This window comes from Variovorax sp. GW822-FHT04E09 (genome assembly GCF_058800845.1).
The window spans coordinates 1,458,859-1,514,833 of sequence record NZ_JBXAMR010000001.1 but is presented as its reverse complement, the minus strand read 5'-3'; the positions used below and the strand labels follow the sequence as shown (position 1 = coordinate 1,514,833).

At 68.0% G+C, this 55,975-nt stretch carries 49 protein-coding genes, 1 tRNA gene and 1 pseudogene (2 of these 51 running past the window's edge); 37 read left to right on the top strand and 14 right to left on the bottom strand.

Annotation, left to right across the window (positions count from 1 at the left end):
- Positions 1 to 2,766 carry the 3' portion of an efflux RND transporter permease subunit gene (locus AC1RL8_RS06950; protein WP_492684309.1) on the top strand. The gene continues 402 nt to the left of window position 1, outside the view, so the window shows 2,766 of its 3,168 coding nt (coding positions 403-3,168); the start codon falls outside the window, past its left edge; the stop codon is at positions 2,764 to 2,766.
- Positions 2,763 to 3,095 (top strand): copper-binding protein, encoded by a 333-nt coding sequence (locus tag AC1RL8_RS06945; protein WP_390342689.1) that lies wholly within the window; start codon positions 2,763 to 2,765, stop codon positions 3,093 to 3,095. The genes AC1RL8_RS06950 and AC1RL8_RS06945 overlap by 4 nt, the downstream gene beginning before the upstream one ends.
- An 11-nt stretch (positions 3,096 to 3,106) precedes the next feature.
- Here the strand turns inward: AC1RL8_RS06945 and cobA are convergent, their stop codons facing one another.
- From cobA to nirB, 6 genes are read right to left on the bottom strand one after another with little or no spacing between them, the layout of a single operon-like run.
- Positions 3,107 to 3,913 carry a uroporphyrinogen-III C-methyltransferase gene (gene cobA, locus AC1RL8_RS06940; protein ID WP_307588929.1) on the bottom strand — a complete coding sequence of 269 codons (807 nt, stop codon included), beginning with the start codon at positions 3,911 to 3,913 and terminating at the stop codon, positions 3,107 to 3,109.
- Positions 3,910 to 4,815, bottom strand: a complete 906-nt coding sequence (gene ybiB / locus AC1RL8_RS06935) for a DNA-binding protein YbiB (RefSeq protein WP_492684308.1) — start codon at positions 4,813 to 4,815, stop codon at positions 3,910 to 3,912. The genes cobA and ybiB overlap by 4 nt, the downstream gene beginning before the upstream one ends.
- Before the next feature lie 47 nt (positions 4,816 to 4,862).
- Positions 4,863 to 7,664 carry a nitrate reductase gene (locus AC1RL8_RS06930; RefSeq protein WP_492684307.1) on the bottom strand — a complete coding sequence of 934 codons (2,802 nt, stop codon included), beginning with the start codon at positions 7,662 to 7,664 and terminating at the stop codon, positions 4,863 to 4,865.
- A 7-nt stretch (positions 7,665 to 7,671) separates the two neighbouring features.
- Entirely contained in the window at positions 7,672 to 8,076 is a 405-nt protein-coding gene (gene nirD, locus AC1RL8_RS06925) for a nitrite reductase small subunit NirD (RefSeq protein WP_062475470.1), read from the bottom strand.
- A gap of 34 nt (positions 8,077 to 8,110) precedes the next feature.
- Positions 8,111 to 8,899, bottom strand: coding sequence for a type IV pili methyl-accepting chemotaxis transducer N-terminal domain-containing protein (locus AC1RL8_RS06920; RefSeq protein ID WP_070063129.1), 789 nt, complete (start codon positions 8,897 to 8,899; stop codon positions 8,111 to 8,113).
- A gap of 13 nt (positions 8,900 to 8,912) precedes the next feature.
- Positions 8,913 to 11,345 (bottom strand): nitrite reductase large subunit NirB, encoded by a 2,433-nt coding sequence (nirB, locus tag AC1RL8_RS06915; protein WP_492684306.1) that lies wholly within the window; start codon positions 11,343 to 11,345, stop codon positions 8,913 to 8,915.
- 64 nt (positions 11,346 to 11,409) lie between these two features.
- Here nirB and AC1RL8_RS06910 point away from each other — a divergent pair, with 64 nt between their 5' ends.
- Positions 11,410 to 13,128 (top strand): bifunctional protein-serine/threonine kinase/phosphatase, encoded by a 1,719-nt coding sequence (locus AC1RL8_RS06910; RefSeq protein ID WP_159271050.1) that lies wholly within the window; start codon positions 11,410 to 11,412, stop codon positions 13,126 to 13,128.
- Positions 13,129 to 13,148: 20 nt separating this feature from the next.
- On the opposite strand, the gene AC1RL8_RS06905 is transcribed toward AC1RL8_RS06910, so the two are convergent.
- On the bottom strand, positions 13,149 to 14,414 hold the full coding sequence (locus AC1RL8_RS06905; protein WP_062475477.1) for an MFS transporter: 1,266 nt from the start codon (positions 14,412 to 14,414) through the stop codon (positions 13,149 to 13,151).
- Between the two features lie 260 nt (positions 14,415 to 14,674).
- On the opposite strand from AC1RL8_RS06905, the gene AC1RL8_RS06900 reads away from it, so the two are divergent.
- The gene (locus AC1RL8_RS06900; RefSeq protein WP_492684305.1) at positions 14,675 to 15,958 is read left to right on the top strand and encodes a type IV pili methyl-accepting chemotaxis transducer N-terminal domain-containing protein; all 1,284 of its coding nucleotides are present in this window, start codon (positions 14,675 to 14,677) and stop codon (positions 15,956 to 15,958) included.
- 25 nt (positions 15,959 to 15,983) lie between these two features.
- Here AC1RL8_RS06900 and AC1RL8_RS06895 read toward each other — a convergent pair whose 3' ends face one another.
- The 4 genes from AC1RL8_RS06895 to AC1RL8_RS06880 form a co-directional block, all read right to left on the bottom strand.
- A complete protein-coding gene (locus tag AC1RL8_RS06895) occupies positions 15,984 to 16,793 on the bottom strand; it encodes an ABC transporter ATP-binding protein (RefSeq protein WP_492684304.1) in 810 nt (269 codons plus the stop codon).
- Entirely contained in the window at positions 16,790 to 17,713 is a 924-nt protein-coding gene (gene ntrB, locus AC1RL8_RS06890) for a nitrate ABC transporter permease (protein WP_492684303.1), read from the bottom strand. The genes AC1RL8_RS06895 and ntrB overlap by 4 nt, the downstream gene beginning before the upstream one ends.
- A 13-nt stretch (positions 17,714 to 17,726) precedes the next feature.
- On the bottom strand, positions 17,727 to 18,974 hold the full coding sequence (locus AC1RL8_RS06885) for a CmpA/NrtA family ABC transporter substrate-binding protein (protein WP_062475451.1): 1,248 nt from the start codon (positions 18,972 to 18,974) through the stop codon (positions 17,727 to 17,729).
- A gap of 319 nt (positions 18,975 to 19,293) precedes the next feature.
- A complete protein-coding gene (locus AC1RL8_RS06880) occupies positions 19,294 to 20,559 on the bottom strand; it encodes a nitrate regulatory protein (protein WP_062475447.1) in 1,266 nt (421 codons plus the stop codon).
- A gap of 100 nt (positions 20,560 to 20,659) precedes the next feature.
- Here AC1RL8_RS06880 and tsaD point away from each other — a divergent pair, with 100 nt between their 5' ends.
- Positions 20,660 to 21,721 carry a tRNA (adenosine(37)-N6)-threonylcarbamoyltransferase complex transferase subunit TsaD gene (tsaD, locus tag AC1RL8_RS06875; protein ID WP_159271055.1) on the top strand — a complete coding sequence of 354 codons (1,062 nt, stop codon included), beginning with the start codon at positions 20,660 to 20,662 and terminating at the stop codon, positions 21,719 to 21,721.
- Here tsaD and AC1RL8_RS06870 read toward each other — a convergent pair.
- Positions 21,657 to 22,415, bottom strand: coding sequence for an alpha/beta hydrolase (locus tag AC1RL8_RS06870; protein ID WP_095949087.1), 759 nt, complete (start codon positions 22,413 to 22,415; stop codon positions 21,657 to 21,659). The two genes, tsaD and AC1RL8_RS06870, sit on opposite strands and share 65 nt — an antisense overlap.
- 190 nt (positions 22,416 to 22,605) lie before the next feature.
- Entirely contained in the window at positions 22,606 to 22,974 is a 369-nt protein-coding gene (locus tag AC1RL8_RS06865; protein WP_139702817.1) for an Hsp20/alpha crystallin family protein, read from the bottom strand.
- 127 nt (positions 22,975 to 23,101) lie between these two features.
- Between AC1RL8_RS06865 and AC1RL8_RS06860 the strand changes: the two genes are divergently transcribed.
- The 27 genes and pseudogenes from AC1RL8_RS06860 to AC1RL8_RS06730 all read left to right on the top strand — a co-directional run bounded on the left by AC1RL8_RS06860 (position 23,102) and on the right by AC1RL8_RS06730 (position 48,815).
- Positions 23,102 to 24,385: a branched-chain amino acid ABC transporter substrate-binding protein gene (locus tag AC1RL8_RS06860; protein WP_492684302.1), complete on the top strand. Its 1,284-nt coding sequence runs from the start codon at positions 23,102 to 23,104 to the stop codon at positions 24,383 to 24,385.
- 30 nt (positions 24,386 to 24,415) lie between these two features.
- Positions 24,416 to 25,585, top strand: a pseudogene (locus tag AC1RL8_RS06855) (pyridoxal phosphate-dependent aminotransferase); the annotation flags it as partial.
- A gap of 11 nt (positions 25,586 to 25,596) precedes the next feature.
- Positions 25,597 to 26,391: an AraC family transcriptional regulator gene (locus AC1RL8_RS06850; RefSeq protein WP_492684301.1), complete on the top strand. Its 795-nt coding sequence runs from the start codon at positions 25,597 to 25,599 to the stop codon at positions 26,389 to 26,391.
- Between the two features lie 83 nt (positions 26,392 to 26,474).
- Complete coding sequence (locus AC1RL8_RS06845) at positions 26,475 to 27,485, top strand: DMT family transporter (protein ID WP_492684300.1); 1,011 nt, start codon at positions 26,475 to 26,477, stop codon at positions 27,483 to 27,485.
- Positions 27,482 to 27,748 carry a 30S ribosomal protein S15 gene (gene rpsO / locus AC1RL8_RS06840; RefSeq protein ID WP_056579564.1) on the top strand — a complete coding sequence of 89 codons (267 nt, stop codon included), beginning with the start codon at positions 27,482 to 27,484 and terminating at the stop codon, positions 27,746 to 27,748. The genes AC1RL8_RS06845 and rpsO overlap by 4 nt, the downstream gene beginning before the upstream one ends.
- Before the next feature lie 204 nt (positions 27,749 to 27,952).
- The gene (gene pnp, locus AC1RL8_RS06835; RefSeq protein ID WP_492684299.1) at positions 27,953 to 30,277 is read left to right on the top strand and encodes a polyribonucleotide nucleotidyltransferase; all 2,325 of its coding nucleotides are present in this window, start codon (positions 27,953 to 27,955) and stop codon (positions 30,275 to 30,277) included.
- A gap of 90 nt (positions 30,278 to 30,367) precedes the next feature.
- The gene (locus AC1RL8_RS06830; protein WP_307635450.1) at positions 30,368 to 31,366 is read left to right on the top strand and encodes an NAD(P)H-quinone oxidoreductase; all 999 of its coding nucleotides are present in this window, start codon (positions 30,368 to 30,370) and stop codon (positions 31,364 to 31,366) included.
- Positions 31,367 to 31,379: 13 nt separating this feature from the next.
- The gene (gene tpiA / locus AC1RL8_RS06825; RefSeq protein ID WP_095746059.1) at positions 31,380 to 32,144 is read left to right on the top strand and encodes a triose-phosphate isomerase; all 765 of its coding nucleotides are present in this window, start codon (positions 31,380 to 31,382) and stop codon (positions 32,142 to 32,144) included.
- A 38-nt stretch (positions 32,145 to 32,182) separates the two neighbouring features.
- Complete coding sequence (secG, locus tag AC1RL8_RS06820; protein ID WP_492684298.1) at positions 32,183 to 32,593, top strand: preprotein translocase subunit SecG; 411 nt, start codon at positions 32,183 to 32,185, stop codon at positions 32,591 to 32,593.
- 119 nt (positions 32,594 to 32,712) lie between these two features.
- Positions 32,713 to 32,797: transfer RNA gene (locus AC1RL8_RS06815), tRNA-Leu, on the top strand.
- Between the two features lie 67 nt (positions 32,798 to 32,864).
- Positions 32,865 to 33,224 (top strand): NADH-quinone oxidoreductase subunit A, encoded by a 360-nt coding sequence (locus AC1RL8_RS06810; RefSeq protein WP_055805154.1) that lies wholly within the window; start codon positions 32,865 to 32,867, stop codon positions 33,222 to 33,224.
- 15 nt (positions 33,225 to 33,239) lie between these two features.
- Positions 33,240 to 33,719, top strand: coding sequence for a NuoB/complex I 20 kDa subunit family protein (locus AC1RL8_RS06805; protein ID WP_007837763.1), 480 nt, complete (start codon positions 33,240 to 33,242; stop codon positions 33,717 to 33,719).
- A gap of 13 nt (positions 33,720 to 33,732) precedes the next feature.
- On the top strand, positions 33,733 to 34,344 hold the full coding sequence (locus tag AC1RL8_RS06800; protein WP_062475411.1) for an NADH-quinone oxidoreductase subunit C: 612 nt from the start codon (positions 33,733 to 33,735) through the stop codon (positions 34,342 to 34,344).
- A 5-nt stretch (positions 34,345 to 34,349) separates the two neighbouring features.
- Entirely contained in the window at positions 34,350 to 35,603 is a 1,254-nt protein-coding gene (locus tag AC1RL8_RS06795) for an NADH-quinone oxidoreductase subunit D (RefSeq protein ID WP_062475408.1), read from the top strand.
- Between the two features lie 10 nt (positions 35,604 to 35,613).
- On the top strand, positions 35,614 to 36,156 hold the full coding sequence (locus AC1RL8_RS06790; RefSeq protein WP_062475406.1) for an NADH-quinone oxidoreductase subunit NuoE family protein: 543 nt from the start codon (positions 35,614 to 35,616) through the stop codon (positions 36,154 to 36,156).
- A complete protein-coding gene (gene nuoF / locus AC1RL8_RS06785; protein WP_159271073.1) occupies positions 36,156 to 37,496 on the top strand; it encodes an NADH-quinone oxidoreductase subunit NuoF in 1,341 nt (446 codons plus the stop codon). Before AC1RL8_RS06790 ends, nuoF begins: the two co-directional genes overlap by 1 nt.
- Before the next feature lie 20 nt (positions 37,497 to 37,516).
- The gene (nuoG, locus tag AC1RL8_RS06780; protein ID WP_492684297.1) at positions 37,517 to 39,682 is read left to right on the top strand and encodes an NADH-quinone oxidoreductase subunit NuoG; all 2,166 of its coding nucleotides are present in this window, start codon (positions 37,517 to 37,519) and stop codon (positions 39,680 to 39,682) included.
- On the top strand, positions 39,679 to 40,755 hold the full coding sequence (gene nuoH, locus AC1RL8_RS06775; protein WP_119552895.1) for an NADH-quinone oxidoreductase subunit NuoH: 1,077 nt from the start codon (positions 39,679 to 39,681) through the stop codon (positions 40,753 to 40,755). The genes nuoG and nuoH overlap by 4 nt, the downstream gene beginning before the upstream one ends.
- 18 nt (positions 40,756 to 40,773) lie before the next feature.
- Positions 40,774 to 41,319 (top strand): NADH-quinone oxidoreductase subunit NuoI, encoded by a 546-nt coding sequence (nuoI, locus tag AC1RL8_RS06770; protein ID WP_062475395.1) that lies wholly within the window; start codon positions 40,774 to 40,776, stop codon positions 41,317 to 41,319.
- Positions 41,320 to 41,356: 37 nt separating this feature from the next.
- Complete coding sequence (locus AC1RL8_RS06765; protein WP_062475392.1) at positions 41,357 to 42,016, top strand: NADH-quinone oxidoreductase subunit J; 660 nt, start codon at positions 41,357 to 41,359, stop codon at positions 42,014 to 42,016.
- Positions 42,013 to 42,321, top strand: coding sequence for an NADH-quinone oxidoreductase subunit NuoK (gene nuoK, locus AC1RL8_RS06760; RefSeq protein ID WP_007837741.1), 309 nt, complete (start codon positions 42,013 to 42,015; stop codon positions 42,319 to 42,321). The genes AC1RL8_RS06765 and nuoK overlap by 4 nt, the downstream gene beginning before the upstream one ends.
- Positions 42,322 to 42,328: 7 nt before the next feature.
- A complete protein-coding gene (nuoL, locus tag AC1RL8_RS06755) occupies positions 42,329 to 44,374 on the top strand; it encodes an NADH-quinone oxidoreductase subunit L (protein WP_062475389.1) in 2,046 nt (681 codons plus the stop codon).
- Between the two features lie 25 nt (positions 44,375 to 44,399).
- Entirely contained in the window at positions 44,400 to 45,878 is a 1,479-nt protein-coding gene (locus AC1RL8_RS06750) for an NADH-quinone oxidoreductase subunit M (protein WP_062475386.1), read from the top strand.
- A 24-nt stretch (positions 45,879 to 45,902) separates the two neighbouring features.
- Complete coding sequence (nuoN, locus tag AC1RL8_RS06745; RefSeq protein WP_062475383.1) at positions 45,903 to 47,390, top strand: NADH-quinone oxidoreductase subunit NuoN; 1,488 nt, start codon at positions 45,903 to 45,905, stop codon at positions 47,388 to 47,390.
- A 15-nt stretch (positions 47,391 to 47,405) separates the two neighbouring features.
- Entirely contained in the window at positions 47,406 to 47,711 is a 306-nt protein-coding gene (locus AC1RL8_RS06740) for a DUF2818 family protein (protein WP_307635456.1), read from the top strand.
- 5 nt (positions 47,712 to 47,716) lie between these two features.
- Positions 47,717 to 48,322: an NUDIX domain-containing protein gene (locus tag AC1RL8_RS06735; RefSeq protein WP_172438369.1), complete on the top strand. Its 606-nt coding sequence runs from the start codon at positions 47,717 to 47,719 to the stop codon at positions 48,320 to 48,322.
- Between the two features lie 7 nt (positions 48,323 to 48,329).
- A complete protein-coding gene (locus AC1RL8_RS06730) occupies positions 48,330 to 48,815 on the top strand; it encodes a DUF1178 family protein (RefSeq protein ID WP_487848391.1) in 486 nt (161 codons plus the stop codon).
- Between the two features lie 21 nt (positions 48,816 to 48,836).
- Here AC1RL8_RS06730 and AC1RL8_RS06725 read toward each other — a convergent pair whose 3' ends face one another.
- Positions 48,837 to 50,624: an ABC transporter transmembrane domain-containing protein gene (locus AC1RL8_RS06725; protein WP_159276100.1), complete on the bottom strand. Its 1,788-nt coding sequence runs from the start codon at positions 50,622 to 50,624 to the stop codon at positions 48,837 to 48,839.
- 78 nt (positions 50,625 to 50,702) lie between these two features.
- Between AC1RL8_RS06725 and AC1RL8_RS06720 the strand changes: the two genes are divergently transcribed.
- The 5 genes in view from AC1RL8_RS06720 to AC1RL8_RS06700 are tightly spaced (at most 35 nt apart) and all read left to right on the top strand, a layout consistent with a single transcriptional unit that may run on beyond the window.
- Entirely contained in the window at positions 50,703 to 51,239 is a 537-nt protein-coding gene (locus AC1RL8_RS06720; RefSeq protein ID WP_062475361.1) for a MarR family winged helix-turn-helix transcriptional regulator, read from the top strand.
- Positions 51,232 to 52,710: an efflux transporter outer membrane subunit gene (locus AC1RL8_RS06715; protein WP_492684296.1), complete on the top strand. Its 1,479-nt coding sequence runs from the start codon at positions 51,232 to 51,234 to the stop codon at positions 52,708 to 52,710. Before AC1RL8_RS06720 ends, AC1RL8_RS06715 begins: the two co-directional genes overlap by 8 nt.
- 35 nt (positions 52,711 to 52,745) lie before the next feature.
- The gene (locus tag AC1RL8_RS06710; RefSeq protein WP_492684295.1) at positions 52,746 to 54,071 is read left to right on the top strand and encodes an HlyD family secretion protein; all 1,326 of its coding nucleotides are present in this window, start codon (positions 52,746 to 52,748) and stop codon (positions 54,069 to 54,071) included.
- Positions 54,072 to 54,106: 35 nt separating this feature from the next.
- Complete coding sequence (locus AC1RL8_RS06705) at positions 54,107 to 55,669, top strand: DHA2 family efflux MFS transporter permease subunit (RefSeq protein ID WP_062474087.1); 1,563 nt, start codon at positions 54,107 to 54,109, stop codon at positions 55,667 to 55,669.
- Between the two features lie 19 nt (positions 55,670 to 55,688).
- A protein-coding gene (locus AC1RL8_RS06700; protein ID WP_492684294.1) for a LysR family transcriptional regulator crosses the window boundary here: on the top strand, positions 55,689 to 55,975 show its 5' end (the start). It continues 622 nt past the right edge of the window; 287 of the gene's 909 nt are visible here — the first part of the coding sequence; the start codon lies at positions 55,689 to 55,691; the stop codon falls past the right edge of the window.

The window sequence follows — 55,975 nt, the reverse complement described above, 5'->3', positions numbered from 1 at the left end:
GGCGTGGGCTGGGTCTACGAGTACGCGCTGGTCGACCGCACGGGCACGCGCGACATCGGGCAACTGCGTGCGCTGAACGACTGGTTCCTCAAGTTCGAACTCAAAACCGTGCCCGACGTGGCCGAGGTCGCCAGCATCGGCGGCATGGTGCGCCAGTACCAGGTGGTGCTCGACCCCGACCGCATGCGCGCGCTGGGCATCACGCAGCAGGCGGTCGTGGCGGCGCTGCAGAAGGCCAACCAGGCCTCGGGCGGCTCGGTCGTCGAACTCGCCGAGGCCGAGTACATGGTGCGTTCGCGTGGCTACCTGCGTTCGCTGGACGACTTCCGCACCATCCCGCTGGCCGTGACGGGCGCCACGCCGGTGCTGCTGCGCGATGTGGCCACCGTGCTGATCGGCCCCGAGATGCGCCGCGGCATCGCCGAACTCGACGGCGAGGGCGAAGTGGCGGGCGGCGTGATCGTCATGCGCTCGGGCAAGAACGCGCGCTCGACCATCGAGGCCGTCAAGGCCAAGCTGGAAACGCTCAAGCCCGGCCTGCCGCCGGGCGTCGAGATCGTGCCGACCTACGACCGCTCGCTGCTGATCGATCGCGCCGTCGACAACCTGCGCGACAAGCTGATCGAGGAGTTCATCGTCGTCGCGCTGGTCTGCGCGGTCTTCCTGTTCCACCTGCGCTCGGCGCTGGTGGCGGTGGTGGCCTTGCCGATCGGCGTGCTCGCGGCCTTCATCGTGATGCACTGGCAGGGCGTCAACGCCAACATCATGTCGCTGGGCGGCATCGCGATCGCCATCGGTGCGATGGTGGACGGCGCCATCGTGATGGTCGAGAACGTGCACAAGCACATCGAGGCCTTCGAGACGGCGCAGGGCAGGCAGCCGACGGTGGTGGAGCGATGGCGATTGGTGGCCGACGCGTCGGTGGAAGTCGGGCCGGCGCTGTTCTTCTCGCTGCTGGTGATCACGCTGTCCTTCGTGCCCGTGTTCTCGCTCGAGGCGCAGGAGGGGCGGCTGTTCTCGCCGCTGGCCTTCACCAAGACCTATGCGATGGCCGCCGCGGCGGGCCTGTCGGTGACGCTGATCCCCGTGCTCATGGGCTACCTGGTGCGCGGGCGCATTCCGCACGAAGGCGCCAACCCCGTGAACCGCTTCCTGATGGCCGTGTACCGGCCTGCGCTGGAGCTGGTGCTGCGCTTTCCCAAGGGGACGCTGGCCGTCGCCGCGGTGCTGCTGGCGCTGACCGTGGTGCCGCTGCTGCGCCTGGGCGGCGAGTTCATGCCGCCGCTGGACGAGGGCGACCTGCTCTACATGCCTTCGGCGCTGCCCGGGCTGTCGGTGTCGAAGGCCGCCGAGCTGCTGCAGCAGACCGACCGCCTCATCAAGACCGTGCCCGAGGTCGCGCGCGTGTTCGGCAAGGCCGGCCGCGCGGACACCGCGACCGACCCCGCGCCGCTCGAGATGTTCGAGACCACCGTCCAGTTCAAGCCGAAGCGCGAGTGGCGCGCCGGCATGACGCCCGACCGGCTGATCGAGGAACTGGACCGCGCGGTCAAGGTGCCGGGCCTGACCAACGTGTGGGTGCCGCCCATCCGCAACCGCATCGACATGCTGGCCACGGGCATCAAGAGCCCGGTCGGCATCAAGGTGGCGGGGGCGGACCTGGCCACCATCGACGCGCTCACCACGCAGATCGAGGCGGCGGTGAAGGGCGTGCCCGGCGTGTCGTCGGCGCTGGCGGAGCGGCTCACCGGCGGGCGCTACATCGACGTCGATGTCGACCGGCTCGCTGCCGCGCGCTACGGCCTCTCGGTGGCGGACGTGCAGGCCGTGGTGTCCACGGCCATCGGCGGCGAGAACGTGGGCGAAGTGATCCAGGGCCGCGAGCGTTATCCGATCAACGTGCGTTACCCGCGCGAGATCCGCGATTCGCTGGAGCGGCTGCGGCAGCTGCCCTTCGTGACCGACAGGGGCGCGCAGCTGCTGCTGGGCGACGTCGCGCGCATCGCCATCGAAGACGGCCCGCCGATGCTGCGCAGCGAGAACGCGCGGCTGTCGGGCTGGGTCTACGTCGACGTGCGCGGGCGCGACCTGCGCTCCGCCGTCCACGACATGCAGGCGGCCGTCGACCGGGCCGTGAAGATGCCCGCGGGCTACGCGGTGTCATGGTCCGGCCAGTTCGAGTACCTGGCGCGCGCGACCGAGCGGTTGAAGCTGGTCGTGCCGGCCACGCTGGCGGTGATCTTCGTGCTGCTGTACCTGCTGTTCCGCTCGTTCGCCGATGCGGCGCTCGTGATGGCGGCCGTGCCGTTCTCGCTCGTCGGCGGCTTCTGGCTCATCTGGGCGCTGGGCCATTCGGTCTCGGTGGCGACAGCGGTCGGCTTCATCGCGCTGGCCGGCGTGGCGGCCGAGTTCGGCGTGGTGATGCTGGTCTATCTGAAGAACGCGCTGGCACGGCGCCTCGACGCCGGGGAGCCGATGAACGACGAGACGCTCCTGGCCGCGATCCGCGAAGGCGCCGTGCTGCGCGTGCGGCCCAAGGCCATGACCGTGGCCGTCGTGATGGCCGGCCTGCTGCCCATCCTGTGGGGCAGCGGCACTGGCTCGGAGGTCATGACCCGCATTGCCGCGCCCATGGTGGGCGGCATGGTCACTGCACCGCTGCTGAGCATGCTGGTCGTGCCCGCGGCCTGGTATCTGCTGCGCCGCCGCGCCCCTTTGTCGTCTGCTGTTTCCAACCCCTCATCTCATCAAGGAGTCACTTCATGAACATCCTCCATCCCCTTGCCTTCGCACTGATCGCCGGCCTGGCCGGTGCCGCCCAGGCCCAGGCGCCGAAGAGCGAGCCACCGCCCGCGAAGGCGTCCGCGCCGGGCATGCTGACCGATGCGGTGGTCCAGAAGATCGACCCGGCCCGCGGCCTGATCGTGTTGAAGCACGGCGACATCCCCAACCTGGCGATGCCGCCGATGACGATGGGTTTCGATGTGGCCGAGAAGCAGATGCTTGAACAGGTCAAGCCCGGCGACAAGGTCCGGTTTCATGTCGAGGTGGTGAAGGGCAAGCCGACCGTCACGCACCTCGAAGCTGCGCGCTGAGAGGCGCCTGGCTAGGTCCCGAACCGGCCGGCGTCGCCCGGCTGCAGCGCGGCTGCAGCCAGCCCCTGCAGCACGTCGCCCACCACGATCACCGCCGGGCTGGCCAGCCCGGCCTCGGCGATGCGGGCCTGCAGGCCCTGCAGCGTGGTCACGAGGTGGCGCTGGTGCGGCAGGCTCGCGTGCTGCACCACGGCCACGGGCGTGTCGCCCGGCAGGCCGTGCAGCAGCTCGCGCTCGATGTGGCCGGCGCCCGAGACGCCCATGTAGATCACGAGCGTCAGGCGCGCGTTGTGCGCCGTGGCGGCCAGCGCGCGCCAGTCGGTCGGGTCTTCGGCCGCGCCCGCGCCGGTCTTGGCGTGGCCGGTGACGAAGACCACGCCCTGCGCGTGGTCGCGGTGGGTGAGCGGCACGCCCAGCGAGGTCACGGCGGCCAGGCCGGCGGTGATGCCGTTGACCACCGCGCATTCGATGCCGGCGTCGCGCAGGTGTTCCACCTCTTCGCCGCCGCGCCCGAAGATGAACGGGTCGCCGCCCTTGAGGCGCACCACGGTTTCGCCTTCGCGCACGGCCGTGATCATGAGCCGTTCGATGAAGGCCTGCGGCGTGCTCTTGCAGCCGCCGCGCTTGCCCACGTGCACGATGCGCGCACCGGGCCGGGCGTAGGCCTGGAGCACGGCGTCGTTCACGAGGTCGTCGACCAGCAGCACCGTGGCGGCCTGGATCGCCTTGACGGCCTTGACAGTCAGTAGCTCGGGGTCGCCGGGGCCGGCGCCCACCAGCGTGCAGCGGCCGGTGATGAGGGTGGAAGGGGTGTTCATGCGTGGGAGGCCAGTTCGGTGATGTGCCTGACTTGCGTCGCGATGGCTTCGGGCACGGGAAGCTCGCCGGCCAACACGCGGCGCGTGTAGTCGGCCGTGGTGGCGACGTCGATTTCTTTCGGCAGCCCGGGCACGTCGGCGGCGGTGCCGGCGGCCTGGGCCTGGAGTTCGCTGCGCACGCCGCGCACGAAGCCGTCGATCTGCGCGGTGCGGCGCGGGTCGGAGACCACCTCGCCTTCGAGACCGCGAGAGAGCAGGGCGGTCATGCCCGTGAGCTCGAAGGTCTCGCCCATGGTGCGGGCGTATTCGGGGTGCGTGTAGCTGGCCACCACCACGCAGGGGCCGGTGGTCGGGCGCATGAGCTTGACCACGCTGTGGCCGGGGTTGCGCAGGCCCACCACGCGGCGCACGTCGAGCAGGCGCTTGAGCGCAGGGTTCAGCAGCTCGGTCGGGGCAAAGCCCACCTGGCCGGCGGCCAGAGGGGTGAGCGTGGTCATCGGGGGCATGTCCAAGGCTGAAAGCACGTTCGATGCCAGTACGCGCGAGGTTTCGCTCGCGCTGCCGTGCACCAGCACCGACAGGCCCTCGCGCGCCAGCAGCAGCGCCAGGAGCGGCGTGAGCACCGGCAGCTTGCGCGCGCCGTTGTAGCTGGGCAGCACGATCAGCGGGCCGCCGCGGGTCGTCACGGGGTTCAGCCGCGCATGCGTGGCGTCGAGAAAACCGGCCATCTCCTCGGGCGTCTCGCCCTTGATGCGCATGGCCAGGCAGAAGCCGCCGATTTCCAGGTCGGTGACCGTGCCGTCCAGCACCTGGCCGAACAGGTCGCAGGCCTGCTCGCGCGTGAGCGGACGGGCGCCCCGCGCGCCGCGGCCGATTTCCTTGATGTAGTGGCTGATTCCCATGGGTAAGCGGATTGTCCCGCAACGCTTATGCCGGAATGTGAGTCGGCTTATGCCCCCACGGCCAGTGCTTCGGCCGGGGTGGCCCGTACCATGCGCTTGAGTTCCGGCACGCACGACCCGCAGTTGGTGCCGCATTTCAGCGCCCCTTGCAGCGCCGCCAGCCGCTCGTCGGCGCTGCCGGTGCAGCGCACCAGCTCGGCCTCGATGGCGCGGTCGGTCACGTTGAAGCAGGCGCACACCGGCTTGCCGCGCGACTGCACCGCCACCGGCGCGCGGGCGCCCGGCGACAGCAGCAGGCGGCCGTAGCTCTGGGCCGGCAGCTCCTCGCGCAGCAGGGTGGCGATCCAGGCTTCGGCGCTGGTGTCGCCGCCCAGCAAAAAGGCTTCGAGCCCGGCGCTGCCGTCGGCGCGGCGCACCAGCCGCGCGGCGCGGCGCTGGCCGCGGCGGTGGTCGGCGTAGCGCAGGGTGTCGGCGGTCTGCAGGCCCAGCAGGGCTTCGATTTTCTCGACCAGCGCGGCATCGGGCGCGTCGTGCGCGGCGGCGCGAAAGAGCACGCCGCTGCGTTCTTCTTCGCCCTGCGCGTTGCTCGCGAACGGCACGCAGGTGGCGAAGGGGAACAGCGCCATCAGCGGCTGCAGTGCGCGCTGCGCCGTGAGCGCGTCGCCAGCGGGCAGCCAGGCCATGGCCAGCAGCGACCACGGCAGCTCGGCCTTGAGGATCTTCACGGGCGTGTGCTTGAGCTCGGGCTGCTTCGAGGTGGGGCAGTAGGCCGGCGTGGTGAGCGCGTTGATGCCCGCGAGCCGCACGCCGGTCGACGAGCAGCCGCTCAGGTACTCCTCGCCCCAGTGCATGGCGACGAAGGCCTGGCTCATACCGATCTCGGCGCTGGCGCGCGCCGGCAGCAGGATCGAGCCGCGCTTCGATGTGAGGTGCACCAGGTCGCCCTCGGCGATCTGGCGGCGTGCCATGTCCTGCGCGTTCATCTGCACCACGGGCTCGGCCACGTGGCCGAACAGCTTGCCGACCGTGCCGGTGCGGCTCATGCCGTGCCACTGGTCGCGCAGCCGGCCGGTGTTCAGCGAGAAGGGAAAGCGCGCCTCGCGCGCCTCGGCAACGGGCTTGTAGGGCGTGTCGACAAAGCGCGCGCGGCCGTCGGGCGTGGGGAACACGCCGTCTTCGTACAGGCGCACGCGGCCGGTGCGCTCGCCTTCCTTCAGCGGCCATTGCTGCGGGCCGGCTTGCTCGAGCATCGCGTAGCTCAGGCCGGTGATGTCGAGGTCGCGCCCGCGCGTGGATTCGCGGTGCTCGTTCCAGACCGATTCGGCGCTCTCGTACGGGAACAGCGTGAACGTGCGGCCCAGTTGCGCTTCGAGCCGGCGCGCGAAGGCCACGCCGATCGACCAGTCGTTGCGCGCCTGCCCCGGGGCCGGCACGGCCGGGCGCACGCGCGAGATGCGGCGCTCGCTGTTGGTCACGGTGCCTTCCTTCTCGCCCCAGGTGGTGGCGGGCAGCAGCAGGTCGGCGAAGGCACAGGTGGCGGTGGTGGCGAAGGCCTCCTGCACCACGACGAACTCGGCGCGTTCGAGCGCGCGGCGCACCGTGGCCTGGTCGGGCATCGACTGGGCGGGGTTGGTGCAGGCGATCCACAGCGCGCGGATCTCGCCGTCGGCCGCGGCCTGGAACATCTCCACGGCCGTCTTGCCGGGCTTCTCGGGCACCGAGGGCACGCCCCACAGCGCGGCCACTTCGGCGCGGTGCTCGGGGTTGGCCAGGTCGCGGTGCGCGCTCAGCAGGTTGGCCAGCCCGCCCACCTCGCGCCCGCCCATCGCATTGGGCTGGCCCGTGAGCGAGAACGGGCCCGCGCCGGGCTTGCCGATCTGGCCCGTGGCCAGGTGCAGATTGATGAGCGCCGCGTTCTTCGCCGTGCCGCTGGACGACTGGTTCAGGCCCTGGCAATACAGGCTCAGCGTGGCGGGCGAGGTGGCGAACAGCCGCGCCGCCGCGAGCAGGTCGTCCTTCGGAATGCCGCACACCTGCGCCACGGTGTCGGGCGTGCAGTCGCGCACCGTGGCCTTGAGCGCGTCGAAGCCGTTCGTGCGGGCCGCGATGTAGGCGGTGTCGGTCCAGCCTTCCCACAGCATCAGGTGCAGCATGCCGTGGAACAGCATCACGTCGGTGCCGGGCTGGATCGGCAGGAACAGGTCGGCGATCTCGACCGTGTCGGTGCGGCGCGGGTCGGCCACGACGATCTTCAGCGCCGGGTTCGCGGCCTTCGCGTCCTCGATGCGGCGAAAAAGAATGGGGTGCGCCCACGCCGTGTTGCTGCCCACGATGAACAGGCACTCGGCATGCTTCAGGTCGTCGTAGCAGGCCGGCGGCGCATCGGCGCCCAGCGTCTGCTTGTAGCCGGCCACCGCGCTGCTCATGCACAGGCGCGAGTTGGTGTCGATGTTGTTGGTGCCGACCAGGCCCTTGGCCAGCTTGTTGAAGACGTAGTAGTCCTCGGTGAGCAGCTGGCCCGACACGTAGAAGCCGACCGCGTCGGGGCCGTGGTCGCGCACCACCTGCGCGAACTTGCCGGCGGCGAGCTCGAGCGCGTGGTCCCACGTCACGGGCGCGGGCGCCTCCTTGCGCGCGAGGCGCTGCAGGGGCTGCAGCAGCCGCGTCTGGCGCGTGACGGTCGCGCTGGCCGTGAGGTGCAAGGTCGAGCCCTTGGTGCACAGGCGCCCGAAGTTGGCCGGGTGGTCGGGGTCGCCGCGCACGCCGGTGATCTGGTCGCCCTGCGATTCGATGATGACGCCGCAGCCGACGCCGCAGTACGGGCAGGTGGAGCGCGTCTCCTGGGTCATGCGGGCCTCAACCTTCTTCCGGGGACAGGACCGTCACGGCGGCCAGGCGCTGCGGCCCGGCGACGGGGCGCTCGAGGTCGAGCGCGTGCGTGGCCAGCTCGCCGGCGTCCAGGTGCACCACGCCGTCTTCCAGCTTCACCGCGAACTTCGGTGTGCAGCCTTCGTCGGGCGAGCGGGCGCAGCCGTCGTCCAGGCCGATGGCCCAGTTGTGCAGCGGGCAGGCCACGCTGGTGCCGAACACGATGCCCTGGCTCAGCGGACCGCCCTTGTGCGGGCAGCGGTCGAGCAGGGCGAAGACCTGGTCCTCGGCATTGCGGAACACGGCCACGTCCAGGCCGGCGGGCCGCATCACGCGGCGGGCGCCGAGCACGGGGATGTCGTCGAGGCGGCAGATGGCTTTCCAATCGCTCATGGTGGGGCTCTCTTGTCTTGTGTTCGGGCGCGGGTCAGGTCTTGATCTCGGCGTACAGGCCGGTCACGCGGTCCATGATCGCGAGCAGGTTCTCGCTGCTCACGAACACGTCGGACATCAGCGCGGGCGAGGCGCCCGCACCGTCCAGGCGCTGCAGGCCGCGGTTGAAGAACATCCATTGCGCGTCGGCCAGCACCAGCTCCTGGCGGATCTGCGCGGTGGCTTCGGGCGCGTTGCGCAACAGCTCGAGCGCGGCGAGGAATTCGGTGCGCGCCTTGGCGATCTCGGCGGTGCTGCCGGCCGGGTCGATCTGCATCGCCGCGGCCAGGTAGCACTTGGCCATGCGCTGCGACAGCATGCGCTGGCGCCCCGCGATGTTGACCAGCCGCCCGACCGGCTTGCCCGAGGCGGCCTCGTACTGCGCCGTGCCCTGGTGGGCCAGCGCGAGCACGGCAGCGTCGAGCGCCACCACCCGCGCGGCGGCTTCACGGCCGGGCGCCGCGTCGGCCAGTTCGGTGCGGAACGCGCGCCAGGCGCCGTCCAGCCCGTCGTAGGTGGCGCGCAGCGTCGGCGTCGGTGCAAAGGCCTTGAGCTCGCCGAGCTGGCGCTCGAACAGCGCCACGGAACGGTCAAGCACCTGCTGCGCGCTGCGCGGCTCCACCTTCTGCACCAGCGCCAGGTAGGCCTTGCTCGCGCGCTGCGACAGCATGCGCTGGCGGCCGGCCTTGTTGATGGCGTCGTTGAGGTCGGCCACCTGTGCACGGGCGCCCACCGGGGCGAGTGCGGCGAGGGCGGAAGAGGCGATGAAGAGTCGTCGTTTCAAGCGGTCGCTCCGATCACACGCTCAGCGGCGCAAACTGCCGCACATCCACCGACGCTTGCGCCGATTCGAACCAAGGGTCGGGCTCGCCGTCGAGCGCGAACTGCAGCCGCTCCCACAGCGCTTTGCGGCCCTCGGCGTCTTCGAGGATCTTCTTCTTCACGTAGTCCAGGCCGACGCGGCCGATGTAATGCACGGTGCGCTCCAGGTACCAGCCTTCCTCGCGGTACAGCTGGAGGAAGGCGCCGGCGTGTTCCATCACTTCCCCGGCGGTCTTCACCTTCACGAGGAACTGCGCCACCTCGGTCTTGATGCCGCCGTTGCCGCCCACGTACAGCTCCCAGCCCGAGTCGACGCCGATCACGCCCACGTCCTTGATGCCGGCCTCGGCGCAGTTGCGCGGGCAGCCCGACACGGCCAGCTTGACCTTGTGCGGCGAGTACATGGCCCACAGCGCGCGCTCCAGGTCCTTGCCCATCTGCGTGGAGTCCTGCGTGCCGAAGCGGCACCACTCGCTGCCCACGCAGGTCTTCACCGTGCGCAGCGACTTGGCGTAGGCAAAGCCGCTGGGCATGCCGATGTCCTTCCACACGCCTTCCAGGTCTTCCTTCTTCACGCCCAGCAGGTCGATGCGCTGGCCGCCCGTGACCTTGACGGTCGGAATCTTGTACTTGTCGGCCGCGTCGGCAATGCGGCGCAGCTCGTCGGGCGTGGTGTGGCCGCCCCACATGCGCGGGATGACGGAGTAAGTGCCGTCCTTCTGGATGTTGGCGTGGCTGCGCTCGTTGATGAAGCGGCTCTGCGGATCGTCCTTCGCCTCTTTGGGCCAGGTGCTGATGAGGTAGTAGTTGACGGCCGGGCGGCAGGTGGCGCAGCCGTTGGGCGTGCGCCAGCCCATGCCGCGGTAGACCGCGTCGTGCGTGAGCCAGTGCTCCTTGCGGATCGCGTCGCGCACGTCCTGGTGGCTCATGTCGGTGCAGCCGCAGATCGCCTTCTTCTTGGGCGTGGCCGAGTAGTCGCCGCCGGCCGTGAACATCAGGATCTGCTCGACCAGCCCGGTGCACGAGCCGCAGCTGGCGCTGGCCTTGGTGTGCTTCTTCACCTCGTCGAGCGTGAACAGGCCCTTTTCCTTGATGGCCTTGCAGATGGTGCCCTTGTTCACGCCGTTGCAGCCGCACACCTCGGCGTCGTCGGGCATGCTCGCGGCCTTGCTGTGGCCCTCGTGGCCGGTGTCGCCGATGTTCGACTCGCCGAACATCAGCTTGTCGCGGATGTCGTGCACGCTGCGCCCGTCGCGCAGCAGCTTGAAGTACCAGCTGCCGTCCACCGTGTCGCCGTACAGGCAGGCGCCGATGAGCTTGTCGTCCTTGAGCACCAGCTTCTTGTAGACGCCGCCGAAGGGGTCGCTCATGACGATCTCCTCGGTGCCTTCGCCGCCCATGAACTCGCCGGCGCTGAACAGGTCGATGCCCGTCACCTTGAGCTTGGTGGACGTGAGCGAGCCGAGGTAGCGGCCGATGCCGAACAGCGCTAGGTGGTTGGCCGCCACCTTGGCCTGCTCGAACAGCGGTGCGACCAGGCCGTAGGCGATGCCGCGGTGCGCCGCGCATTCGCCCACCGAGTAGATGCGCGCATCGGTCACGGTCTGCATCGTGTCGGTCACGACGATGCCGCGGTTGCAGTGCAGGCGCATCTTCTCGGCCAGCTCCACATTGGGGCGGATGCCAACGGCCATCACCACGAGGTCGGCGGCGACCTCGGTGCCGTCCTTGAAGCGGATGGCTTTCACGCGGCCATCGTCACCCCCGACGAGGTCCTGCGTCTGCGCGCCCATGAGGAACTTCAGGCCGCGGTCTTCGAGCGACTTCTGCAGCAGCTTGCCCGCCACGTCGTCCAGCTGGCGCTCCATGAGCCAGGGCATCACGTGCACCACCGTCACGGTCATGCCGCGCAGCATCAGGCCGTTGGCGGCTTCGAGCCCGAGCAGGCCGCCGCCGATGACCACCGCGTTCTTGTGCGTGCGCGCGGTCTCGATCATGTAGTCGGTGTCGGCGATGTCGCGGTAGGCGATCACGCCCTTCAGGTCCTTGCCGGGCACGGGCAGCATGAAGGGGTTCGAGCCGGTGCACATCAGCAGGCGGTCGTAGGGCGCCTCGGTGCCGTCTTCCGCACGCACGATGCGGTTCACGCGGTCGACCTCGACCACCTTCTTGCCGGCGTGCAGCGTGATGTGGTTGTCCGAGTACCACTCCCAGCTGTTGAGCACGATCTCGTCCACCGTCTGCTCGCCTGCGAGCACAGGCGACAGCAGGATGCGGTTGTAGTTGGGGTGCGGCTCGGCGCCGAAGACGGTGATGTCGTACAGGTCGGGCGCGATCTTCAGCAGCTCTTCGAGCGTGCGCACGCCGGCCATGCCGTTGCCGACCATCACGAGTTTCATTTTCTTCATGGGGCGGGACCTTTCAGGGAAATCAACCGAACGACGGCCCGCGGCGCGCGGTCAGAATCGCGCCATGAGCTTTGAAGTGGACATCGGCTACAGCAGCCAGCGCGGGCCGCGCGACGCGAACGAAGACTTCGCCGGCACGGTGCATGCGCCGGCCGGCGACGAGGCACGCGGGCTCATCGCGGCGATTGCCGATGGGGTCTCGAGCGGCGGACGCGGCCGCGAAGCGGCGCAGACCACGGTGATGGGCCTGCTGGCCGACTACTTCGCCACGCCCGCGACCTGGGAGCCGACCGCCGCGCTCGACCGTTTGATCGGCGCGCAGAACGGCTGGCTGGCCGACCACAACCGCCGGCGCCAGGGAAAACAGGAGGGCGCCGGCACGGCGCTCACCACGCTCACCGCGCTGGTGCTGCACGGCCAGAGCTACACGCTGGCCCACGTGGGCGACACGCGCGCCTGGCGCGTGCGCGCCGACGGCGAACCCGCGCAGCTGCTCACGCAGGACCACGCCTTCGACCACCCCGACATGCGCAGCCGGCTCACGCGCGCCATCGGCCTGGACGACCAGGTGCGTGTCGACTACCTGCAGGGCGACGTGCGCGTGGGCGACTGCTTCGTGCTCAGCACCGACGGCGTGCACGGCGTGCTCAAGCCGCAGCAGGTGGCCGCGCTCGCGCTGCAGGGCGACGCCGAGGCCGCGAGCGAGGCGCTGGTGCAGGCGGCGCTCGACGCCGGCACGCGCGACAACGCGACCGCGCTGGTGATCCGCGTGGTGGGGCTCGACGCGCGCCAGCTCGACGACGAACTCGGCGACGGCCGCCGCCTGGCGCCGCCGCCGTGGCTCAAGGTGGGCGACGTGCTCGACGGCTACGTCGTCACCGGCCTGGTGGCCGACACCGGCGTGCACCTGCTGTACCAGGCGCGCCATCCGGTCACGCGCGAACTGGTTGCGCTCAAGACCCTGCACCCCTCGCGCGCCGGCGACCCGCAGGAGCGCGCGATGCTGGCGCACGAGGCCTGGCTGGGTCAGCGCGTGGGGCAGGGCGGCGGCTTCGTGCGCGTGCACGAGCGTGCGCCCGACGCCAGCGCGCTGTACATCGTGTTCGACTGGCACGGCGGGCGCACGCTCGAGCAGATGCGCAAGGACGGCACGCGCGGCACCGTGGCCGAGGTGGTCGCCGCGGCCATCGAGGTGAGCCGCGCGCTCGGGCGGCTGCACCGCCACGGCGTGGTCCACCGCGACATCAAGCCCGGCAACCTGCACCGGGGCGACGACGGGCGCTGGCGCATCCTCGACCTGGGCGTGGCGATCTCGGGCCGCGAAGGCGCGGCGCAGCGCGAGCTGCATGCGGGCACGCCGAGCTACATCAACCCCGAGCAGTGGGAAGAGGGCGGCGTGGCCGATGCGGGCAGCGACCTGTTCGCGCTCGGCGCCACGCTCTACCAGTGGCTGGGCGGGCACCTGCCCTACGGCGAGATCGAGCCCTACCAGGTGGCGCGCTACCGGCGCGACCCGGTCGCGCTCTCGCGCCTGCGGCCCGACGTGCCCGTGTGGCTCGACCATTTGGTGCGCAAGGCCGTGGCCCGCGACCCGCGCGAACGCTTCGAGACCGCCGAGGAGATGCTGCTCGCGCTGGAGCGCGGCGCCTCGCGCCCCGTGAACGCGCCCGCCGCCACGCCGCTGATCCGCCGCGACCCGCTCGCGCTGTACCAGCTCGCGCTCGGCGTGTCGGTGCTGTTCAACGTGCTGCTCATCGTGTGGCTTCTCTTCCTGCCACGCTGAGCGGGGGCGGGCGAAGCGGGTCATGAACGGGCGGCCTTGCGAACGGGCGAGGGCTTGGCAACCGCAGGGGCCGGCGTGACGCGCGCGCGTCCGCCTTTTTCGGCCCAGGTGCGCGTCCAGCGGATCTGCATCACGCGCATCACGCCCAGCATCGCCAGCGAGAGTGCACCGAAGAACACGAAGCCCCAGGCATAGCTGCCCAGGTACTGCTTCGACAGGCCCATGGCGTTGGGCACCAGGCCGCCGCCGAGGGCGCCGATCTCGCCGATCATCGAGCCGGCCACGGCCGTGCTCGTGGGCCAGCGCAGCGGCACCAGCTGGAACAACGCGCCGTTGCCCGCGCCCAGCGCCGCGAAGCAGACGATCAGCAGCAGCGTGGTGAGCGCCAGCGAGCCCGACGAGAAGCCCACCAGTACGAGGCCCACGGCCACCACCAGCAGCACCACCGTGAGCGTGTTCACGCCGCCCCAGCGGTCGGACAGCCAGCCGCCCACGATGCGCACCGCCGCGCCCATGAAGGCCGCGAGCATCGTCAGCTGGCCGGCCTGCACCTTGCTCACGCCGAACTGGTCGTAGTAGTACGAGGGCAGGAAGGTCGTGAGGCCGATGAAGCCGCCGAAGGTCACGCCGTAGATCAGGCTGAAGACCCAGCCGTCTTTCTCGAACAGGCAGGCGATGTGGGCGCGGAAGCTGCCGTGCGGGTCCACGTCCGGCGGCTCCTTGGCGAAGAACACCATCACGACCATCGGGATGAGGATGGCGACGGCGGCCACGCCGTACACCGCCTGCCAGCCCAGCCAGTTGGCCAGCGGCGGCGCCACCAGCACCGACACGGCCGTGCCCACGTTGCCCGCGCCCACCAGGCCCATGGCCAGGCCCTTGTGTTGCGGCGGGAACCAGCCCGAGCCCAGCGACAGCGCCACGCCGAAGCTCGCGCCGGCGATGCCCAGCAGCACGCCCATGGCGAGCAGGTCGTTGAAGCTCTTCACGAAGAAGAAGCCGAACAGCATCGCCACCGCGATCAGGCCCATCTCGACCAGCGTGGCCTTCTTGCGGCCGATGTACTGCGACAGCAGGCCCAGCGGGAAGCGCATGAGCGCGCCCGCGATGATCGGCACCGACAGCATCAGGCCCTTCTGCGCGGGCGAGAGGTTGAAGGTCTCGCCGATGAAGGGCGCCATGGCGCCGTTGAGCACCCAGATGCAGCAGGAGAACGAGAAGTACAGGAAGGCCGCGAACAGGGTCGGACTGTGGCCTGACTGCAAGAAATTCCTGAAACCGGACATGGTGTTCAAAGGTGCAAAAAGCCGCGGCGCGACCGGGAGGCGGCCGTGTCGACGGACAGGGGTGGAGTCGGGGTACCGTCGGCGAATGCCGTCGGCATGGGGGTGAGCCCGGCCTGAGGAGGGCCGGGTTGGATGCAGGAACCTGCAGCCTCACCAAAGCGGTGCTTCGTTACACCGTGCCCCCTTCGATGCAAGAGGCGTGCCTGCGAATGCAGGCTGGCGTGGCCTATGCTTCCCGGGCCTTGCCACACCTTGCCGCCATGTCCCTTCTCGTCGTCCTTTCCCCTGAACCCGCTGAAGGCGAGCCCTTGCCGGCGCCGCTGCAGCAGTCGATCGATGCCGCGGGCGTCGCGGTGCTCGGGCGTGCGGGCTGCCACACGCTGGTGCAGCGCACGCAGGCGCTCGCACCGTCGATGGTCCTGGTGCATCTGGATGAAACAGAGCCGCAGCTCGACGCGCTGCTCGAAGCGCTGGCCCCCTGGGGCGGCGCACCGCCGTGCGCCCTGGGCGTGATGAGCGCGCCGCTGGACGGCGCGCAGCACGCGGCGCTCGTGGCCGCGGGCGTGCACGGGTGGGTACCCATCGATGGCACCGATGCGCTCGCCGCACTGATCGCGCAGGCGCAGGCCCGCTGGACCCGCGAGGCCGCGCTGCGCACCGAACTCGACGCCCTGCGCACCCGCATGGACGAGCGCAAGTGGGTCGACCGTGCCAAGGGCCTGCTGATGTCCGCGCGCGGCATCGGCGAGGACGAGGCCTTCGGCCTGCTGCGCGGCGCCGCGATGCACGCCAACCTGCGGCTGGGCGAGGTGTCGCGCTCGGTCATCGAGGCCGCGCAGTGGGCCGAGGCGATCAACCGCGCGGGCCAGCTGCGCATGCTCTCGCAGCGGCTGGTGCGCGTGGCGGCGCAGCTCGCGGCCGGCATCGACGCGCAGCGTGCGCGCGTGCTGCGCACGCAGTCGACCGAGCGGGTGCAGCAGACGCTGGATCATCTGGCGGCCCTCGAGCTGGGGCCGGCCGGCGTGCAGGCGCTCGGCGAGGTGCAAGCCGCCTGGAACGGACTGGCCGCGTTGCTGACCGCCAAGCCTGCGTCGACGGGGCTTGCTGCGATCGATGCGCGCGGCGAGGCCCTGCTGTCGGCGGCCGAATCCCTGACGGACGCGCTGGAAGCCTCGGGTGCGCGGCGCGCGCTGCGCATCGTCAACATCTGCGGGCGACAGCGCATGCGCGCGCAGCGGCTGGCCAAGGACGCCTTGCTGGCCTCGACACTCGCGGCCGGTGCCTCGCGCGAGCGGCTGCTGCCGACCATGAACGAATTCGAAGCCGCGCTGCTGGAGCTGGAGCGCGCGCCGCTCAGCTCGCCCGAGATCCGTGCCGGGCTGGCGAGCGCGCGCGACGAGTGGCTGCGCCTCGTCGGCGGCGTGCAGGCGCTCGACAGCCCCGAGGGGCGCGCCACGCTGGTGCGTTCCAGCGAGGCGCTGGTCGACACCTTCGAGCGCCTGACCGGGTGGTACGAGCACAGCCTGCAGGTCATCATGTCCTGACGCCGGTTGTGCGGCACCTGCTGGATCAGGCCGCGGCCTTCTCCACATGCGCCTGGCGCGTGTAGAGAAAATCGATCACCGCCTTGCGCGCATGCACATAGGCCGGGTCTTCGGCCAGCGCGACGCGGTTGCGCGGCCGCGCGATGTCCACCGCCAGCACGTCGCCGATGGTGGCGGCCGGGCCGTTGGTGAGCATCACGATGCGGTCGCTGAGCAGCACGGCCTCGTCGACGTCGTGCGTGACCATGACGACCGTGCTGCGCGTCTTCTGCACGATGGCGAGCAGCTCGTCCTGCAGCTTGGCGCGGGTGAGGGCGTCGAGCGCGCCGAAGGGCTCGTCCATCAGCAGCACCTTGGGTTCCATCGACAGCGCACGGGCGATGCCCACGCGCTGCTTCATGCCGCCCGAGATTTCGCCGGGGCGCTTCTGCGCGGCGGGCGTGAGGCCCACCAGTGCGAGGGCCGCGTCGGTGCGCTCGCGCAGCTGCGCCTTGTTCTCGGTGGCCGCGAACACGCGCTCGACCGCGAGGTACACGTTCTCGAAGCAGGTGAGCCAGGGCAGCAGCGAGTGGTTCTGGAACACCACGGCCCGCTCGGGCCCCGGGCCCTTGATCTCCTTGTTGGCGCACAGCAGCACGCCCTGCGTGGGCGTGGTCAGCCCGGCGATGAGGTTCAGCAGCGTCGACTTGCCGCAGCCCGAGTGCCCGATGAGCGTGACGAACTCGCCCTTGGCCACGTTCAGGTTCACGTCGCGCAGCGCGACGAAGCGGCCCTTGGGCGTCTTGAACGCCTGTTCGACACCGTGGATCTCGATGTACTTCGAATCGTCGTTCATGACTTCACCTCTTCGAACGTGAATGCGGTGGCGAGCTTGATGAGCGCGAACTCCAGCACCAGGCCGACGATGCCGATCACGAAGATCGCGATGATGATGTTGGCGACGTTGAGGTTGTTCCACTCGTCCCACACCCAGAAGCCGATGCCGACGCCGCCCGTGAGCATCTCGGCCGCGACGATCACCAGCCACGCGGTGCCCACCGCCAGGCGCACGCCCGTGAGCATGTAGGGCAGCACGGCCGGAAAGAGGATCTTGGTGAGGATCTTCCATTCGCTGAGGTTGAGCACCTTCGCCACGTTCATGTAGTCGCTGGGCACGCGCTGCACGCCCACGGCGGTGTTGATGACCATCGGCCAGATCGAGCAGATGAAGATGGTCCAGATCGCGGCCGGGTTGGCGCCCTTGAACACCAAGAGGCCGATGGGCAGCCACGCGAGCGGCGACACCGGACGCAACAAGCTGATCAGCGGGTTGAACATGCGTGAGAGGAACTCGAAGCGCCCGATGGCGAAGCCGGCCGGAATGCCGACCGCCGCCGCCAGGCCGAAGCCCAGCGCCACGCGCTGCAGCGACGACAGCACGTTCCAGCCCACGCCCTGGTCGTTCGGGCCCTTGCTGTAGAACGGGTCGCTGAACACCGTGAGCGCCTGCTGCCAGGTGGCCAGCGGCGAGGGAAAGCCGGTGGTGCTCTTCATGGCCACGATCTCCCACACCAGCACCAGCAGGCCGAAGCCCAGGAACGGCGGGAGCACGCGCATCCAGAAGGCGCGCAGGTCCAGGGGCGTGCGGGTGCGGGGCACTGGTGCCGCCGCCGCAACGGCCGCAGCGGGGGCGGGTGCCAGGGGCCTGGACACCACGGGCGCGGCGACCTGCGAGGTCACGGCGTCGAGCGGGGAATGGAAGACAGCGCTGACCATGGTGCGTTTCTCCTCAGACATGGAGCTTGAAAGACTCGGCGTACTTCTTCGGGTCCTTGCCGTCCCAGACGGTGCCGTCGAAGAGCTTGCTGGTGCGCAGCACGTCCTTGGGCACGGGCGTCTGCGTGGCGGCGGCGGCCTGCTTGTAGATGTCGATGCGGTTGATCTCGGTGGCCACCTTCAGGTAGTCGGGGTGCTCCTTCAAGAGGCCCCAGCGCTTGTGCTGCGTGAGGAACCACATGCCGTCCGACAGGTACGGGAAGTTCACGGCGCCGCCGTTGTAGAACTTCATGTGGTTGGGGTCGTCCCAGCTCTTGCCCAGGCCGTTGGTGTAGCGGCCCAGGATGCGCTGGTTGATGGCGTCCACGCTGGTGTTGACGTAGCTCTTGTCAGCAATGGTTTCGGCCATCTTGTTCTTGTTCTGCAGGCCGGTGTCGATCCACTTGCCGGCCTCGAGGATCGCGGCCGTGACGGCGCGCGCGGTGTTCGGGTATTTCTTCGTGAACTCCGCGGTGCAGCCCAGCACCTTCTCGGGGTGGTCCTTCCAGATGTCCTGCGTGGTGATGCCGGTGAAGCCGATGCCGTCCATGATCGCGCGCTGGCCCCAGGGCTCGCCCACGCAGTAGCCGTCCATGTTGCCCACGCGCATGTTGGCCACCATCTGCGGGGGCGGCACGGTGATGTTCTTCACGTCCTTGAACGGGTCGATGCCGGCCGAGGCGAGCCAGTAGTAGAGCCACATGGCGTGCGTGCCGGTGGGGAAGGTGTGGGCGAAGGTGTATTCGCCCTTTTCCTTGGCGATGAGCTTGGCGAGCGAGGCGGCATCGACCGCGCCCTTGTCGGCCAGCTTCTTCGACAGCGTGATGGCCTGGCCGTTGTTGTTCAGGGTCATGAGCACGGCCATGTCCTTCTTCGGGCCGCTCACGCCCAGGTGCATGCCGTACACGAGGCCGTAGAGCACGTGCGCCATGTCGAGGTCGCCGTTCACGAGCTTGTCGCGCACGCCGGCCCAGCTGGCTTCCTTGCTCGGCACGATCTTCACGCCGTACTTCTTGTCGATGCCCAGCACCGAGGCCATCACCACGCTGGCGCAGTCGGTCAGCGGGATGAAGCCGATCTTCACTTCTTCCTTCTCGGGCTTGTCCGAGCCCTGGGCCCAGACGGCGGCGCGCAGCGCGGGGTCGATGCCCACGGCGCCGAGGGCGGCGGCCTGCAGCACGCGGCGCCGGCTCAGTTTGGTTTTCAGCAGCAGATCGGACATGGCGGGGCTCCAGAAGTGAAAGACAAAAACGAAAAGGCGTCCGCACCGCGCAGGGGCTGCTCGTGAACGAGCCCTTGCGGGATGGGGACGCCTTTGTCCGGTTCGGTGGGCCGCACCCGCCGTTGGGTGCAACCTGCCTTTGAGACCTTGCGGTCCCGTGCCAAGGACTACGCAAGCGACGTGCCAGCTCGAACCTGCCGTTGGAGGCTATGGAAAAGATAGCTGGCAGGGCGCGCCGGTGCAGGGGAAAGTTCCAGCCGGCCTGCGAAACCGGGCTACGCACAACTGTTGTGCGCTGCACCAATCCAAGCGGCTGGGGTCAGCGCCGCGGTGCAGGTTCGAGCGGCAGGTAGTCGGCCATGGCCAGCATCGACTCGGCCACGTCGACGAGGCGGCGCTTCTGGTTCATGGCGGTCTGGCGCAGCATCTTGTGCGCCTCGGCCTCGCTCAGGCGCCGGTGCGCCATCAGCAGGCCCTTGGCGCGCTCGACGATCTTGCGTTCGTTGAGCGAGGCACGCACGGTGTCGAGTTCGTCGCTCATGGCCTGCAGGCGCTGCGACTGCTCCTGGACCATGTCGAGCACCGAGCGCTCGAGGTGGCGCCCGAGCTGCGCCGGCGTGGCGTCCTGCGCCTGCTGGGCATCGTCGAAGAAGAGCGCGCCGCCGGCCTGCGGGGCCAGCGTGCCGAGCAGCTGCCGGTAGGCCGCCAGCTCGCTGCGCGCCTGGGCGGTCTTGTGGTCGCACAGCGCGCGCAGGTCGGCCGAGAGGCGGTTCTCGACCGTCTGCATGGCGTCGATGCGCCGCGTGCAGCAGTCGAACCAGGCCTGGCTCAGCAGCGCGTCGGCCGGCACCGAGGTGGCGCCCTTGCGGCGCAGGCGCTCGAGCTCGGCCAGCACGGCGTCCGACTGGCTGTCGTGCCAGAGCGTGCGCACCGCGTCGCCCGAGAAATCGATGAACACCTGGAAGCAGCGCTCCTGCGACTCGATGAGGTGGCGCCACTGCTGGCGCTGCGCGTCGTCGCCCCGGCCCAGCGCGAGCGCGGCGGCGCCGAAGGCCCGCTCCTGGCCGGCGAACTCCTTGCCCTGCATGAAGTTGAACATCGCCACCAGCAGGCGCGAGATCTCGGGGTCGGTGGCGCCGTCGGCCGCCTCGAACACCACCGCCAGCAGGCCGGCCACCAGCTTGGCGAAGGCGGCCACGGCCTGCGCCGGCTGGAGTTCGAGCGCGTCGATGCGCCGGCGCAGCGCAGGCAGGGCGTCCAGGCCCGGCAGCACCCAGGCGATGCGGCTGAACAGGCGCGCGCCGTGGCCGGCGCCCACCGCGCGGTGGTGCTCGGCCTCGAGCCGGTCGAAGCCGGCGCGCACCTGCTGCTCGAGCGCCAGGCATTCGGCGATCTGCGGGCCGCGCTGGTCGGCAAAGCGCCCGCCGTGCGAGGCCAGGAACACGTTCGACATGCCGCGCTCGCGCTGCAGCGCATGCACGAGCCGCCCGATCGCGCCGACCAGCTCGCTGGTGCGCGCGAGCTGGTCCAGCGCGTCGATCTCGCATCGGCGCGCGGCGATCAGGAAGCTCAGGCCGGAAGTCATTCGTGGGGGCGCAGAAGGGGCGCCTTCCGCTCGTGCAACTTCCGTGCCTCGCTTGCCCCTTCGCGGGCGCCGCCGGCGGGCGGCCCCTACACTCGGCGCCATGCTCTTGTTGGGAATCGAATCATCCTGCGACGAGACCGGCGTGGCGCTGGTCGAGTCGCACGGCGACGCGCTGCCGCTGCTGCGTTCGCACGCGCTGCACAGCCAGATCGCCATGCACCAGGCCTACGGGGGCGTGGTGCCCGAGCTGGCCAGCCGCGACCACATCCGCCGCGTGCTGCCGCTCACCGAAGCCGTCATGGCCGAGGCCGGTCGCTCGCTGGCCGAGATCGACGTGGTGGCCTACACGCGCGGGCCCGGCCTGGCCGGCGCGCTGCTCGTGGGCGCGGGCGTGGCCTGCGCGCTCGGCGTGGCGCTGGGCAAGCCGGTGCTGGGGGTGCATCACCTCGAAGGGCATCTGCTGTCGCCGTTCCTGAGTGCCGATCCGCCCGAATTTCCGTTCGTGGCGCTGCTGGTGTCGGGTGGCCACACGCAGCTGATGCGGGTCGACGGCGTGGGCCGCTACGAACTGCTCGGCGAGACCATCGACGACGCGGCCGGCGAGGCCTTCGACAAGAGCGCCAAGCTCATGGGCCTGCCGTACCCCGGCGGCCCCTGGCTCGCGAAGCTGGCCGAAGGCGGCGACGCCGCGGCCTTCAAGCTGCCGCGCCCGCTGCTGCACAGCGGCGACCTCGACTTTTCGTTTGCCGGCCTGAAGACGGCCGTGCTCACGCAGGCCAAGAAGCTCGGCGACCAGCTCGAGGCGCGCAAGGCCGACCTGGCCGCCTCCACGCAGGCGGCGATCGTCGAAGTGCTGCTGAAGAAGTCGCTCGCGGCGCTGGACCAGACCGGCCTGAAGCGGCTGGTGGTCGCCGGCGGCGTGGGGGCCAACAAGAACCTGCGCGAGCAACTGAACGCGGCCTGCGCCAAGCGCAAGGTGCGCGTGCACTACCCCGAGCTGCACCTGTGCACGGACAACGGCGCCATGATCGCCATGGCCGCCGCGATGCGGCTGCAGTCAGGCCTGTCGCAGGCGAGCGAGCGCTACGCCTTCGACGTCAAGCCGCGATGGCCGATGGCATCGCTGATGACGCCCGAGACGCCGCTGCCGGAAACCGCGTAGCCGGCTGCGGCCGTGCGCGCCCCAGCGAGGGCAGCGGCAGCACGTCGAGCACGTTGCGCCAGAGCTGGCGCCACTCGGGCCAGTCGTGGCCGCCTTCGGTCGTGAACACGCGCCCCGGGGGCAGGGCGTCGGCCAGCAGCTTGTGGTTGCTGGCAAAGCGGTCGGCCAGGCCGAAACCCAGGTACAGCGGCGGCAGGTCCTGGGAAGGCTTCGGCGCCAGGTACTGCTGGAAGAAGGGCCAGAGCTTGCGGTCGGGTTCCTCGTCGGGCTGCGGCCCGGTGGGCGCCTGCCAGGCGCGCAGGCCGCCGGCCTTCTTGATTTCCGCGCCGAGCACGCGGCGCCCGAGGTAGGGCGCCAGCGCCACGATGCCATCCACCGAGCCCGGCCGCGCCAGTTCGTGGATCAGCGCGCCGAACCCGCCGATGGAAATGCCGACCAGCCAGATCGAGGTGTAGCCTTTGGCCCGCTGCGGCTCGATGACGTCGGCATGCAGCCGCTCGCTGAGGGTCTGGTCGTAGTAGTAGGAGACGTCCGCATCGACCAGCAGTGCGTCGGCTGCGAGGTGCCGCTCGCGCACGGCGCTGATGAAACCCTCGCGCTCGAACTCTTCGGGTTTGAGGTAGGCCCCTGGCAGGAAGATCAGGAGCGTGTCGGACCGTTCATTGTCATTGGCTGACTGCAGGTGCGTTTTCATGGTGCCTTGAGGCACACCCGCTGTCCGCACCGCCCGGGAACTCGATGCGTTTACGAGATGCCCACGAAGAAGAAAGTACTAATAAATCGTCACATCATGTGACGTTATCCGGCACTATTGTGAATACGGCGCTTGTTTAAAGTCAAAACAAGCTGTCACTAACATTTTCTTCGTGGGGGCATCGCCGGGACTAGTTGATCTGCAAGTGCGAAACCTGGCTTGCGGGCACCAGCTTGCCCAGCTTCAGGGTCAGCACGCCGTTCTCCAGCTTGGCTTCGCTGGTGGCCAGGTCGATGGCTTGCGGCAGCTCGTAGGCGAGCTTGATCTGGCGCTTGGCTTCGGCCTTGCTTTCGATGCGGACCACGGCGCCTTCGATGGCCACCGACAGGTCTTCACGCGACAGGCCGGGCACGTCCAGCGACAGGGTCCAGCTCTTGTCGTCCTGCTCGACCAGGGGCGAGCGGCGGGCGCCGGCAAAAGCCTCGTTCACGAAGCGCTCGAAAGCGCGGTCGTGGGCACGGGGAGCGAAATGCGCGCGGTGGGTGGGGGTGAAGAACATGGCGAAAACTCCTGGGTGAATGAACACAATGGGGACATGGAATGTGTGTCCCTTACACTGCGCGGCCTTTCCATCGTGAGTGCCGCTTGACACCTCATCTAGGCGCATCGGCACGCGTTTCAAGACAATGAAAACCCCCTTTATTTGGCGCCGCCGGGCCTTGAAATTCGCAGCGGCGGCGCTATGCGCGACCCCGTTCGCCGGCCTGGCCCAGGCCCCGCAACCCGCCCCCATCCGACTGGCGCTCATCGAGAGCATGAGCGGCCCCTTCGCCAACACCGGCGAGGCCGTGTTTCGCAACCTGCAGTGGGCCGTGGAGCGCGTGAACGCGCGCGGCGGCGTGAAGCTGCCGGGCGGCGCGCGGCCGCTGCAACTGGACCGCTACGACAGCAAGGGCCAGAACGAAGAGGCGCTGTCGGCGCTGCGCGCAGCGATGGACGACGGCACCCGCATCGTGCTGCAGGGCAATTCGTCGGTGACGGCCGCGGCGCTGATCGATGCCATCGACAAGAACAACGAGCGCGACCCGTCGCGGCGCGCGGTCTTCCTGAACTACTCGGCGGTCGATCCGGTGCTGACCAACGAGCGCTGCAGCTTCTGGCACTTCCGCTTCGACGCCCACGCCGACATGCGCGTGGCCGCGCTGATGGACGTGGTCAAGGACGACGCGGCGCTCAAGCGCGTCTACCTGATCGGCCAGGACTACAGCTTCGGCCAGGCCGTGCTGCGCGAGTCGCGCCGCCAGCTGGGCGTGCAACGCCCCGACGTGGAGATCGTCGGCGACGAGCTGCACCCCATGGGCAAGGTGAAGGACTTCGCGCCCTACGCCACCAAGATCCTCGCCAGCGGCGCGCAGGCGGTGGTCACCGGCAACTGGGGCAACGACCTCACGCTGCTCGTGAAGGCCGCGCGCGAGGCCGGTTTCAATGGCAGCTTCTACACCTTCTACGGCAATGCGCTGGGCGCGCCGGCCGCCATCGGCGATGCAGGCATCGGCCGCGTGGTCGCGGTGGCCGACTGGCTGCCGAACGTGCAGACGCCGCAGTCCGAAGCCTTCTACCGCGCCTTCCGCACGCGCTTTCCGCGCCCGGCCGACGACTACGTACACATGCGCATGCAGCTCTTGGTCGAGTCGCTCGCGCAGGCGCTGGAACGCGCGGGCAGCACCGAGGCCGTGCCATTGGCGCGCGCGCTGGAGCAGGCCGACGTGAGCCTGTACGGCCAGCGCGGCCGCATGCGCGCGGCCGACCACCAGTTCCAGCAGCAGCTTGTGGTCGGTGTGATGGACAAGCAGGGCAAGCCCGGCGTGCAGTTCGACGTCGAGGGCTCGGGCTATGGCTTTCGCGTGATCAAGACGATCGCGCCCGAGCGCGCCGAGCAGCCCACGTCCTGCAAGATGAAGCGCCCTTGAGGCAGACGACACCCGACAGCACAGGAACCCCCAGACATGCGTGAAGCCATCCACCACCTCGAAGCCTCGAAGATCCGCGAAGTCGCCAATGCCGGCATGGGCCGCGACGACGTGCTCGCCTTCTGGTTCGGCGAGAGCGACGAGGTCACTCCCGAGGTGATCCGCCAGGCGGCCATCGAGTCGCTGCAGCGCGGCGAAACCTTCTACGCGCACAACCTCGGCCTGCCCGAGCTGCGCGAAGCCATCGCGCGCTACACCAGCCGCCTGCACCCGACGGTCGACGCCTCGCGCATCGCCGTCACCTCGGGCGGCGTGAGTGCGCTGATGCTCGCGGTGCAGGCGCTGGTCGACGCGGGCGACGACGTGGTCGCGGTCACGCCCGTGTGGCCCAACCTCACGGCGCAGCCGGCGATCATGGGCGCGCACGTGCGCACCGTGCCGCTGGTGCCGGTGAACGGCCAGTGGACGCTCGACCTGCCCGCGTTGCGCGCGGCGGTCACGCCCAAGACGAAGCTGCTGATCGTCAACGCGCCGAACAACCCCACGGGCTGGACGATGACGCGCGACGAGCAGCAGGCAGTGCTCGACCATTGCCGCCAGACCGGCACCTGGATCCTGGCCGACGAGGTGTACGAGCGCCTGTACTTCGAGCCCACGCCGAACGGTTGCGCGCCGAGCTTCCTCGACATCTCGACGCCCGATGACCGCCTCGTCGTCACGCACAGCTTCTCGAAGAGCTTCCTCATGACCGGCTGGCGCCTCGGCTGGCTGGTGCTGCCGCCGGCGATGGTCGACGGCATCGGCAAGCTGATCGAGTTCAACACCTCGTGCGCCAGCGTGTTCACGCAGCGCGCCGCCATCGCGGCGCTGGAGCACACGGCCGACATCACGCCGCGCGTGGTCGCGCACCTGAAGCAGTGCCGCGACACGCTGGTGCCGCTGCTGGCAGCGGTGCCGGGCGTGCAGGTGGCGCCGGCCAAGGGCGGCATGTATGCCTTCTTCCGGCTCGAAGGCTTCGGCGATTCGCTCGAGCTTGCCAAGCGCCTCGTCGCCGAAGCGGGCCTGGGGCTCGCGCCGGGCAACGCCTTCGCGCCCGAGGCGCAGGGCTGGCTGCGCTGGTGCTTCGCGTCGAAAGACCCGCAGCGGCTGGTGCAGGGCGTCGAGCGGCTGCGCGGCTGGCTGGCCAAGCAGGCGCGCTGAGGTTTTCCGGCATGGCATCGAGGTCCGCGCCTGTCGATGCCGTGCGCATCCGCGGCTCGGCGCTGCCGGGCCTGCAGGCGATCGCAGCCGAATCGAAGCGCAGCTTTCCGCGCCACATGCACGACGTGTTCGGCATCGGCGTGATGGACCGCGGTGGACAGCGCTCGGCCAGCGGGCGTGGCGCGGTCGAGGCGGTGCGCGGCGATGTCATCACGGTGAATCCGGGCGAGGTGCACGACGGTGTCGCGATGCGCGGCGAAGCGCGGGCCTGGCGCATGCTGCATCTGGCGCCCGGGCTGCTGTCGGATGGCACACCGCCGGGGTTCGAGCTGACGCGGCCGGTGTTGAGCGATCCGGCGCTGCGGCAGGGCTTCGACCGGTTGTTCGCGGCCGTCGTCGAAGGCGACGACGCGCTGGCGCTGGAGCAGGGCGTGCTGCAACTGCTGCGCGATGCACCCGGCGCACGGGCTCCCGAGTCGCCACGGTGCGTGGCGCCGGCAGCGATGGAGCGTGCGCGTGCACGCATCGCCGACGACTGCCTCCACGCGCCCACGCTCGCCGAACTGGCGCGTGAGGCCGGCCTGAGCCGCTACCAGTTGCTACGCGGCTTCGCGGCCGCCTTCGGGCTGCCGCCGCATGCCTGGCTGCAGCAATGCCGGCTGTCGCGCGCCCGCCGGCTGATCGCGCAGGGCAGGGCGCTGGCCGATGCCGCAGCCGGCGCGGGCTTCTCTGACCAGAGCCACATGACGCGGGCCTTCGTGCGCTTCCTGGGCTTCACGCCCGGGGCGTATGCGGCGGCGCGCTAGCTCGATTCCTGCAATTTCGTTCAAGACCGCCGCGCCCCTGGCGGGAGACGCTCGCGCTTTCTGCAGAACGGAAGGCGATCAGGATGTCGGAACGAAGCAAGGGAATGTGGCTGTGCGCGCTCGCGATGGTCACGGTCGGCAGCACGGTGGTCGCGAGCAAGCTTATCGCCAGCGGCCTGCCGCCGTTCACGGCGACCGCGCTGCGCTTTGCGCTGGCGCTGCCCGTGTTCGTGGCGCTGATGGGGTTCATGCGCGTGCGCTGGGCGCGCCCGGACCGCCACGACGCCGTGCTGCTGCTGTGCCAGGCGGCGGCGGGCAGCGTCGGCTACACGGTGCTGCTGATCCTGGGCGTGCGCTGGGCGCCGGCCGCCGACGCGGGCGTGGTGACCGGCACGCTGCCGGCCATGGCCGCGCTGGTGGCCGTGCTGGCGCTGCGCGAGCGGCCGGGGCGCTACCTGGTGGGCGGGATCGTGCTCGCGAGCCTGGGCGTACTGGCGATCACGCTGCGCCCGGGCGACGGAGGTGGCGAGCGCACGTCGACCGCGCTGCTCGGCAACCTGCTGGTGCTGGGGGCGGTGGCGCTCGAGTCGCTGTTCATCCTGCTCAACAAGCGGCTGCGCGTGCCGTTGGCGCCTCTCGTGCAATCGACCGCGATGGTGGCGCTGGGGCTGCTGCTGTCCGTGATCCCCGCGCTGCTGGAGCGTGCCTGGCTTCAGCCGGTGCCGGCCGAGGCGCTGGCCGGGGTGGCCTACTACGCGCTGGTGCCGACGGTGGCGGGTTTCCTGCTCTGGTACGCGGGCGCCGCCCGGCTGCGCGGTGCCGAGGCGGCGCTGTTCACGGCGCTGATGCCGGTGTCGGCGCTGGTCCTGGCCGCGTGGTGGCTGGGGGAGGCCGTGGGGTGGGCCCAGATCGCCGGCGGTGCCTGCGTGCTGGGTGCGGTGGGGCTGGTTTCGCTTGACGGAAGGCGGCGGGAAGGAGCGGTCAAGCCGGCCGATGTATACTCCCAAAGCTTTGCATGTCGCAAGGCGCACGGTGAGGGCAGTTCCAGTGCTCACCGCAAGTCAAACATCCCGGAACAAGGAAATTCAACATGATCGCAGCCTCCATCAAGGCCGAAGTTGTCAAGGACAACGCCCGTGCAGCCAACGACACCGGCAGCCCCGAAGTGCAAGTCGCACTGCTGACCGCCCGTATCAACGAGCTGACCCCCCACTTCAAGACGCACGCCAAGGACCACCACGGTCGTCGCGGCCTGCTGCGCATGGTCAGCCGCCGTCGCAAGCTGCTCGACTACCTCAAGTCCAAGGACGCCGAGCGTTACACCGCGCTGATCGCCAAGCTGGGTCTGCGCAAGTAATTCGAATCGCATGAAAAAACGCCTGGGTTAGTCCGCTAGCTCAGGCGTTTTTTACTTCGCGACCCACTTTCGGAGTGCCCAACAGAGCGAAGCTGTGTCATTCCAATGAAGTTCGTCCCGAGCTTCGCTGGAATGGCATCGTGTTCTGAGCAGCCTCCGCCCTTTGCGAATCCCGTGTGATTCGCTATCAAAATAGGAGCAACAATGAGCCTCTTCAACAAAATCACCAAGTCCTTCCAATGGGGCGACAAGACCGTCGTCATGGAAACGGGTGAAATCGCCCGCCAGGCGACCGGCGCCGTGCTGGTCGACATCGACGGCACCGTGATCCTGGCGACCGTGGTCGCTTCCAAGACCGCCAAGCCCGGTCAAGATTTCTTCCCGCTGACCGTCGACTACATCGAGAAGACCTACGCCGCGGGCAAGATCCCCGGCAGCTTCTTCAAGCGCGAAGCCAAGCCCAGCGAACACGAAACGCTGACCAGCCGCCTGATCGACCGTCCGATCCGCCCGCTGTTCCCCGAAGGTTTCCTGAACGAAGTGCACGTGGTGATCCACACCGTGTCGCTGAACCCTGAAGTCGACGCCGACATCGCCGCCATGATCGGCGTGAGCGCCGCCCTGTCGATCTCCGGCATCCCGTTCAGCGGCCCGATCGGTGCCGCCCGCGTGGGCTACATCAACGGCCAGTACGTGCTGAATCCGGGTCCCACGGCCCGCAAGGATTCGCAGATGGACCTCGTCGTCGCCGGCACGCAAGCCGCCGTGCTGATGGTCGAATCCGAAGCCCAGCAACTCAGCGAAGAAATCATGCTGGGTGGCGTGGTGTTTGGTCACGAGCAGGCCAACATCGCGATCAACGCGATTCACGACCTCGTGCGTGACGCCGGCAAGCCGGAATGGCTCAAGGAAGGCACCTGGGTGCCTGAGGCCAAGGACGAAGACTTCATCGCCAAGATCAACGGCCTGGCCGAAGAAAAGCTGCGCGCCGTCTACCAGATCCGCAGCAAGCAAGCCCGCACGCAAGCCCTGCGCGAAGCCAATGCCAGCGTCTTCACGGCCCTGAAGGCCGAAGGCGCCGAATTCGACGCCGGCAAGGTCAGCGACCTGCTGTTCGCGATCGAATCGCGCATCGTGCGCGGCCAGATCCTGCAAGGCGAGCCGCGCATCGACGGCCGCGACACGCGCACTGTGCGCCCCATCGAAATCCGCAACTCCGTGCTGCCCCGCACCCACGGCTCGGCGTTGTTCACGCGCGGCGAGACGCAGGGCCTGGTCGTCACCACGCTCGGCACCGAGCGCGACGCACAGCGCATCGACGCGCTGGCCGGCGAGTACGAAGACCGCTTCCTGTTCCACTACAACATGCCTCCCTTCGCCACCGGTGAAGTGGGCCGCATGGGCTCCACCAAGCGCCGCGAAGTGGGCCACGGCCGTCTGGCCAAGCGCGCGCTCGTCGCCGTGCTGCCGACCAAGGAAGAATTCCCGTACACCATCCGCGTGGTGTCGGAAATCACCGAGTCGAACGGCTCCTCGTCGATGGCTTCGGTCTGCGGCGGCTGCCTCTCGATGATGGACGCCGGCGTGCCCATGAAGGCGCACGTGGCGGGTATCGCCATGGGCCTGATCAAGGAAGACAACCGCTTCGCGGTGCTGACCGACATCCTGGGCGACGAAGATCACCTGGGCGACATGGACTTCAAGGTGGCCGGCACGACCAACGGCATCACCGCGCTGCAGATGGACATCAAGATCCAGGGCATCACCAAGGAAATCATGCAGGTCGCACTGGCGCAGGCCAAGGAAGCGCGCATGCACATCCTGGGCAAGATGCAAGAAGCGATGGGCGAGGCCAAGGCCGACGTGTCGCAGTTCGCACCGCGCCTGACCACGCTGAAGATCAACCCCGAGAAGATCCGCGACGTGATCGGCAAGGGCGGCGCGGTCATCCGTGGCCTGCAGGAAGAAACCGGCACGACGATCAACATCGACGAAGACGGCACCATCACCATCGCCTCGACCGATCCGGAAAAGGCCGAATTCGCCAAGAAGCGCATCGAGCAGATCACCGCTGAAGTCGAAATCGGCAAGGTCTATGAAGGCCCGATCACCAAGATCCTGGACTTCGGCGCGCTGGTCAACCTGCTGCCCGGCAAGGACGGCCTGCTGCACATCAGCCAGATCGCGCACGAGCGCGTCGAGAAAGTGACCGACTACCTGAGCGAAGGCCAAATCGTGAAGGTCAAGGTTCTCGAGACCGACGAGAAGGGTCGCGTCAAGCTGTCCATGAAGGCCCTGACCGAGCGTCCGGCCGGCATGGAATACAGCGAGCGCCCGCCGCGCGAAGACCGTGGTGATCGCGGCGACCGTGGCGACCGCCGCGAGCGTTCGGACCGTGGTGACCGCAGCGGCGATCGTGGCGAGCGCGCACCGCGCTTCAACGACCAGCAGCAGCAACCCCGCGGCGAGCAGCAACAGCAGCCCGCCGGCGAGTCGCAGCAGCAAGCGCCGCGCGAACCGCAGGAGTAAGCAGTGAGGCGCGACGGCCCGTGCCGTCGCCTCTCGCGTGGACAGTGGTGATGCCCGCCCCGTGCGGGCATCCGAGCCTCGGAGACCCCCATGAAAGCCATTGAGATCACTTCGTACGGCGCCCCCGAGGTGCTGCGCGTCGCTGCGCGTCCCGACCCGGTGGCGGGCGAGGGTGAGCTGCTGATCCGCGTGGCGGCCAGCGGCGTGAATCGCCCGGACGTGCTGCAGCGGATGGGGCACTACCCCGTGCCGCCCGGCGCCTCCGATCTGCCGGGCCTCGAAGTGGCCGGCGAGATCGTGTCGGGCGACGCCAAGGCGCTGGCCGATGCGGGCTTCAAGGTCGGCGACCGCGTGTGCGCGCTGGTCGCTGGTGGCGGCTATGCCGAGCTGTGCGTGGCGCCCGTGGCGCAATGCCTGCCGGTGCCCAAGGGCTGGAGTGACATCGAGGCGGCCTCGCTGCCCGAGACCTTCTTCACCGTCTGGAGCAATGTGTTCGAGCGCGGCCGCCTGCAGAAGGGCGAGACCCTGCTGATCCAGGGCGGCTCGAGCGGCATCGGCGTCACGGCGATCCAGATCGCCAAGGCGCTCGGCGCGACCGTGATCGTCACGGCCGGCAGCGACGACAAGTGCGAAGCCTGCCTGAAACTCGGCGCCGACCACGCGATCAACTACCGCACGAGCGATTTCGTCGAAGTGGCGAAGCAGCTCACGGGCGGCAAGGGCGTGGACGTGGTGCTCGACATGGTGGCTGGCGACTACGTGGCCCGCGAGGTCGAGTGCCTGGCCGAAGACGGCCGGCTGGTGATCATTGCGGTGCAGGGCGGTGTGAAGAGCGAGATCAACGCGGGCCTCGTGCTGCGTCGGCGACTCACGATCACCGGCTCGACGCTGCGTCCGCGGCCGGTGGCGTTCAAGGGCGCCATCGCCAAGGCACTGCGCGAGAAGGTCTGGCCGCTGCTCGAAAGCGGCGCGGTCAAGCCCGTGATCCACAGCACCTATGCGGCAGCAGGTGAACCCAGCGGCGCGGCCCAGGCTCACACGCTGATGGAATCGAACCAGCACATCGGCAAGATCGTGCTGACTTGGTGAGACGAACAACGCGATGACAACCTTCAAGAAACTGATTGCCGGCAACTGGAAGATGAATGGCGGCCTGGCCGCCAACGAGGCGCTGGTGAAGGCCCTGCAGCAAGGGCTGGCCGCCAGCCCCGCGGCCTGCGGTGTTGCACTGTGCGCGCCTGCGCCGTACTTCGCCCAGCTGCAATCGCTGCTGGCGGGCACGCCGTCGCTGGCCCTTGGTGCGCAGGACATTTCGGCGCACCCGCAAGGTGCGTTCACCGGCGAGCAGTCGGCGGCGATGCTGAAGGACTTCGGCGTGCGCTATGCCATCGTCGGCCATTCGGAGCGTCGCCAGTACCACGGCGAGACCGACGACGCCGTGGCGGCCAAGACGGCGGCGGCGCTGGCGAACGGCATCACGCCGATCGTCTGTGTCGGCGAGACGCTGGCAGAGCGCGAAGCAGGGCAGACCGAAGAGATCGTCAAGCGCCAGCTGGCTGCGGTGATCCATGTGAACGGCCACTGCATCAGCGAGATCGTCGTGGCCTACGAGCCGGTCTGGGCCATCGGCACGGGCAAGACGGCTTCGCCCGAACAGGCGCAGGCGGTGCATGCCGTGCTGCGTGCGCAACTGCACCATGCCGCGAGCGAACACGCCGCGGGCATCAAGATTCTGTACGGCGGCAGCATGAACGCGGCAAATGCCGCCGAACTGCTGGCGCAGGCCGACATCGACGGCGGCCTCATCGGTGGCGCCTCGCTCAAGGCGCCCGACTTTCTGCAGATCATTTCTGCCGCTGCACGCTGATCGCGGCAACGGCAGCCATCACTTAGGAGTAAGAACGAATGAACGTGGTCCTCAATCTTCTGGTCGGCGTGCAAATGCTGGCGGCGCTGGCAATGATCGGCCTGATCCTGATCCAGCACGGCAAGGGTGCCGACATGGGTGCGGCCTTCGGCAGCGGCAGTGCAGGCAGCCTGTTCGGCGCCAGCGGCAGTGCCAACTTCCTTTCGCGCACCACGGCCGTGCTGGCTGCGGTGTTCTTTGCCTGCACGCTGCTGCTGGCCTACTTCAGCCACGCACGTCCTGCGGGCGGTGGCAGCCTGCTCGAGCGCGCAGCCGTGGGTGCGCCTGCTGCACCGGCCGCGCCTGCGACTGGCGCTGCGGGCGAAATCCCCGCTGCAGCAGCGCCTGCCAAGGCCGCTTCGGCGCCTGCTGCACCCGTTTCGGGCACCGGCCAGATTCCATCCAAGTAATCAGGTTGTTTTCATGCAGTCGTTCGTGAGAAACGGCTTCATTTCAGGGTAAACTCTAAATCTGTTCAGAAAGCCAAATGCCTCAACGGCACCTCATGCCATCTGGACAGTTAAAAACCGCGGTCGTGGTGAAATTGGTAGACACGCTATCTTGAGGGGGTAGTGGCGAAAGCTGTGCGAGTTCGAGTCTCGCCGACCGCACCAAATCTCACCGGCAGAAGATCTCTTTCCAGAGGCTCTTCTGTCGGTGGCAAGCGGTGAAAATTTCTCGATGAACCTCGATTCCTACCTTCCCGTCCTTTTGTTCATTTTGGTCGGGGTCGGCGTAGGCGTCGCCCCGCAAGTCATCGGATACATCCTCGGGCCCAATCGGCCCGACGCTGCGAAGAACGCGCCCTACGAGTGCGGCTTCGAGGCCTTCGAGGATGCGCGCATGAAATTCGACGTGCGCTATTACCTCGTCGCGATTCTCTTCATCCTCTTCGATCTCGAGATTGCCTTTCTCTTTCCGTGGGCCATTGCGCTCAAGGAAATCGGCGCTGTTGGCTTCTGGGCCATGATGATCTTTCTCGCCATCCTCGTCGTGGGCTTCGTCTACGAGTGGAAAAAAGGCGCGCTCGACTGGGAATGACAAGGAAGCTACACGATGGCCATTGAAGGCGTTCTCAAAGAAGGCTTCGTCACCACGACTTACGACTCGGTCGTGAACTGGGCGAAGACCGGATCTCTCTGGCCGATGACGTTCGGCCTCGCATGCTGCGCGGTCGAAATGATGCACGCGGGCGCTGCCCGCTACGACATCGACCGTTTCGGCATGCTGTTCCGCCCCAGCCCGCGCCAGTCCGATCTGATGATCGTGGCCGGCACGCTGTGCAACAAGATGGCGCCGGCGCTGCGCAAGGTCTACGACCAGATGCCCGAGCCGCGCTGGGTGCTCTCGATGGGCTCCTGCGCGAATGGAGGCGGTTACTACCACTACAGCTATTCCGTGGTGCGTGGCTGCGACCGCATCGTGCCGGTCGACGTCTATGTGCCGGGTTGCCCGCCCACCGCTGAAGCACTGCTGTATGGCGTGATCCAGCTGCAGCAGAAGATTCGCCGCACCAACACCATTGCCCGCGCCTGAGAGATTGCCGACGATGACTGACTTTGCAATTTCGCCGGAGGTGCTGCGCGCCACCATTGCCGAGACGCTCGGCGCCAAGGCCAAGAGCGTGACGATCGCGCTCGAAGAAGTGACCGTCGTGGTCAGCGCTGCCGACTACATCGATGCGGCGCTGCTGCTGCGCGATGCGCCCGGCTGCCGTTTCGAGCAGCTGATCGACCTGTGCGGCATGGACTATTCCGACTACCGCGAAGGCGAGTGGCAGGGCGAACGCTACGGCGTCGTCTCGCACCTGCTCTCCGTGAGCCTCAACCAGCGCGTGCGCCTGAAGGTGTTCGCGACCAGCGAAGACCTGCCCGTGATCGACTCGCTCCAGCCCGTCTGGAGCGCTGCCACGTGGTTCGAGCGCGAAGCCTTTGACCTGTACGGCATCGTGTTCGACGGTCACGACGACCTGCGTCGCATCCTGACCGACTACGGCTTCATCGGCCACCCGTTCCGCAAGGACTTCCCGGTGTCGGGTCACGTCGAAATGCGCTACGACGAAGAGCAGAAGCGCGTGGTCTACCAGCCGGTCTCGATCGAGCCGCGCGAAATCACGCCGCGCGTGATCCGCGAAGACAACTACGGCGGCGGTTTGCACTGACAGATATGGCCGAAATCAAGAACTACACACTCAACTTCGGTCCCCAGCACCCCGCAGCACACGGCGTGCTGCGCCTGGTGCTCGAGCTGGACGGCGAAGTGATCCAGCGCGCCGACCCTCACATCGGCCTGCTGCACCGTGCGACCGAGAAGCTCGCCGAATCGCGCACCTTCATCCAGTCGCTGCCTTACATGGACCGCCTCGACTACGTGTCGATGATGTCCAACGAGCACGCCTACTGCCTCGCCATCGAGCGGATGATGGGCCTGGACGTGCCGATCCGTGCGCAGTACATCCGCGTGATGTTCGCCGAGATCACCCGCCTGCTGAACCACCTGCTGTGGCTCGGTGCGCACGGTCTCGACTGCGGTGCGATGAACATGCTCATCTACTGCTTCCGCGAGCGTGAAGACCTGTTCGACATGTACGAAGCCGTGTCCGGCGCGCGCATGCACGCGGCGTACTTCCGTCCGGGCGGCGTCTACCGCGACCTGCCGGATTCGATGCCGCAGTACAAGGTCAGCAAGATCAAGAATGCGAAGGCCATCGAGAAGCTCAACGAGAACCGCCAGGGCTCGCTGCTGGACTTCATCGACGACTTCTGCAAGCGCTTCCCGAAGATGGTCGACGAGTACGAGACGCTGCTCACCGACAACCGCATCTGGAAGCAGCGCACCGTGGGCATCGGCGTGGTCACGCCGGAGCGCGCGCTGAACCTGGGCTTCACCGGCCCGATGCTGCGTGGCTCGGGCGTCGAATGGGACCTGCGCAAGAAGCAGCCCTACGACGTCTACGACCAGATGCAGTTCGACGTGCCCGTGGGCAAGACCGGCGACTGCTACGACCGCTACCTGGTTCGCGTGGAAGAAATGCGCCAGGCCAACAAGATCATCCAGCAGTGCTCGGCATGGCTGCGCGTAAATCCGGGTCCGGTCATCACCAGCAACCACAAGGTCGCAGCGCCCGCGCGCGAATCGATGAAGGCGAACATGGAGGAGCTGATCCACCATTTCAAGCTCTTCACCGAAGGCTTCCATGTGCCCGAAGGCGAGGCGTATGCCGCCGTCGAGCACCCCAAGGGCGAGTTCGGCATCTACCTCGTGAGCGACGGCGCCAACAAGCCGTACCGCCTGAAGATCCGCGCCCCGGGCTTCCCGCACCTCGCTGCCCTCGACGAAATGTCGCGCGGCCACATGATCGCCGACGCTGTCGCGGTGATCGGCACGATGGACATCGTGTTCGGCGAAATCGACAGGTGAGAAAGAGCGAATGACGACTTCCTCAACCCATCACCATGACGCGGCGCCCTCGGCGCCGCTGAAGGCTGCCATCCTCGAGCGCTTTGCGCGCGAGGTCGCGAAGTACCCCGAAGCCGGCAAGCAGTCGGCCGTGATGGCCTGCCTGGCCATCGTCCAGCAGGACGAAGGCTTCGTGAGCGTGCAGCGCGAGCGCGAGATCGCCGCCTACCTCGGCATGGCGCCCATCGCCGTGCACGAAGTGACGACCTTCTACAACATGTACAACCAGCATCCGGTGGGCAAGTTCAAGCTCAACGTGTGCACCAACCTGCCGTGCCAGCTGCGCGATGGCGTCACGGCGCTCGTGCACCTCGAGAAGAAGCTCGGCATCAAGATGGGCGAGACCACGGCCGACGGCCTGTTCACGCTGCAGCAGAGCGAATGCCTGGGCGCCTGCGCCGATTCGCCCGTGATGCTGGTCAACGACCGCACCATGTGCAGCTTCATGAGCAACGACAAGCTCGACCAGCTCATCGACGGTTTGCGCAGTGCCAAGCCAGGGGAGGCTTCGTGATGACGCCCGAACAGGTTCTCTCGCAATTCCAGGCCACCGGTGTCCAGACCTGCTTCCATGACCGCCACATCGGCGCTCAGATCTATGCAGGCCTGGACGGCACCAACTGGCACCTGGCCGACTACGAAGCGCGCGGCGGCTACCAGGCGCTGCGCAAGATCCTCACCGAGGGCCTCACGCCCGACCAGGTGATCGCCGAAGTGAAGGCCTCGGGCCTGCGCGGCCGTGGCGGCGCGGGTTTCCCGACCGGCCTGAAGTGGAGCTTCATGCCCCGCCAGTTCCCGGGCCAGAAGTACCTTGTCTGCAATTCGGACGAAGGCGAGCCCGGCACGTGCAAGGACCGCGACATCCTGCAGTTCAACCCGCACATCGTGATCGAAGGCATGGCCATCGCCGCGTATGCGATGGGCATCAGCGTGGGCTACAACTACATCCACGGCGAGATCTTCCAGAGCTACGACCGCTTCGAGGCCGCCCTCGAAGAGGCACGTGCCGCCGGCTACCTCGGCGACAAGATCATGGGCAGCACGTACAACTTCCAGTTGCACGCCGCCCACGGCTTCGGCGCCTACATCTGCGGCGAAGAAACCGCGCTGCTCGAATCGCTCGAGGGCAAGAAGGGCCAGCCGCGCTTCAAGCCGCCGTTCCCGGCGAGCTTCGGCCTGTACGGCAAGCCGACCACCATCAACAACACCGAGACCTTCGCGGCGGTGCCCTGGATCATCCGCAACGGCGGCCAGGCCTACCTCGAGTGCGGCAAGCCGAACAACGGCGGCACCAAGATCTACTCGGTGAGCGGCGACGTCGAGCTGCCCGGCAACTACGAAGTGCCGATGGGCACGCCGTTCTCCAAGCTGCTCGAACTGGCCGGCGGCGTGCGCAAGGGCCGCACGCTCAAGGCCGTGATCCCCGGCGGCTCGTCGTCGCCGGTGCTGCCGGCCGACATCATGATGGCCTGCACCATGGACTACGACTCCATTGCCAAGGCCGGCTCCATGCTGGGTTCGGGCGCGGTGATCGTCATGGACGACAGCCGCTCGATGGTCGAGTCGCTCAAGCGCCTCTCGTACTTCTACATGCACGAGTCCTGCGGCCAGTGCACCCCCTGCCGCGAAGGCACGGGCTGGCTCTACCGCGTGGTGGACCGCATCCACAACGGCCAGGGCAAGCCCAGCGACATGCAGCTGCTGGACTCCGTGGCCGGCGACATCATGGGCCGCACCATCTGTGCGCTCGGCGATGCGGCAGCCATGCCCGTGCGCGCCATGATCAAGCACTTCCGCCATGAGTTCGAGGCCCTGATCCCGGGCCACGTCCCGACGGCGCCCGTCAAGGCCTGAGTGCGAGAAGAAACACAGACATGATCGAAATCGAACTCGACGGCAAGAAGGTCGAAGTGACCGAAGGCAGCATGGTGATGCATGCGGCCGAAAAGGCGGGCACCTACATCCCGCACTTCTGCTATCACAAGAAACTCAGCATCGCGGCCAACTGCCGCATGTGCCTGGTTGACGTGGAAAAGGCGCCCAAGCCGATGCCGGCCTGCGCCACGCCCGTCACGCAGGGCATGATCGTTCGCACCAAGAGCGACAAGGCCATCAAGGCCCAGCAGTCCGTCATGGAGTTCCTGCTGATCAACCACCCGCTGGATTGCCCCATCTGCGACCAGGGCGGCGAATGCCAGCTGCAGGACCTGGCCGTCGGCTACGGCGGTTCTTCTTCGCGTTACGAAGAAGAAAAGCGCGTCGTGTTCCACAAGGACGTCGGCCCGCTGATCAGCATGGAAGAAATGAGCCGCTGCATCCACTGCACGCGCTGCGTCCGTTTCGGCCAGGAAGTGGCCGGCGTGATGGAGCTGGGCATGTCGCACCGTGGCGAGCACTCCGAAATCGAAACCTTCCTCGGCGACTCGGTCGACTCCGAGCTGTCGGGCAACATGATCGACATCTGCCCGGTCGGCGCGCTCACGAGCAAGCCCTTCCGCTATAGCGCCCGCACCTGGGAACTGTCGCGCCGCAAGTCGGTGAGCCCGCACGACTCCACCGGTGCCAACCTGATCGTCCAGGTCAAGAACAACCGCGTGATGCGCGTGGTGCCGCTGGAGAACGAAGACGTCAACGAATGCTGGATCGCCGACCGCGACCGCTTCTCGTACGAAGCGCTCAACGGCACGGAACGCCTGACGCAGCCCATGCTGAAGCAGGGCGGGCAATGGCAGCAGGTCGACTGGCAGACGGCGCTCGAGTACGTCGCCAACGGCCTCAAGCAGATCAAGACCGACCATGGTGCGCAAAGCATCGGCACACTGGTCAGCCCGCACAGCACGCTCGAAGAGCTGCAGCTTGCCGCCATGCTCACGCGTGAACTGGGCAGCGACAACATCGACTACCGCCTGCGCAACGCCGAGTTCACGGCCTTCGAAGGCGTGCGCTGGCTCGGCACCTCGATCGCCTCGCTCACGCAAGTGCAGCGCGCGCTGGTCGTCGGTTCGAACCTGCGCAAGGAACACCCGCTGTTCGCACAGCGCATCCGCCAGGCCGTGCGCAAGGGCGCAGCGCTGTCGGTGATCACCTCGTCCAGCCTCATGGCCGACCGCGGTGCCTGGGCCATCGACGTGGCGCAAGCGTCGATCGTCGAAGCCGACCAGTGGGTCGAGGCGCTGGCCGCCGTGGCTGCTGCCATCGGCCAGACCAACGGTGCCGCCGCGCCGCTGGCACCGAAGAACGCGCCCGACGCCGCCGCGCAAGCCATCGCAGCCTCGCTGCTGAGCGGCGAGCGCAAGGCGATCCTGCTCGGCAATGCCGCCGCGCACCACGCGCAAGCCAGCAGCCTGCTGGCCCTCGCGAACTGGATCGGCGCACAAACCGGCGCCACCGTCGGCTACCTGACCGAAGCGGGCAACACCGTGGGCGCACAGCTCGTCGGCGCCTTCCCGCAGAACGGCGGCCTCGATGCCGGCCGCATGCTCGCCGCCGGCTCCGGCCTCAAGGCCGTGCTGCTGCTGAACACCGAACCGGTGTTCGACTCGGCCGCCGGCGCTGCCGCCGCCGATGTCATCGGCAATGCGCAGATGGTGGTCACGCTGAGCCCCTTCAAGGCCAACCTCGAATTCAGCGACGTGCTGCTGCCCATCGCCCCGTTCACCGAAACGCCCGGCACCTTCGTCAACGCCGAAGGCCGCCTGCAGGGTTTCCATGCCGTCGTGAAGCCACAAGGCGAAACGCGTCCGGCGTGGAAGGTGCTGCGCGTGCTGGCGAACCTGCTCGGCCTGCCGGGCTTCGCCTTCGAATCGACCGCCGAGGTGCTGGCCACCATCGGTGACAAGGGCACCGTGCCGGCGAACGCGCTGAGCAATGCCACGTTCGCCAAGGCCGTCGCGGCCAGCGGCGTCGTGGCTGCGCCCGTGGTCGCGAGCATCTACCAGCTCGACTCGATCGTCCGCCGCGCACCGTCGCTGCAGCTGACCGCCGACGCGCGCCACAGCGCACAGGCCGCACCCGCTCGTGGCGAGGAGGCCCTGGCATGATCGACGCAATTCATGGCTTCGGCCAGGGGCTGGTCGCCGCAGGCTGGTGGACGTCCGTCGTCTGGCCCGTGGTCTGGACGCTGATCAAGATCATCGTCGTCGTGATCCCGCTGATGTTGGCCGTGGCGTACCTCACGCTGTGGGAACGCAAGGCCATCGGTTTCACGCAGATCCGCGTGGGCCCGAACCGCATCGGGCCGCTGGGCCTGCTGCAGCCGATCGCTGACGCGCTCAAGCTGATGACCAAGGAAATCATTCTTCCGACGGTCGCCAACAAGGGCCTGTTCTTGCTCGGCCCGATCATGACCATCATGCCGGCGCTGGCCGCATGGGCCGTGATTCCCTTCGGCCCCGACGTGGCGCTGGCCAACATCAACGCCGGCCTGCTGTTCGTGATGGCCATCACCTCGCTCGAGGTGTACGGCGTGATCATCGCCGGCTGGGCCTCGAACTCGAAGTACGCCTTCCTGGGCGCGCTGCGCGCCTCGGCACAGATGGTGAGTTACGAAATCGCGATGGGCTTCTGCTTCGTCGTGGTGCTGATGGTCACCGGCAGCCTGAACATGTCCGACATCGTGACGGTGCAGGGCAAGGGCATGTTCCATGACATGGGCATCGGCTTCCTGTCGTGGAACTGGCTGCCGCTGCTGCCGATCTTCGTCGTGTACTTCATCTCGGGCCTGGCCGAAACCAACCGCCACCCGTTCGACGTGGTGGAAGGCGAATCGGAAATCGTGGCCGGCCACATGATCGAGTACTCGGGCATGAGCTTCGCGATGTTCTTCCTGGCCGAGTACGCCAACATGTGGCTCGTCTCGATCCTGACCGTGGTGCTGTTCCTCGGCGGATGGCTGCCGCCGTTCGAGTTCCTGAGCTTCATCCCGGGCTGGATTTGGCTGGGCCTGAAGACCTTCTGCGTGGTCACCATGTTCCTGTGGGTGCGCTCGACGTTCCCGCGCTTCCGCTACGACCAGATCATGCGTCTGGGCTGGAAGATCTTCATTCCCGTCACCCTGGTGTGGCTGGTCGTGGTCGGTGGCTGGATGCAGACGCCGTTCAACATCTGGAAATAAGCAGGAAGCGACGACATCATGACTGCTTCACACACCGCCGGAGGGCTCGGACGCACCTCCAAGCTGGCCTCCGCACCGTTCTCGCTCAAGGACTTCCTGGGCAGCTTCATGCTGTTCGAACTGTTCAAGGGCCTGGCCATCACGGGCAAGTACGCCTTCGCGCGCAAGATCACCGTCCAGTTCCCCGAAGAGAAGACGCCGCTGTCGCCGCGCTTTCGCGGCCTGCACGCGCTGCGCCGCTACGAGAACGGCGAAGAGCGCTGCATCGCCTGCAAGCTGTGCGAGGCCGTGTGCCCCGCGCTGGCGATCACCATCGAATCCGACGTGCGTGACGACGGCTCGCGCCGCACCACGCGCTACGACATCGACCTGACCAAGTGCATCTTCTGCGGCTTCTGCGAAGAGAGCTGCCCGGTCGACTCGATCGTCGAGACGCACATCTTCGAATACCACGGCGAAAAGCGCGGCGACCTGTACTTCACCAAGGACATGCTGCTGGCCGTGGGCGACCGCTACGAAAAAGAAATCGCGGCGAACAAGGCGGCCGACGCCAAGTACCGCTGAGCCGGCTCCGCTCGAAACCCGTACCAATCGAATTCCAATGGACGTCAAGACCGGTCTGTTCTATCTGTTTGCCGCGGTGCTGCTGTTTGCAGCCTTCCGCGTCATCACCTCCCGCAACCCCGTGTACGCCGCGCTGTACCTGGTGCTGGCTTTCTTCCAGGCCTCGGCCATCTGGCTGCTGCTGCGCGCCGAGTTCCTGGCGATCTCGCTCGTGCTGGTGTACGTCGGCGCCGTGATGGTGCTGTTCCTGTTCGTCGTGATGATGCTGGACATCGACGTCGACGGCCTGCGAGAGGGCTTCTGGAAGCACTTCCCGCTGGCGGCAGGCATCGGTGCGCTCATCGCGCTCGAAATGGCGGCCGTGCTCATGGGCGGCTTCCGCCTGGGCGAAGGCCCGCGCGCCATGGCGACGACCTCGCCCAACAGCTCGAACACGCTCGAGCTGGGCAAGCTGCTGTACTCCGAATACCTCTATCCGCTGGAAATCGCCGCGGTCATCCTGTTGGTGGCCATCATTGCCGCCATTGCACTGACGCTGCGCACCCGCAAGGACAGCAAGTACGTCAACCCGTCGGACCAGGTGCGCGTGAAGGCGCGCGACCGCGTGCGCATCGTGCAGATGCCCGTCACGCGTGCGGCCGAGCCGGTGGTTGAGGCCCCGGCAGCGGATGCCGCTGCAAAGGAAAACAAGGCATGACGCTCACGCTCGGACACTTTCTCTCGCTCGGCGCGATGCTCTTCGCGCTGTCGGTGATCGGCATCTTCCTGAACCGCAAGAACCTGATCGTGCTGCTGATGGCCATCGAACTGATGCTGCTGGCGGTCAACATGAACTTCGTGGCCTTCTCGCACTACCTGGGCGACATGCACGGCCAGATCTTCGTGTTCTTCATCCTGACGGTGGCGGCGGCCGAATCGGCCATCGGCCTGGCGCTGCTGGTCCTGTTGTTCCGCAACAAGTCCAACATCAACGTCGACGAACTCAACTCGCTCAAGGGTTGACAGCAGTATGAGCGCAACCCTTTCCGCATCCACCTTGCTGGCCGTGCCGCTGGCACCCCTGGTCGGCGCCGCACTTGCCGGCCTGTTCGGCACGAAGTTCGGCGGCAACCACATCGGTCGCAAGGTCACGCATTCGCTGACCATCCTGGGCGTGTTCGTCGCCTTCGTGATCTCGGCGATGACGCTGAAGTCGGTCATCGTCGACGGCGCCCGCTTCAACCAGACCATCTACGAATGGATGATGGTTGGCGGCCTGAAGATGGAAGTCGGTTTCCTGGTCGACGGCCTCACGGCCATGATGATGTGCGTCGTGACCTTCGTGTCGCTGATGGTGCACATCTACACCATCGGCTACATGGAAGAAGACGACGGCTACAACCGCTTCTTCTCGTACATCTCGCTGTTCACCTTCTCGATGCTGATGCTCGTCATGAGCAACAACATGCTCCAGCTGTTCTTCGGCTGGGAGGCGGTGGGCCTGGTGTCGTACCTGCTGATCGGCTTCTGGTTCAACAAGCCCACGGCCATCTTCGCGAACATGAAGGCCTTCCTGGTCAACCGCGTGGGTGACTTCGGCTTCATCCTGGGCATCGGCCTGATCGCCGCCTACGCTGGCACGCTGAACTACGGCGAAGCCTTCGCCAAGGCGCACACGCTGGCCGGCATCACCTTCCCGGGCACCGAGTGGATGCTCATCACGGTGATCTGCATCTGCCTGTTCATCGGCGCGATGGGCAAGAGCGCGCAGTTCCCGCTGCACGTGTGGCTGCCCGACTCGATGGAAGGCCCGACCCCCATCTCGGCGCTGATCCACGCGGCGACCATGGTGACGGCCGGCATCTTCATGGTGGCGCGCATGTCGCCGCTGTTCGAGCTGAGCGACACGGCCTTGAGCTTCATCCTCGTGATCGGCGCCATCACCGCGCTGTTCATGGGCTTCCTGGGCATCATCCAGAACGACATCAAGCGCGTGGTCGCGTACTCGACGCTGTCGCAGCTGGGCTACATGACCGTGGCGCTCGGTGCCTCGGCCTACTCGGTCGCGGTGTTCCACCTGATGACGCACGCCTTCTTCAAGGCGCTGCTGTTCCTCGGCGCGGGCTCGGTGATCATCGGCATGCACCACAACCAGGACATCCGCTGGATGGGTGGCGTGCGCAAGTACATGCCCATCACCTGGATCACCTCGCTGCTGGGTTCGCTCGCGCTGATCGGCACGCCGCTGTTCTCGGGCTTCTACTCGAAGGACAGCATCATCGAGGCCGTGCACGAAAGCCACCTGTGGGGCGCGCAGTTCGCCTACTACGCGGTGCTGGCCGGCGTGTTCGTGACGGCGTTCTACTCGTTCCGCATGTACTTCCTGGTCTTCCACGGCAAGGAACGCTACGACCAGAACCCCGACGCGCACCATGACGACCATGCGCACGACGCGCACGGACACGACGATCACGGCCATGGCCACGACGCCCACAAGCCGCACGAATCGCCGATGGTGGTCTGGCTGCCGCTGGTGCTGCTGGCGATCCCCTCGGTGGTGATCGGCTTCATGACCATCGACCCGATGCTGTTCGGCAGCTTCTTCAAGGACGCGATCTTCGTGGACGGTGCCAAGCACCACGCGATGGGCGAGCTGAAGGAAGCCTTCCACGGCCCGGTCGCCATGGCGATCCACGGCCTGCAGACCGCACCGTTCTGGCTGGCGCTGGCCGGCGTGGCGCTCTCGTACTACATGTACATGATGAACCCGGCGCTGCCGGCCGCCATCAAGCGCGCCTTCAGCCCGATCTACAACCTGCTCGAGAACAAGTACTACCTCGACTGGATCAACGAGAACATCCTCGCCCGCGGTGCGCGCCTGCTCGGCACGGGCCTGTGGAAGGGCGGCGACCAGGCGCTGATCGACGGCGCGCTCGTCAACGGTTCCTGGAAGGTGGTGGGTCGCGTGGCCGGCGTCGTGCGCTGGCTGCAGTCGGGCTTCATCTACCACTACGCCTTTGCGATGCTGCTGGGCATCTTCATCCTGATGACGTACTTCGTCTGGTTCAAACGTTGAGCCCGAACGCTGGAGAAAAAGAAAAATGGGTTTGTTGAGCCTTGCCATCTGGGTGCCGATCGCATTCGGCGCCGTGCTGCTGGCGTTTGGCCGCGACGAGCACGCCAAGGGCGTGCGCTGGGTCGCGCTCGTCGGTGCCATCGTGAGCTTCCTGGTCACGGTGCCGCTGTTCACGCGCTTCCAGAACGGAACCGCCGCGATGCAGTTCGTCGAGAAGACGAGCTGGATCTCGCGCTTCAACGTCAACTACCACCTGGGCATCGACGGCATGTCGCTGTGGCTGGTGCTGCTGACCTCGTTCATCACGGTCGTGGTCGTGATCTCGGCCTGGGAAGTGATCACCGAGCGCGTGAACCAGTACATGGGCGCGTTCCTGATCCTGTCGGGCTTCATGATCGGCGTGTTCTCGGCGCTCGACGGCATCCTGTTCTACGTGTTCTTCGAAGCCACGCTGATCCCGATGTACCTGATCATCGGCATCTGGGGCGGCCCGAACAAGATCTACGCGGCGTTCAAGTTCTTCCTGTACACGCTGCTCGGCTCGCTGCTGATGCTGGTCGCGCTGATCTTCCTGTACAACAAGTCGGGCGGCAGCTTCGACATCCTGAGCTGGCACAAGCTGCCGCTGGGTTCGACCGCGCAGACCTTCCTGTTCTTTGCCTTCTTCGCGGCCTTCGCCGTCAAGGTGCCGATGTGGCCGGTCCACACCTGGCTGCCCGACGTGCACGTCGAGGCCCCCACGGGCGGTTCGGCCGTGCTGGCCGCGATCATGCTGAAGCTGGGTGCCTACGGTTTCCTGCGCTTCTCGATGCCCATCGCGCCTGACGCTTCGCACGAATGGGCGTGGCTCATGATCGCGCTGTCGCTCATCGCCGTGATCTACGTGGGCCTGGTGGCGCTGGTGCAGCAGGACATGAAGAAGCTGGTGGCGTACTCGTCGGTCGCCCACATGGGCTTCGTGACGCTGGGCTTCTTCATCTTCAACGAGCTCGGCGTGTCCGGCGGCATCGTGCAGATGATTGCCCACGGCTTCGTGTCGGGCGCCATGTTCCTGGGCATCGGCGTGCTGTACGACCGCGTGCACTCGCGCCAGATCGCCGACTACGGCGGCGTGGTCAACACCATGCCCAAGTTCGCCGCGTTCGCGCTGCTGTTCGCCATGGCCAACTGCGGCCTGCCGGGCACCGCCGGTTTCGTGGGCGAATGGATGGTGATCCTGGGCGCCGTGAAGGCCAACTTCTGGGTCGGCCTGGGCGCTGCCACCGCACTGATCTTCGGCGCTGCCTACACCCTTTGGATGTACAAGCGCGTGTACTTGGGCCCGGTCGGCAACGACCACGTCAAGGAACTGAAGGACATCAACGCCCGCGAATTCCTGATGCTCTCGCTGCTGGCGATCGCCGTGCTGTGGATGGGCCTGTATCCGAAGCCTTTCACCGACGCGATGGATGCCTCCGTCGTCGAGCTTCTGCGCCACGTGGCGATTTCGAAGCTGCCCGTCTGATGCCACGCTGAAGAAGAGAACGAGATGATTGACAAACTCAGCTGGGTGACGATCTACCCCGAAATCGTGTTGCTGGTCATGGCCTGCATCATTGCGCTGGTCGACCTGTCGGACACGAGCCCGCGCCGCACCCGCACCTACATCCTGACGCTGCTCACGCTGGCGGCGGTGGCCGTGCTCACGGGCCTGGCCGCTGTCGGCGGCAAGACCTCCTACGGCTTCGGCGGCATGGTGGTGAGCGACACGATGGGCAACTGGCTCAAGTGCTTCGCCTCGCTGGCCCTGATGGTGACGCTGGTCTACGGCCGTCCCTACGCGGCCGACCGCGAGATGCTGCGCGGCGGCGAGATGTTCACGATCAGCATGCTGGCCCTGCTGGGCATGTTCGTGATGATCGGCGGCAGCAACTTCCTGCTGATCTACCTCGGCCTGGAACTGCTCACGCTCTCGAGCTACGCGCTCGTGGCGCTGCGCCGCGACAACGCGGTGGCCAGCGAAGCCGCCATGAAGTACTTCGTGCTCGGCGCCATGGCCAGCGGCTTCCTGCTGTATGGCCTGTCGATGATGTACGGCGCGACCGGCTCGCTCGACCTGAACGAAGTGTTCAAGGCGATCTCGACCGGCAAGGTGAACCACCAGGTGCTGGTGTTCGGCCTGGTCTTCATCGTGGCCGGCCTGGCGTTCAAGGTCGGTGCTGCACCGTTCCACATGTGGGTGCCCGACGTCTACCAGGGTGCGCCGACGGCGATCACGTTGCTGATCGGCGCCGCGCCCGAGCTGGCTGCCTTCGGCATCATCATCCGCCTGCTGGTCGACGGCCTGCAGCCGCTGGCCATCGACTGGCAACAGATGCTCGCCGTGCTGGCGGTGGCGTCGCTGGTGATCGGCAACCTGGCCGCCATCGCGCAGAGCAACCTCAAGCGCATGCTGGCCTACTCGACCATCGCGCAGATGGGCTTCATGCTGTTGGGCCTGGTGGCGGGTTCCGACCTGCAGGGCACGCAGAACGCGCAGGCCGCCTACAGCGCCGCGATGTTCTACGTCGTGACCTACGTGCTGACCACGCTGGCGAGTTTCGGCATCATCCTGCTGCTGGCGCGCGAAGGCTTCGAAAGCGAAGAGATCACCGACCTGGCCGGCCTCAACCAGCGCAGCCCGCTGTACGCCGGCGTGATGGCCATCGCGATGTTCTCGCTGGCCGGCCTGCCGCCACTCGTTGGCTTCTACGCCAAGCTGGCCGTGCTGCAGGCGCTGATCGCCTCGGGCGCTGCCATCTACATCGGCCTGGCCGTGTTCGCCGTGATCACCTCGCTGATCGGTGCGTTCTACTACCTGCGCGTGGTCAAGGTCATGTACTTCGACGCGCCCGTCACGGCGACCACCGTGTCGGCCTCGTTCGACGTGCGCACCGTGCTCACGATCAACGGCGCGCTGATCCTCATTCTTGGCGTGCTGCCCGGCGGTCTGATGACGCTGTGCTACGACGCCATCGCGGCCACGCTGGCCCACTGACGCGGCCCGCAGACGGTGTCGCAAACCGCGTCGGTCTGGGTGGTGCTGCTGGTGGCCCTGGTGGCCGCCAACCTGCCGTTCCTGAATGAGCGCCTGTTCGGGGCGGTGCCGCTGTCGACCGCGCACAAGTCGCTCGCCATCCGCTTCGGCGAACTGGTGGTGCTGTACTTCATCGCCGGCGGCATCGGCCTGCTGTTCGAGCGCAGGGCAGGGCAGATTTCGGCGCAGGGCTGGGAGTTCTACGCGGTGACGGCTTCGCTGTTCGTCGTGCTGGCCTTCCCGGGGTTCACCTGGCGCTACCTGATGAAGCACAGGCACTGACCGACATGACTTCTTCCGCCACCGATTCGCATCTGAAGGAAGCGCTCGTCAGCAGCGAAGAGCTCTTCAAGGGCAAGTTCCTGCACGCCAAGCGCGACACCATCCGCCTGCCCGATGGCCACAGTGCCACGCGCGAGTACGTGGTGCACCCGGGCGCGGTGGTGGTGATTCCGCTGCTCGATGACGGCCGCGTGGTGCTGGAACGCCAGTTCCGCTACCCGGTGGACCAGGTGATCGTCGAGTTTCCCGCGGGCAAGCTCGACGCCGGCGAAGATCCGCTGCTGTGCGGCCAGCGCGAACTGCTCGAGGAAACCGGCTACACCGCGCGCGAATGGGCGCATGCGGGCGCCACGCACCTGGCGGTGGCGTACTCGACCGAGATCATTCACATCTACTTCGCACGCGGCCTCTCGCTGGGCGAGCGCCAGCTCGACCACGGCGAGTTTCTCGACGTGTTCACTGCCACGCCGCAGGAGCTCATCGGCTGGTGCCGCGACGGCACCGTGACCGACGCCAAGACGCTCACCTGCGCCCTGTGGCTGCAGAACGTCCTGTCGGGCGCATGGGCACTGGATTGGCAGGCCGCAGCCTCGCAAGGCGGCGCGGGATAATCCGCGCATGAAGGTCCTCGATCTCCGCTGCACGCACGGCCACGGCTTCGAGGGCTGGTTCGCGTCCAACGAGGCGTTCGACAGCCAGCTCGCGAGCGGCCTGGTCGAGTGCCCGGTCTGCGGCGACACCGCCATCGTCAAGCTGCTGAGCGCGCCCCGCCTGAACCTGAGCAACGCCAAGGCGCCGAAGGAAGAAGGGCGTGGCGACGCGGCCCGCGCGCCGGCGGCACCCGCAACGCCTTCCACGCAAGTATCCGCAACCTCGACTTCGCCCGAAGCCCGCTGGATGCGCGCCGTGCGCGAAGTGCTGGCCAAGACCGAAGACGTCGGCGACCGCTTTGCCGACGAGGCGCGCAAGATGCACTACGGCGAAACCGCCGAGCGCGGCATCCGCGGCCAGGCCACACCGGAGCAGACCGAGGCGCTGCTCGATGAAGGCATTCCGGTGATGGCGCTGCCGATTCCGGCGGCGCTCAAGGAAACCCTGCAGTAACCGACGACTGACCCGATCGGGTCAGGCCGTGAACTGCAGCGCGGCCAGCCGCGCGTACACGCCGCCTTGCGCCACCAGCGCCGCGTGCGTTCCCTGTTCGACGATGCCGCCGTGGTCCAGCACGATGATGCGGTCGGCCTTCTGCACGGTCGCCAGGCGGTGGGCGATCACGAGCGTGGTGCGGTTTTCCATCGCCGACTCGAGCGCGGCCTGCACCATGCGCTCGCTCTCGGCGTCGAGCGCGCTGGTGGCTTCGTCCAGCAGCAGCAGCGGCGGGTTCTTCAGGATGGCCCGCGCAATGGCGATGCGCTGGCGCTGGCCGCCCGACAGCCGCACGCCGCGTTCGCCCAGGAAGGTGTCGTAGCCCTCGGGCAGGGCCTGCAGGAAGTCGTGCGCGAAGGCGGCGCGCGCCGCGGCGTGCACCTCGTCGGCGCTGGCGTCGGGCCGGCCGTAGCGGATGTTCTCGAAAGCGCTGGCCGAGAAGATCACCGCGTCCTGCGGCACGAGGCCGATGCGGGTGCGCAGGTCGTGCAGCGCGAGCGCATCGAGCGATGCGCCGTCGAGCACGATGCGGCCCGACTGCGGGTCGTAATAGCGCAGCAGCAGCTGGAACACCGTGCTCTTGCCGGCGCCGCTCGATCCCACCAGCGCCACGGTCTCGCCCGGTGCGATGTCCAGGCTGAAGTCGCGCAGCGCCGGCGTGCCCGGCCGCGAGGGGTAGTGGAAGGTGATCGCGTCGAAGCGGATGGCGCTGCCCGCGGCGGGAACGGGCGCGACTGCCGGCCGTGCGGGCGAGGCGATGGCCGTCGGTGCATGCAGCAGTTCCATCAGGCGCTCGGTGGCACCGGCGGCGCGCAGCAGGTCGCCGTACACCTCGCCGAGCACGGCCGTGGCACTCGCCAGGATCGCCACGTAGACCACGGTCTGGCCCAGGTGGCCGGCCGTGATGTCGCCGCGCAGCACGGCCTGCGTGCCTTCGTACAGGCCCCAGAGCAGGGCGGCCGAGGTGGCAATGATGATGAAGGCCACGAGCACCGAGCGCGCGCGCGTGCGGCGCACGGCGGTATGGAAGGCGTTCTCGGTCGAGCTGTTGAAGCGGTCGGCCTCGCGGCCTTCGGCCGTGTAGCTCTGCACCACCGGAATCGCGTTCAGCACCTCGGCCGCGATGGCGCTCGAGTCGGCCACGCGGTCCTGGCTGGCGCGCGACAGCTTGCGCACGCGGCGGCCGAACCACATGCTCGGCAGCACCACCAGCACGAGGATGCCCAGCACCTGCACCATCACATAAGGGTTGGTCCAGACCAGCACCGCCAGCGCGCCCACGCCCATGACGGCGTTGCGCAGGCCCATGCTCAGCGACGAGCCGACGACCGTCTGCACGAGCGTGGTGTCGGCCGTGAGGCGCGACAGCACCTCGCCGGTCTGCGTGGTCTCGAAGAAGGCCGGGCTCTGCTGCAGCACATGGCCGTAGACCGCGTTGCGCAGGTCGGCCGTGACGCGCTCGCCGAGCCAGCTCACCGTGTAGAAGCGCGCGGCCGAAAACAGGCCCAGCGCCACGGCCACCGCGAAGAGGGCGCCGAAGTGCTCGCGCAGCGCCATGGTCTGGGCGCCCTTGTCGGCGCTGACCAGGCCGCCGTCAATCAGGCTGCGCAGGGCGATAGGAAAAGCCAGCGTCGTGACCGCCGCCATCACCAGGAAGACCCCCGCCAGCACGATCTGCACGCGATAGGGGCGAAGGAAGGGGCGCAACCCCGACAGCGAGCGGGGCGAACCCTTGGCTGCGGAGGACGACGGAGGGGAAGAAGCCATGGGCGCGAATTCTACCGAGCCCTTGCCCCCACAAAGGTCGCCTTGACAGTAATTGCCATGACAACTAATATTTCGGGCATGAGCGATGCCCCCATTTCCCCGGTCCCTCCGACGCCCGACGAGGCCGTGCGCCCGCCGGTCGCCTTCTATCGCGCCGAGGACTACCGCGCCGAAGAGAGCATCGGCTACCTGATGCGCCGCATCGTCACGTCCGTGGGTCAGACCGTCGGCACGCGCATGTGCGAGCCCGGCAGCCCCACGTACCCGCAGTGGGTGCCGCTGTACAAGCTGCACGTCGGCGCCGCCACCACCGTGGCCGAACTGGCCCGCGCCTGCGAGCTCGACACCGGCGCCATGACGCGCCTGCTCGACCGCCTCGAGGCCAAGGGCCTGTGCCGGCGCGTGCGCTCGCTCGAAGACCGCCGCGTGGTCAACATCGAACTCACCGACGAAGGCCGCGCGGCCGCGAAGGAAGTGCCCTATGTGCTGAGCCGGGTGCAGAACGAGTACCTGGCCGGCTTCAGCCTCGAAGAATGGGAGCAGCTCAAGGACTACTTGCGCCGCATCCTCGACAACGCACAGGGCCTTGCGGCCCGTGGAGAGAAGAATGACTGAGTCTTTCGCCGTGCGCGCGCTGCGCCGCACGCCCGTCGTGGCCGCCGCGCTGGCGGTGGTCGCGCTCGCCGGTTGCGCCGACATGGCCGGCATCGGCTCGCACGCCACGCTGCGCGATGCGACCACGCTCGGCATCGCAGCCGACCCCGCGCGCGCCAATGTGCCCAGCATGGACAGCCAGTGGTGGCAGGCCTTCGGCGACAGCCAGCTCAATGCGCTGGTCGACCAGGCCGTGGCCGGCAACCCGAACCTGCAGGTCGCGCGTGCGCGCCTCGTGCGTGCGCAGGCCTCGGCGGACATCGCCGGTGCGGCGCTGCTGCCCAAGGTCGGCGCCGACCTCAACCTGAACCGCCAGAAGTTCAACAGCAACTACATCTACCCGGCGCCGCTGGGCGGCTCTACGCAGAACATCGGCCTGCTGCAGCTCGGCGCGAGCTGGGAGCTCGACTTCTTCGGCAAGAACCGCAGCGCGCTCGACACCGCCCTCGGCGCGGCCAACGCAGCAGCGGCCGACGCCGATGCCGCGCGCGTGCTGCTCGCGAGCAACGTGACGCGCAGCTACTTCCAGTGGGCACGCCTGAACGAACAGGTCGAGGTGGCCAAGCGCACGCTGGCCCAGCGCGACGAGACCTTCAAGCTGGTGCGCGACCGCGTCTCGGCCGGCCTGGACACCCGCCTCGAACTGCGCCAGAGCGAAGGCGGCCTGCCCGAAGCCCGCCAGCAGATCGAAGCGCTCAACGAGCAGATCGCGCTGCAGCAGCACGCGCTCGACGCGCTCGTGGGCCAGCCCAACGTGTCGGCCTCGCTCAAGCCGCCGGTGCTCGCCGGCGTGAAGCCGATGGCGCTGCAGGCGAACATCCCCGCCGACCTGCTGGGCCGCCGCGCCGACATCGCCGCCGCGCGCTGGCGCGTCGAAGCGGCCACCAGCGACGTGGCCAATGCCAAGACCCAGTTCTACCCCAACGTGAACCTCACGGCCTTTGCCGGCTTCCAGAGCCTGGGTTTCGGCAAGCTGCTCAAGTCGGGCAGCGAGCAGTGGGGCGTGGGCCCGGCCATCCACCTGCCGATCTTCGAAGGCGGGCGCCTGCGCGCCAACCTGCGCGGCAAGTCGGCCGACCTCGACGTGGCCATCGAAAGCTACAACGCCACCGTGCTCGACGCGGTGCGCGATGCGGCCGACCAGGTGTCGAGCGCGCAGTCGATCGTGCGCCAGCAGACCGAGCAACGCGCCGCGCAGACGGCCGCCGAAGGCGCCTATGACATTGCCGTGCAGCGCTACCGCGCGGGCCTGGGCAACTACCTCAACGTGCTGACCGCCGAAACCGCCGTGCTGGCCCAGCGCCGGCTCGCGGTCGACCTGGCGGCCCGCGCCCTCGACACGCAGGTGGGCCTGGCGCGCGCCCTGGGCGGCGGCTGGCAGCCGCCGGCCACCGCGACGGCGTCGGCGCCGACGGCCGCCACCCAGAACTGATTTGCTGATCCGCCTTCTTCGGAAAGAACTCCATCATGAGCGATAACAACACTCCGACATCCGCTTCCCCCGTGCCCACCACCGCAGCGCCCGAGGCGCCTGCAAGCAACGGCAAGCGCCGCCGCGCACTCACCGTTCTCACCGCCGTGGTGCTGGTCGCCGGTGGCGGCTGGGGCCTGTACGAATGGCTGGTCGCCAGCCACTACGAGAACACCGACAACGCCTACGTGCAGGGCAACGTCATCCAGATCACGCCGCAGATCGGCGGCACCGTCATGGCCATCGGCGCCGACGACACCGACTTCGTGAAGGCCGGCCAGCCGCTGGTGCAGCTCGACCCGGCCGACGCCAAGGTCGCGCTCGAGCAGGCCGAGGCCGCGCTCGCGCAGGCCGTGCGCCAGGTGCGCACGCTGTACGCGAACAACGGTTCGCTGGCCGCGCAGGTCACGCTGCGCCAGTCCGACATCGCCAAGGCCCAGAGCGACATCGCCAAGGCGCAGGACGACCTGCAGCGCCGCCGTGCGCTGTCGGGCAACGGCGCCGTGTCGAAGGAAGAACTCAACCACGCCGAGACGCAACTGGCCAACGCCAGGAGCGCACTGGCCGCTGCGCAGGCCGGCGTGGTCGCCGCGCGCGAGGCGCTGGCCAGCAACCAGTCGCTGACCGAAGGCACCAGCGTGGCCCAGCACCCGAGCGTGCTGGCCGCCGCCGCCAAGGTGCGCGAGGCCTACCTCGCCACGCAGCGCGTGGCCATGCCCGCGCCGGTCGACGGCTACGTCGCCAAGCGCACCGTGCAGCTGGGCCAGCGCGTGGCCGCCGGCACGCCGATGATGTCCATCGTGCCGCTGCACCAGCTGTGGGTCGACGCCAACTTCAAGGAAGTGCAGCTGCGCAACATCCGCATCGACCAGCCCGTGAAGCTCACGGCCGACGTGTACGGCAAGAAGGTCGAGTACACCGGCAAGGTCGCCGGCCTGGGCGTGGGCACCGGCGCCGCCTTTGCGCTGCTGCCGGCGCAGAACGCCACCGGCAACTGGATCAAGGTGGTGCAGCGCGTGCCCGTGCGCATCGCGCTCGACCCCGAGCAGCTCAAGGCCAACCCGCTGCGCATCGGCCTGTCGATGGACGCCGAGATCGACATCACGCAGAAGACCGGCAAGATGCTGGCCGACGCGCCGCGCAGCACCGCCTTCGCGCAGACGCAGGTCTACAGCCAGCTCGACCGCGGCGCCGACGCCGAGGTGGACCGCATCGTGGCCGCCAACCTCGGCCGTGGTACGCCCACGGCGGCGGTGAGCCGTCCGGCAGCGTCCGCCGCCGCACCGGCCGTGCACGCCGCCACGCAGGGCCAGCCGGGCTGATCGCAGCCTGTCGCTGAACCCTCACAGCTCGCGCCATGGCCACTGCTGCTCCCGCTTACATCGCGCACCCCCCGCTCGAGGGCTCCGCCCGCGTGTGGGGCACGGTCGCGCTGTCCGCCGCCACCTTCATGAACGTGCTCGACTCGTCGATCGCGAACGTGTCGCTGCCGGCCATCTCGGGCGACCTCGGCGTGAGCACCACGCAAGGCACCTGGGTCATCACCAGCTTCGCGGTGGCCAACGCCATCGCGGTGCCGCTCACGGGTTTCATGACCCAGCGCTTCGGCCAGGTGCGCCTGTTCATGGCCAGCGTGATCCTGTTCATGGTCGCCTCGCTGCTGTGCGGCCTGGCGCCCAACATGACCACGCTCATCCTGTTTCGCGCGCTGCAGGGCTTCGTGGCGGGGCCGATGATCCCGCTGTCGCAGACGCTGCTGCTGTCGAGCTACCCGAAGGCCAAGGCCGGCCTGGCCATGGCGATGTGGTCGATGACGACGCTGGTCGCGCCGGTGATGGGGCCGCTGCTCGGCGGCTGGATCACCGACAACATCTCGTGGCCGTGGATCTTCTACATCAACATCCCGGTCGGCATCGTGGCCGCGGCCATCACCTGGACGCTGTACCACAAGCGCGAGAGCAAGACGCACAAGGTGCCGATCGACGCCATCGGCCTGGCGCTGCTGGTGCTGTGGGTGGGCTCGTTGCAGCTCATGCTCGACAAGGGCAAGGAGCTCGACTGGTTCCACTCGGCCGAGATCGTCACGATGGCCGTGGTGGCCGTGGTCGGCTTCGCGTTCTTCCTGGTCTGGGAGCTGACCGACAAGCACCCGGTGGTCGACCTGTCGCTGTTCAAGCGCCGCAACTTCTGGTCGGGCGCGGTGGCCACGGCCATCGCCTACGGCCTGTTCTTCGGCAACGTGGTGCTGCTGCCGCTGTGGCTGCAGCAGTGGATGGGCTACACCGCCACGCAGGCGGGGATGATCATGGCGCCCGTGGGGCTGCTGGCGATCTTCTTCTCGCCGGTGGTGGGCCTCACGGTGTCCAAGATCGACCCGCGCCGCTACGCGACCTTCTCGTTCCTGGTGTTCGCGCTGGTGCTGTGGATGCGCTCGAACTTCAACACGCAGGCCGACTTCGTGACGATCATCATCCCGACGATCATCCAGGGCATCGCGATGGCGTTCTTCTTCATTCCGCTGGTGACCATCACGCTGTCGGGCCTCACGCCCGACCGCATCCCGGCCGCGTCGGGGCTGTCGAACTTCCTGCGCATCACGGCGGGCGCCATGGGCACCTCGATCGCCACCACGCTGTGGGACAGCCGCGCGGCCCTGCACCACGCGCAGCTCGTGGAGTCGGTGAACCCGGGCAACAGCGCGGCCACCAGCGCCATCTCGGGGCTGACCGGCAGCGGCTTCAGTTCCGAGCAGGTGCTCGGGCAGATCAACCGCCTGGTCGACCAGCAGTCGTTCATGCTCGCGACGAACGACATCTTCTATGCCTCGGCGGTGCTGTTCCTGCTGCTGATTCCGCTGGTGTGGCTGGCGCGGCCGCAAAAGGGCGGCGCGGGCGGCGACGCGGCCGCCGGCGCGCACTGACAACAGGCAGCGCTCGCGCATGGACCAGTTCGCGGCCATGAAGGCGTTCCGCGCCGTCGTGGAGGCCGGCGGCTTCACCGCCGCGGCCGACGCGATGGACGTGTCGCACACGGTGGTCTCGCGCCACGTCAAGCAGCTGGAAACGGCGCTGGGCGTGCAGCTGCTGAACCGCACCACGCGCCGCTTCGCGCTCACGCAGGCGGGCCAGACCTACTACGAACACGCGCGGCAGATCCTCGACCAGGTCGAGACCGCGGCGCTGGTCGTGGCGCAGCACCAGGTCGAGCCCACGGGCCTGCTGCGCAT

What these genes read in the sequence shown, in the direction of transcription:
- AC1RL8_RS06880 (WP_062475447.1), bottom strand. Translation starts at nt 20,559, where the DNA reads ATGACTTCCGGCCTGAGCTTCCTGATCGCCGCGCGCCGATGCGAGATC.
- AC1RL8_RS06805 (WP_007837763.1), top strand. Translation starts at nt 33,240, where the DNA reads ATGGCCATTGAAGGCGTTCTCAAAGAAGGCTTCGTCACCACGACTTAC.
- AC1RL8_RS06730 (WP_487848391.1), top strand. Translation starts at nt 48,330, where the DNA reads ATGAAGGTCCTCGATCTCCGCTGCACGCACGGCCACGGCTTCGAGGGC.
- AC1RL8_RS06715 (WP_492684296.1), top strand. Translation starts at nt 51,232, where the DNA reads ATGACTGAGTCTTTCGCCGTGCGCGCGCTGCGCCGCACGCCCGTCGTG.
- AC1RL8_RS06850 (WP_492684301.1), top strand. Translation starts at nt 25,597, where the DNA reads ATGGCATCGAGGTCCGCGCCTGTCGATGCCGTGCGCATCCGCGGCTCG.
- nuoF (WP_159271073.1), top strand. Translation starts at nt 36,156, where the DNA reads ATGACGCCCGAACAGGTTCTCTCGCAATTCCAGGCCACCGGTGTCCAG.
- AC1RL8_RS06860 (WP_492684302.1), top strand. Translation starts at nt 23,102, where the DNA reads ATGAAAACCCCCTTTATTTGGCGCCGCCGGGCCTTGAAATTCGCAGCG.
- AC1RL8_RS06900 (WP_492684305.1), top strand. Translation starts at nt 14,675, where the DNA reads ATGTCCCTTCTCGTCGTCCTTTCCCCTGAACCCGCTGAAGGCGAGCCC.
- AC1RL8_RS06945 (WP_390342689.1), top strand. Translation starts at nt 2,763, where the DNA reads ATGAACATCCTCCATCCCCTTGCCTTCGCACTGATCGCCGGCCTGGCC.
- AC1RL8_RS06735 (WP_172438369.1), top strand. Translation starts at nt 47,717, where the DNA reads ATGACTTCTTCCGCCACCGATTCGCATCTGAAGGAAGCGCTCGTCAGC.
- AC1RL8_RS06795 (WP_062475408.1), top strand. Translation starts at nt 34,350, where the DNA reads ATGGCCGAAATCAAGAACTACACACTCAACTTCGGTCCCCAGCACCCC.
- AC1RL8_RS06830 (WP_307635450.1), top strand. Translation starts at nt 30,368, where the DNA reads ATGAAAGCCATTGAGATCACTTCGTACGGCGCCCCCGAGGTGCTGCGC.
- AC1RL8_RS06720 (WP_062475361.1), top strand. Translation starts at nt 50,703, where the DNA reads ATGAGCGATGCCCCCATTTCCCCGGTCCCTCCGACGCCCGACGAGGCC.
- AC1RL8_RS06710 (WP_492684295.1), top strand. Translation starts at nt 52,746, where the DNA reads ATGAGCGATAACAACACTCCGACATCCGCTTCCCCCGTGCCCACCACC.
- nuoL (WP_062475389.1), top strand. Translation starts at nt 42,329, where the DNA reads ATGAGCGCAACCCTTTCCGCATCCACCTTGCTGGCCGTGCCGCTGGCA.
- AC1RL8_RS06905 (WP_062475477.1), bottom strand. Translation starts at nt 14,414, where the DNA reads ATGTCCGGTTTCAGGAATTTCTTGCAGTCAGGCCACAGTCCGACCCTG.
- AC1RL8_RS06810 (WP_055805154.1), top strand. Translation starts at nt 32,865, where the DNA reads ATGAACCTCGATTCCTACCTTCCCGTCCTTTTGTTCATTTTGGTCGGG.
- nuoN (WP_062475383.1), top strand. Translation starts at nt 45,903, where the DNA reads ATGATTGACAAACTCAGCTGGGTGACGATCTACCCCGAAATCGTGTTG.
- AC1RL8_RS06845 (WP_492684300.1), top strand. Translation starts at nt 26,475, where the DNA reads ATGTCGGAACGAAGCAAGGGAATGTGGCTGTGCGCGCTCGCGATGGTC.
- secG (WP_492684298.1), top strand. Translation starts at nt 32,183, where the DNA reads ATGAACGTGGTCCTCAATCTTCTGGTCGGCGTGCAAATGCTGGCGGCG.
- AC1RL8_RS06895 (WP_492684304.1), bottom strand. Translation starts at nt 16,793, where the DNA reads ATGAACGACGATTCGAAGTACATCGAGATCCACGGTGTCGAACAGGCG.
- rpsO (WP_056579564.1), top strand. Translation starts at nt 27,482, where the DNA reads ATGATCGCAGCCTCCATCAAGGCCGAAGTTGTCAAGGACAACGCCCGT.
- AC1RL8_RS06800 (WP_062475411.1), top strand. Translation starts at nt 33,733, where the DNA reads ATGACTGACTTTGCAATTTCGCCGGAGGTGCTGCGCGCCACCATTGCC.
- nirD (WP_062475470.1), bottom strand. Translation starts at nt 8,076, where the DNA reads ATGAGCGATTGGAAAGCCATCTGCCGCCTCGACGACATCCCCGTGCTC.
- AC1RL8_RS06790 (WP_062475406.1), top strand. Translation starts at nt 35,614, where the DNA reads ATGACGACTTCCTCAACCCATCACCATGACGCGGCGCCCTCGGCGCCG.
- nuoI (WP_062475395.1), top strand. Translation starts at nt 40,774, where the DNA reads ATGACTGCTTCACACACCGCCGGAGGGCTCGGACGCACCTCCAAGCTG.
- tsaD (WP_159271055.1), top strand. Translation starts at nt 20,660, where the DNA reads ATGCTCTTGTTGGGAATCGAATCATCCTGCGACGAGACCGGCGTGGCG.
- pnp (WP_492684299.1), top strand. Translation starts at nt 27,953, where the DNA reads ATGAGCCTCTTCAACAAAATCACCAAGTCCTTCCAATGGGGCGACAAG.
- AC1RL8_RS06885 (WP_062475451.1), bottom strand. Translation starts at nt 18,974, where the DNA reads ATGTCCGATCTGCTGCTGAAAACCAAACTGAGCCGGCGCCGCGTGCTG.
- tpiA (WP_095746059.1), top strand. Translation starts at nt 31,380, where the DNA reads ATGACAACCTTCAAGAAACTGATTGCCGGCAACTGGAAGATGAATGGC.
- AC1RL8_RS06765 (WP_062475392.1), top strand. Translation starts at nt 41,357, where the DNA reads ATGGACGTCAAGACCGGTCTGTTCTATCTGTTTGCCGCGGTGCTGCTG.
- AC1RL8_RS06910 (WP_159271050.1), top strand. Translation starts at nt 11,410, where the DNA reads ATGAGCTTTGAAGTGGACATCGGCTACAGCAGCCAGCGCGGGCCGCGC.
- cobA (WP_307588929.1), bottom strand. Translation starts at nt 3,913, where the DNA reads ATGAACACCCCTTCCACCCTCATCACCGGCCGCTGCACGCTGGTGGGC.
- AC1RL8_RS06870 (WP_095949087.1), bottom strand. Translation starts at nt 22,415, where the DNA reads ATGAAAACGCACCTGCAGTCAGCCAATGACAATGAACGGTCCGACACG.
- AC1RL8_RS06930 (WP_492684307.1), bottom strand. Translation starts at nt 7,664, where the DNA reads ATGACCCAGGAGACGCGCTCCACCTGCCCGTACTGCGGCGTCGGCTGC.
- AC1RL8_RS06705 (WP_062474087.1), top strand. Translation starts at nt 54,107, where the DNA reads ATGGCCACTGCTGCTCCCGCTTACATCGCGCACCCCCCGCTCGAGGGC.
- nuoH (WP_119552895.1), top strand. Translation starts at nt 39,679, where the DNA reads ATGATCGACGCAATTCATGGCTTCGGCCAGGGGCTGGTCGCCGCAGGC.
- AC1RL8_RS06725 (WP_159276100.1), bottom strand. Translation starts at nt 50,624, where the DNA reads ATGGCTTCTTCCCCTCCGTCGTCCTCCGCAGCCAAGGGTTCGCCCCGC.
- nuoG (WP_492684297.1), top strand. Translation starts at nt 37,517, where the DNA reads ATGATCGAAATCGAACTCGACGGCAAGAAGGTCGAAGTGACCGAAGGC.
- nirB (WP_492684306.1), bottom strand. Translation starts at nt 11,345, where the DNA reads ATGAAGAAAATGAAACTCGTGATGGTCGGCAACGGCATGGCCGGCGTG.
- AC1RL8_RS06750 (WP_062475386.1), top strand. Translation starts at nt 44,400, where the DNA reads ATGGGTTTGTTGAGCCTTGCCATCTGGGTGCCGATCGCATTCGGCGCC.
- ntrB (WP_492684303.1), bottom strand. Translation starts at nt 17,713, where the DNA reads ATGGTCAGCGCTGTCTTCCATTCCCCGCTCGACGCCGTGACCTCGCAG.
- ybiB (WP_492684308.1), bottom strand. Translation starts at nt 4,815, where the DNA reads ATGGGAATCAGCCACTACATCAAGGAAATCGGCCGCGGCGCGCGGGGC.
- AC1RL8_RS06865 (WP_139702817.1), bottom strand. Translation starts at nt 22,974, where the DNA reads ATGTTCTTCACCCCCACCCACCGCGCGCATTTCGCTCCCCGTGCCCAC.
- nuoK (WP_007837741.1), top strand. Translation starts at nt 42,013, where the DNA reads ATGACGCTCACGCTCGGACACTTTCTCTCGCTCGGCGCGATGCTCTTC.